The following is a 43,178-nucleotide window of genomic DNA, read 5'->3' on the forward strand; positions in this document are numbered from 1 at the left end:
GCTCGTAGTCCGGCCTTGTGGGCCGTTGTCCGAGGCGGTGTCCTCACTGTACACCCGCTCCGCAGCAGTCGGGCCTCGAGGGCCCATCCGGCGGTTGACCAGGCTGGCGGCCCGGTCCGTTCTCGCGTGGTGCGGAGAGAACGATACACGCCCTCGGAGGGGTCCTGCAGGAGGTGCCCTCGACCCCGTCCTGCGCACCGCCCTGAGCCTGCGAGGGGTCGGGAGGGCGGGGTCCTTCCTCAGGCCACTCCGGCCGGACGGAACTGCACGCTCACGCGTGGCCCCACCGGCTTCGTCGTCTTCGGGACGCAGTGCTCCCAGGTGCGCTGGCAGGAGCCGCCCATGACGACGAGGTCGCCGTGCCCCACGGGGAAGCGGCGCGTCTCGCCACCGCCGACCGGACGCAGCAGCAGCGGCCGGGGGGAACCGAACGACACGATGGCGACGATCGTGTCCTGCGTCCGACTGCGTCCCAGCCGGTCCCCGTGCCAGGCGACGCTGTCCCGGCCGTCCCGGTACAGGCACATGCCGGCCGTGACGAAGGGCTCGCCCAGCTCCGGTGCGTAGTGCGCGTCGAGCGTCTCGCGGGCCTCGGCCAGCAGCGGGTGCGGGAGCGCCTCGTCCCGGCCGTACCACCGGAGCAGCCGAGGCACGGCCACCTCGCGGTCGTACATCTGCCGCCGGTCGGCCCGCCAGCCGATGTCCCCGAGCAGTACCTCGAGGACGGCGTCGGAACCCCGCACCCACCCGGGCAGGTGGTCGACCCACGCCCCGCGGCCGAGCCGGTGCCGGGTGGGCGCGAGCGGGGCCAGGGAGGGTTCCTCGGCGACGTCCCACATCGACGGCTGGTGTGCGAGCGACATGGCGGCAGGCTACGCGGGATCGAACGTGTGTACGAGCCCTCAGGCAGTGAGGGCCAGGGCGAAGGGCAGGACGCGCGAGGCGCCGGCCAGCCGCAGCTCCCGTCCGGCCACCGTCATCGTCCAGCGGGAGTCGGCGAGGTCGTCGACCAGCAGCACCGGCACCGGGCCGAGCTCGTCGAGCCGTGCCCGCAGCTCCGGGCCGACGACGATCCGCTGCCACACCCCTGCCAGCCGGAAGGCGCTGTTGCCCCCGGGCCCGCCGGTCGGCCCCCCGTGCGCCAGGGAGAGCTCACCGAGGTAGGGCAGCCGGCCCATCCGCGCCAGCCCATGCGCGACCCCGGTCACCAGCCGCGGCCGGCGGCGCGAGGGAACCGCCACCACCGCAGCGGGTCGCTCGGCCCAGTCCCAGGCACCGAGCACCCGCCCGCACGCCCGCAGCAGGTCCTCGTCGGGCGGGACGTCGTGGCCCCGCTGCAGGGGCCCGCGCCGAGCCTGCGAGGCGTGGGGGGCAGCGGGGTCCTTCCTGTCGAAGGCGGCGTCCGGGTCCTCCTCCAGGCCGGGGGCCTCGAGATCGAGGGTCACCGTGCCGCCCACGCCGTCGTCACCGAGCAGGGTGCGCAGCCGCTGACCCCAGCCGAGGTCGGTGAGGCGGGCGACGGCCCGGCCCGGGTCGAGCTGCTCGCCCGGCGCGATCTTGCCCCTGACCGTGACACCGAGCCGGTCGGCACCGGTGGGCCACTGCGCGCGGAGCGCCAGCTCGACGCCGGGGCGGTCGAGCGCGGCGGAGGCGGCCTGCGCGGCACCCTCGGGGACCTCGGTCGGGTACCAGGGGCCGGCGCAGACGTCGCAGCGGCCGCAGGGCGCGGCGGTCGGGTCGTCGAGCGCCTCCTGGAGGAAGGCCATGCGGCACCGCGCCTCGTCCACCGGCTTCGCGTAGGTGATCATCGCCCGCTGCTCGGCCTCCCGGGTGCGGGCCACCCGGGCATAGCGGTCGGCGTCGTAGACCCACGGCCGCCCGGTGGACCGCCACCCGCCCTGCACCCGCTCCACCGCGCCGTCGACGGCGAGCACCTTGAGCAGCAGCTCCAGCCGGGAGCGGCGGACGTCGGCGACGGTCTCCAGCCGCGCCACCGACCACGCCTTCCCGTCGGCCATCGCGGTGAGGACGGCGGCGGCGTGGTCCTCCCGCGGCATGGAGGAGGTGGCGAACCACTGCCAGATCGCGAGGTCCTCCGGCCCGGGCAGGAGGAGCACGTCGGCGTGCTCGACGGCGCGGCCGGCGCGGCCCACCTGCTGGTAGTAGCTGACCGGCGACGACGGCGCCCCGAGGTGGACGACGAAGCCGAGGTCGGGCTTGTCGAAGCCCATGCCCAGCGCCGAGGTGGCGACCAGCGCCTTCACCCGGTTCTCCCGCAGCGCCTCCTCGGCGTCCTTGCGGTCGGCGTCGTCGAGGCGGCCGGTGTAGGCGCGCACGTCGTGCCCGGCGTCGCGCAGCAGGGACGCCGTCTCCTCGGCCGCGGAGACGGTGAGGGTGTAGACGATGCCGCTGCCCGGCAGGTCGCCGAGGTGGGCGGCCAGCCAGGCCAGCCGGGCCCGGTCGGTGGGCAGGCGGAGGACGCCGAGACGCAGCGAGTCGCGAGCCAGCGGGCCGCGGACCGTGGTCACGCCGACGCCGCCGGCGCCGAGCTGCTCGGCGACGTCGGCCACCACGCGCTCGTTGGCCGTGGCCGTCGTGGCCAGGACCGGCGTGCCGGCCGGCAGCGTGCCGAGCAGGTCGCGGATGCGGCGGTAGTCGGGGCGGAAGTCGTGGCCCCAGTCGGAGACGCAGTGCGCCTCGTCGACGACGAGCAGACCGCAGCGGGCGACCAGCCCGGGCAGCTGCTCCTCGCGGAAGCGCGGGTTGGTCAGCCGCTCGGGCGAGACGAGCAGGACGTCGACGTCGTCGGCGGCCAGGCGCGCGGCGACGTCGTCCCACTCCGTGGCGTTGGCGCTGGAGATCTCGACGGCCCGGATGCCGGCGCGGGCCGCGGCGGCCACCTGGTCGCGCATCAGTGCCAGCAGCGGGCTGACCAGCAGCGTCGGGCCGGCGCCGCGCCGGCGCAGCAGCGCGGTGGAGACGAAGTAGACCGCCGACTTGCCCCACCCGGTGCGCTGCACGACCAGCGCGCGCTCGGAGCGCTCGACGAGCGCGGCCACGGCGGCGTCCTGGCCTTCGCGGAACCCCGCGTCGGGCCGGCCGGTCAGCTCCCGGAGGACGGCGAGCGCCTCGACGGCGAGGTCGGACGTCGGCGCGGCAGTGGTCATGGGTCCCGACAGTAGGTGCGGCCGCCGACACCCCGGCCCTCGCGCGCGGGACCTGGGGACGGCGGGCAGGATGGGGACGATGCGGCCGCCGGACAACCACGTGCACACCGGGTGGTCGTGGGACACGCCCAGCTCGGTGACGATGGCCCGCGCCTGCGAGAAGGCGGTGGCGCTGGGGCTGCCGGCGATCGCCTTCACCGAGCACCTCGACTTCACCGTCTGGGGACCCGACGACCGCGCCACCACGCTCGGGCTGGTCGACCGGCACGCCTCCCGCCACCAGCCGATCGACACCGAGGGCTACTGGGCCGAGCTGGCCGAGGTCCGCGAGCGGTTCCCCGAGCTGCGCATCTGGTCGGGCATCGAGGCCGGCGAGCCGCACCTGTTCTCCGCCAGCGTCGCCGCCCACCTGCACGACGCCCCGGTGGACCGCGTCCTCGGCTCGCTGCACTCGCTGAGCTCCGGCGGGCGGCTCTACGGCGTCGGGCAACTGCTCTACCAGGACGCCGACGGCACGATGCGCCGCTACCTCGCCGAGGTCGTGGACATGGTGGAGAGCAGCGACGTCTTCCAGGTGCTCGCGCACGTTGACTTCCCGCGGCGGTACTGGCCCGGCGGCTCGCACCGCTACGTCGAGAAGGACTACGAGGAGGAGTACCGGGCGGTGTTCCGCGCCCTCGCCCGCACCGGGAGGGCGCTCGAGGTGAACACCAGCAGCCCGCTGGCCTCGGCCGACCAGGTGCGCTGGTTCCGCGAGGAGGGCGGCGAGGCGGTGAGCTTCGGCAGCGACGCCCACCAGTCGGCCGCGGTGGGCCAGCGGTTCGACCTCGCGGTCGACGTCGTCGAGGCGGCCGGCTTCCGCCCGGGCCGGGACCGCTTCGACCTCTGGCACCGCTGAGGACGGCACCGCGGACGGTCAGCCCGGCCGCGTCGCGGTGATCGCCGTCGACGTACAGCGTCGTCCCGTGCACCATCGCCGCGTCGCCGGAGGCCAGGTGGACCACCCCCCGGGCGCCGTCCTCGGGGCGCACGACGACGCCGGCCGGCGTCGCGGCGGTCATGGCGTCGAGCACCGGCCGCGCCGACGCGTTGCCCGGGGTCAGGGTGACGCCGGGGGCGACGGTGTCGACCCGGACGCCGCGCGGTCCCAACTCGGCGGCCCAACTGCGGGTCAGCTGCGCGTCGGCGGCCTTGGTGGCGGTGTACATCGCGGTCATCGGGCTGCCGACCACGGCCATCCAGGAGCCCACGGTGACCACCACGCCCGAGCCGCGCTCGGCCATCGCCGGCACCAGCTCGCCGACCAGGACGTGCGGGGCGCGGACGTTCACCGCGAGCATCGCGTCGAGGTCGGCGTCGGCCAGGTCGGCGGTGGGACCGACCGGGTGGATGCCGGCATTGCTGACCAGGACGTCGACCCGACCGCCGAACGCGGCCGTCGCGGCGGCGGCGGAGGCGCGCAGGTCGGCGTAGGACCCGCCCAGGTCCGCGGGGACGAGGACCGCCCGCCCGCCGGCCGCGGTGATCCCACCGACGACGGCCCCGCCGCGGGCGGCGTCCCGGCCGCTGACGACGACGGAGGCGCCCTCGGCGGCCGGCGCGTGCGCGACGGCGGCGCCGATGCCGCCAGCTGGGCACCGGCCGACGACGGGATGCTTCACCACTAAGGCATCCGGCAGTAGGGTCGCCGGATGACCTCCCGCCGCGTCGTCGTCGCCCTCGGGGGCAACGCCATGACCGGCCCGGACGGCTCGGCGACGCCGGTCGCCCAGCGGGAGGCCATCGCCGTCGCGGCACGGCACGTGGCCGAGGTGGTGGCGACCGGCGCGCACGTCGTCCTCACCCACGGCAACGGGCCGCAGGTCGGCAACCTGCTGGTCAAGAACGAGCTGGCCGCGCACGAGGTCCCGCCCGTGCCGCTGGACTGGAACGTCGCCCAGACCCAGGCGACGATCGGCTTCACGCTGGCCGACGAGCTCGACGCGGCGCTGGCCGCCCGCGGCCTGCCGCAGCGCACGGCGGCACTGGTCACCCGCACGCTGGTCGACCCCGCCGACCCCGGCTTCGCGTCCCCGGCCAAGCCGGTCGGCCGCTACCTGCCCGCCGAGCAGGCCGCCCGCTTCGTCGCGCTCGGCCAGACCTGGGAGGACCGCGGCCCGCGCGGCTGGCGTCGGGTGGTCGCCTCCCCCGAGCCGCGGTCGGTGGTCGACACCCCGGCGATCGCCGCCCTGGCCGGCGCCGGGTTCGTCGTCGTCTGCGCCGGCGGCGGGGGCGTGCCGGTGGTCGACGACGGCGCCGACGGCGCGGCCCTGCGCGGGGTCGAGGCCGTGGTCGACAAGGACCTGACCGCCGCGCTGCTGGCCCGCGAGCTGGTCGCCGACACCCTGGTCATCGCCACCGACGTCGCGAGCGTGATGGTCGGCTTCGGGACGCCGTCGGCCCGGCCGCTGCGCCGGGTCACCGCCGACGAGCTGCGGGGGCACGCCGCTGCCGGCCAGTTCGCGCGCGGCAGCATGGGCCCCAAGGTCGAGGCCGCGCTGCGCTTCGTCGACGGGCACCCGGGTGGCCGCGCCGTCATCACCTGCCTCGAGTCCATCTCCGACGCCGTCCGCGGTGACGACGTCGGCACCGTCATCACCGCCAGCTAGAGGAGCACCCGTGCCCGCACCGATCGAGGTCCGCAAGGTCCCGCTGCACAACGTCAGCGACGCCTCCGAGCTGGCGAAGCTCGTCGACGAGGGCGTCATGGAGGCCGACCGGGTCGTCGCCGTCATCGGCAAGACGGAGGGCAACGGCGGGGTCAACGACTACACCCGGATCATCGCCGACCGCGCCTTCCGCGAGGTGCTGCTGGAGAAGGGCAGCCGGTCGAAGGAGGAGGTCGGGGAGATCCCGATCGTGTGGTCGGGCGGCACGGACGGCGTCATCAGCCCGCACGCGACGGTCTTCGCCACGCTGCCGGAGGACGCCGTCGAGAAGACCGACGAGCCGCGGCTGACCGTCGGCTTCGCGATGAGCGACGCGCTGCTGCCCGAGGACATCGGCCGGATCACGATGGTGGAGAAGGTCGCCGAGGGCGTGCGGCGGGCGATGGCCGAGGCCGGCATCACCGACCCGGCCGACGTCCACTACGTGCAGACGAAGACGCCGCTGCTGACCATCGAGACCATCCGCGACGCCAAGGCCCGCGGCCAGGAGACGTACTACGACGAGCCGCACGGCTCGATGGACCTGTCCAACGGCACGACGGCGCTGGGCATCGCGGTGGCGCTCGGCGAGATCGAGATGCCGGAGCAGAAGCAGGTCATGCGCGACCTGTCCCTGTTCAGCGCCGTCGCCTCCTGCTCGTCGGGCGTCGAGCTGGACCGGGCGCAGATCGTCGTGGTCGGCAACGCCCGCGGGCACGGCGGCGCCTACCGGATCGGGCACTCCGTCATGACGGACGCGCTGGACCAGGACGGCATCTGGAACGCGATCCGCGACGCCGGCCTGGAGCTGCCCGAGCGCCCGCACCCCAGCGACCTCGGCGACCGGCTGGTCAACGTCTTCCTCAAGTGCGAGGCCGACCCGACCGGCTACGTCCGCGGCCGGCGCAACGCGATGCTCGACGACTCCGACGTCTTCTGGCACCGGCAGATCAAGGCCACCGTCGGCGGGGTGGCGGCCTCGGTCACCGGTGACCCGGCGGTGTTCGTCTCGGTGGCCGCGGTGCACCAGGGCCCGTCGGGCGGCGGCCCGGTGGCCGCGATCGTCCGGGCCTGAGCGAGGCCGCCGGTCCGGGCCCCGGACCGGCGCCCTCGGGCCGCCCGGCTCAGTAGCGGAAGCGGCCGACCAGGGCGGTGAACTCCCCCGCCATCCGGGAGAGCTCCTCGGCGGCCTGCGCGGTCTGCCCCGCCCCCGACGTGGCCTCCTCGGCCGCCAGCGCCACGGTGCCGATGTTGCGGGCGATCTCCCCGGCGCCGGTGGCGACCTCGGAGACGTTGCGGGACATCTCGTTGGTGGTCGCGGTCTGCTCCTCGACGGCCGCGGCGATGGTCGTCTGCGCGTCGTTGATCCGGCCGACGATCTCGGAGATCCCCTCGATGGCCGTGATCACCGCCCCGGTGCCGGCCTGGATGGCCTCCACCCGGCGGGCGATCCTCCCGGTGGCCCGGGCGGTCTCCTGGGCCAGCTCCTTGACCTCCGTGGCGACGACCGAGAAGCCCTTGCCGGCCTCGCCCGCGCGGGCCGCCTCGATCGTCGCGTTGAGGGCCAGCAGGTCGGTCTGCTCGGCGATCGCGGCGATCTCGCGCACCACGTCCTTGATCTCGGCCGAGGACCGACCGAGCTCGGCCACCGCGTCCGTCGTCGTCCGGGCCGTGGCGACCGCCTCGGCCGCCACGGCGGAGGCGCCGCTGGCGTTCTGGGCGATCTCGCGGATGGAGGCGTCCATCTCCTCGGTGCCCGCGGCCACCGTCTGCACGCCGCCGGACACCTGGTCGGCGGCCGCGGAGACCACCCCGGCCTGGGACGCGGCCCCCTGCGCCGTCTCGCTCATCCGGCCGGAGGTGGCCGACAGCTCCTCGGCCGCCGAGGCGAGGGTGGTCGCGTTGGCGTCCATGCGGCCCAGGGCCGCCGCGAACGCGTCGAGGGCGGTGTTGCACCGGCCGGCCATGTCGCCGATCTCGTCCCGGCGGCCGTCGTCGGCGCGCACCCGCAGGTCGCCGTCGGCCATGGCGGCGAGGACGTCGCCCATCGCCCGCACCGGGCGGGTCACCGAGCGGGTGATGAGCCAGGCCAGCACGGCGGCGAGGACGGCGGCGAGCGCGGCCACGAGGAGGAGGGTGCGCTGCACGGTCCGCGCGGTGACGGTGGCCTCGGCGGCCGCGTCCTCGCTGCGCTCCTGGACGGAGGTGACCAGCGCCGTCACGTTGTCGGCCATGACGGCGAAGTGCTCGAGCGCCTCGCCGGAGGCGAGGTCACCGGCGGCGACCGTCGCCTGCGGGGTGCCGCTGCGGTAGCCGGCGATGACCTGGTCGTCGACCTCGAGATAGGCCTCGAACGCCGTCCGGGTCGCGGCGAGGTGCTCGCGCTCGGCGCCGGTCAGGGGCAGCGCGTCGAGCCGGTCGAGGTCCTCGGTGAAGGCCTCGGTGGAGGCGAGGAACTCCGCGCGCTGGCCCACGTCGTCGGCCGTGGCCCCGGGGACCCCGCGCAGCGTGTCGAAGGCGTAGCCGGTCTGCCAGCCGGCGAAGTCCGCCGTCCGGAACTTCGCCTGGCCGGCCGCCTCGGTCATCGACCGGGCGGTGGCCAGCTGGCCCGTGGCGTCCTGCAGCCGGCTCACGCCCTGCAGCCCGACGAACGCGGTCGCGACGGCGAGGAGGGTCACCAGCCCGAAGCCGATGCCGAGGCGGAGCCCCAGGCGTAGGTCGCTCCACCGCATGGTGTGTCCCTCCGACGTGCCGACCGGTCCTCCGCCCTCATCGGCAGTCCGGCCCGGTGGTCGCCCCGTGACACACGACCGTTACACCGGCCGGGACACGAGGGACGGCACGATGCCGGTGAGGTCGGCGCAGCGGCGCGGGAGCGCGCCTCCGGCCGGCGCCTGGTGACGGCGGACGCCAGGACGAGGCCCCACGGCGTGCTGTCCGCGCGGGCCTGCGACCCGTTCCAGCGGCGCCGGGCCCACTGCGGTCGGCTCCGGTCCCCGGGGACCGGCCGGGTCAGGCGAAGCCGCCGACGTACACGCCGCGGGCCTGCAGCGCGGCCACCCCGGGCGTGCTCGACGGCACCCCCTCGAGGTCCACACCGGTGAGCGCGAGGAGGGCCAGCAGCGGGGTCACGTCGGTCAGCGGGTTGCGGCCCAGCCACAGCTCGCCGAGCTCCCGGCGGCTGCGGTTGTGCTCCTCGCCGAGGTCGTGGACCCGGTGGGGCCTCGGCGTCGACCCGGTCGCTGGTGATGGAGAAGTCCCACCCGCCGGCGCGCAGGCCGGCGTCCTAGCCGACGCGCTCGTCGGCACACCCGGTCACGGGCAGGGCGGCGATCGCGTCCAGCCCGGGGCGGACGGCGGAGGGCTCGACGCCCGGGCCCAGCTCGCCGACGACGACGACGCGGTGCTCGCCGTCCGTGCTGATCAGTCGTCGAGGACGGTCAGGAAGGGCGGGGGGACCGCGTCGACCAGCCACACCCCGTTGGCCGAGCGGGTGAACACCGCCCCGGTGGCCGCCAGCCCGGCAGCGTCGACCCGCAGGACGACGGCCCGCCCACGGCGGCGGGCGCCCACCCGGCGGGCCGTCCCGACGTCCGGGCTCAGGTGGACCGCGTGCCGGCGCCCCGGCTGCAGCCCCTCGGCCTCGATCGCCGGCAGGACGCGCTCGACCGTGCCGTGGAAGAGCACCGCCGGCGGCGGCTCGGCCGCGTACCCGAGCGCCACCGGCACGCTGTGGCCCTGGCTGGCCCGGATGCGGCGGCCGGTCCCGTCGTAGGCGAAGCGCCCCTTGTCGTCGCCGGCGACGACACGGTCGAGCCCTGCCCGGGTCAGGAGCAGCCCGTACGCGGCCAGCGCGGCGAGCAGCGCGTCGACGTCCACCCAGCCGGCCTCGTCGAGGGTCAGCCCGACGCTGTCGGGACGGTGGCGCAACACGTAGGAGAGCCGCTTGCCGACCCGGACGACGTCGCTGCTCACGTGCCGCGGAACCTCGACCCCGGCGGGAGGTCCGGCGGCGGGGGTCCCGGCCGGCTCGGTGGCCGCCTCCTCGATGCCGAGCTCGGGGCAGCGGACGTCGTCGTCGTGTCCGTCGTGGTCGCCCGGGGAGCCGGTGTGCCACACGGCGCGCAGCCTGGCGGGTCGGGCCGACCGGGCGCCAGCCCGTTAGCGTCAGGCGACCGATCGGAGGGACACGTGATCGACAAGCGGGTCGGGTCGCTGGCCGACGCCGTCGCGGGGATCGAGGACGGCGCCACCGTCCTGGTCGGCGGGTTCGGCGCCTCCGGCGTCCCGGTGGAGCTGGTGCACGCGCTGCTCGACCAGGGCACCACCGACCTCACCGTCGTCACCAACAACGCCGGGTCCGGCGAGACCGACGTCGCCGCGCTGCTGCGCGAGCGGCGGGTGCGCAAGATCGTCTGCTCGTACCCCCGGTCGGCCGGGTCGGTGTGGTTCGAGGAGCGCTGGCGGGCCGGCGAGGTGGAGCTGGAGCTGGTGCCACAGGGGACGCTCAGCGAGCGGATGCGGGCCGCGGCGGCCGGCCTCGGCGGGTTCTTCACCCCCACCGGCGCCGACACCCGGCTGGCCGAGGGCAAGGAGGTGCGGGTCATCGACGGACGGCGGCACGTGTTCGAGGAGCCCCTGCCGGGCGACGTCGCCCTGGTCAGGGCCGCGCGCGCCGACCGCTGGGGCAACCTCGTCTACCGCACGGCGGCGCGGAACTTCGGCCCGACGATGGCCGCGGCCGCCGCGCTCACCGTCGTCCAGGTCGACGAGTTCGTGGAGCTCGGCGAGCTGGACCCGGAGGCGATCGTGACGCCGGGGATCTTCGTCGACCGCGTCGTGCGGGTAGGTACGGCGTGAGCGGGCCGCTCGCCGTCCGCGACGTCGCCGGCCGGATCGCCCGCGACATCCCCGACGGCGCCTACGTCAACCTCGGCATCGGCCTGCCCACGCTGGTCGCCGACTGCGTCGGGGAGGACAAGGAGGTCGTCTACCACTCCGAGAACGGCATCCTCGGGATGGGCCCGGCCCCGGCGCCGGGCGAGGAGGACCCCGAGCTGATCAACGCGGGCAAGCAGCCGGTGACGCTGCTGCCCGGTGGGGCGTTCTTCCACCACACCGACGCCTTCCTGATGATGCGCGGCGGGCACGTCGACGTCACCGTGCTCGGCGCCTTCCAGGTGTCGGAGACCGGCGACCTGGCCAACTGGGCCACCGACGACGCCACGCACCCGCCGGCGGTCGGCGGCGCGATGGACCTCGCCGTCGGTGCGAAGCGGGTGCTCGTGCTGACGACGCACACCACGCGGTCCGGCGAGCCGAAGCTGCTGCCGCGCTGCACCTACCCGCTGACGGCGGCCGGCGTGGTCGACCGCGTCTACACCGACCTCGCCGTCCTCGACGTCACGGACAGCGGGTTCCTGGTGCGGGAGATGGTCGCCGGGCTGACCCGCGAGGACCTGCAGGGCCGGACGGCCGCGCAGCTGGCCTTCGCCGACGACGTGGCCGTGCTGGAACCGGGTCAGCGGGAGTAGTACTCCACGACCAGCTGCTCCTCGCAGACCACCGGGACCTCCTCGCGGGAGGGCACGCGGTCGACGCGGCAGGTGAGGTCGGCCAGGCGGACCTCGAGGTAGCCCGGGGCCGTGGCGTGCGCGCCGGCGGCGGCGACCTGGAACGGCTCCTTCGTGCGGGACCCCTCGGCGACCTGCACGACGTCGCCGGGGCGCAGCCGGTAGGAGGGGCGGTCGACCCGCTTGCCGTTGACCAGCACGTGCCGGTGGGTGACGAACTGGCGCGCCTGGTAGATCGTGCGGGCGAAGCCGGCGCGGAGCACCGTGGCGTCCAGCCGCGACTCGAGGTCCTGCACGAGCGCCTCGCCGGTCTTGCCGCCGGTGCGCCGGGCCCGGTCGAAGGCGGCGCGCAGCTGGGTCTCGCTGACGTCGTACTGCGCGCGCAGCCGCTGCTTCTCCAGCAGCCGGGTCGAGTAGTCGCTCTGCTGCCTGCGCTTGCGGCCGTGCTCGCCCGGCGGGTAGGGACGCCGCTCGAAGTAGCCGACCGCCTTGGGGGTGAGCGCCAGGCCGAGCCGGCGGCTGAGCCGGACCTTCGGGCGCGGGGTGTTCACACGGACCTCCGTTGTTTGGTTAGGCTCACCTTACAACTTTCCCGCCCACCGTCTCCCGAGGTGATCCGATGAGCACCGGCCGCCCCTCCCGTGCCGAGTCCGGTGCCGACCCCGGTGCCGAGGCCCGCCGCACCGCCATCCCGCAGCCCCCGCCGGCCGAGCGGGCCCGCACGGTCGCCGCCCGCGCCTCCGCGACGCTGCACGCGGTCGGCGTGGGCGCGGTCGCGCTGTCCGTCGCCGGCACGACGGCTGCCGGGCAGGTGCTGGTCGTCGTCCCGGCGGACGGACGGCTGGCGGCGGCGCTGCGGACCTCCCCGCTCGGCGACCTGCCGGCCCGCCTCACCGTCATCGACCGCTCGCCGTTCGCCGTGCGGCACCCGGTGCGCGGGCAGGTGGAGCTCTCGGGCTGGCTCACGCCGGTGCACCCGGCCGACGTGCAGCGCTGCCTGCTCGACCTCGCCGACGTCCGCCCCTCCGACGTCCTGCTCGACGTGGGACTGGGCGCGGTGCTGCTCCGGCTCGACCTGGCCGAGGTGCTGCTCACCGACGCCGGCACCACGTCCGAGATCGACCCCGACGACTTCGCCGCCGCCCGGCCGGACCCGCTGGGCCCGGACGACGTGGACCTGGCGGCCGGCCACGGGGAGCCGCTGGACCGCCTGCTCGAGCGGGTGCAGGCCTGGGCCGGCCGCCGCGACGCCGTCCGCCTGCTCGGCCTGGACCGCTTCGGCGTGCGGTTCCGCGTCGAGGGGCACGGCAGCTGCCACGACCTGCGCGTGCCCTTCGCCGAGCCGCTGACCGCGGGCACCGGCCTCGGCGCCGCGCTCGACACCCTGCTCACCTGCGGCCCCGCCTAGCGGTCAGCGACGGGCGAACCAGCTGTCCTCCGGGATCTCCGGCGGGGACGGCGGCTGGTCGGGGCCGCGCCGTCGGGGCGGCTCCCAGGGCCACAGTGCGACCACCCGGTCGGCGGCTACGCGGATCGCCGTCCCGTCGAGCACCGTGCTGGTCTCCGGCAGGCCGAGCTCCGGGCACCACACGACGACCGTCAGCGGCCCGGCCGGCGGCACCGGGGACAGCCACCACGAGTGGTCGACGGAGTACTCGCTGCCCGAGCCACTTGTCTGGGTGAAGACGACGTCGCCGCCCCACTCGGGCTCGCCGACGTCGTCCACCCGGGTGCCGTCGGCCAGCTCGAGCCCGAGCAGCAGCGGCGGCGCGCCGGGGCCGTGCCGCCAGAGCACGTCGTGGAGCTCGGTCCCGGACGGACTCCCCGGCCGGACGCGGACGCTGAGGTCGAACGCCAGGCCCGTCGAGCAGACGTGCATCCCCAGCAGGGCCACCACGGCGTCGTCCGTGCGGGCCACCAGCACGTTCTGCGGCAGGGCCACCGGCAGCTCGTTCTCCGGTGCGCGCATGCGCCGGAGGGCGTCGTCGTCCGGCTCGCCGTTCGGCCAGGTGCTGCTCCACGTGCGGCCGAGCCTGGCGGGGCGGCCCGGGCCGCGGCAAGGGCGATCGAGATCGGCGGTCTCGTGGCGATCAGCGGCTGATGGCCACGAGACCGCCGATCTCGCGGGAAGGCCGTCAGGCGGCGCTGCGGGCCTCCTGCGCCAGTGCGGACAGCGCGCCCTCGAAGCACTCCCGCGGCGGCTGCACCAGTCCGGCGCCGACCTGACCGGTGCCGGCCACCCGCCCGGCCATGCCGGTGTTGATCTGCGGCAGCCAGCCGGTGCGCGCGACCGACAGCACGTCGATGCCGGTCGGGGCGCCGCGGAAGCCGAGGACCGGGATGGCCATCGCCGGGTTCTCGGCCAGGGTCAGCTGGTACATGCGCTCGGTGGTGGCCAGCGCGTCGGGCACCGTGCCGCCGACGAACCGCACGATCGCCGGGGCCGCGGCCATCGAGAACCCGCCGACGCCGTAGGTCTCCATGATCGCCGAGTCGCCGATGTCGGGGTTGGCGTCGTCGGGGCCGTAGTCGCCGAGGAACAGGCCCACCGGCGTCTGCGCGGGGCCGGTGAACCAGCGGTCGCCGGTGCCGGCGGTCTGCACGCCGAACTCCGTGCCGTTGCGGCTCATCACCGTGACCATCGTCGAGCCGGGGACGTCGCGGGCGGCGTCCATCGCGAGCTTCGCCGTCGGCATGCCGAGGTTGAGGGAGAAGTGCTCGTTGCCGCCGATGAACCGCAGCGCGGCGGCGACGTCGCCCCTCGGCGCGTCCAGCGCCACCAGCGGCGGGGACAGCTCGCGCAGCGCCATGAGGGAGCCGGCGCGGTTGCGGTTGTGCCCCTCGTCGCCCATCTGGAGCATCTGCGCGAGCACGGCCTTGACGTCGAGCGGCTCGGCCATCGACCGCACCGCCCGCGCCAGCAGCGGGCCGAGGACGTCGCGCATCCAGGCCAGCCGGGTGAGCACCCCCTCGTCGAAGGCGCCCATCCGCAGCACCTTGCCCAGGCCCTCGTTGAGGTTGCAGTACGCGCGGCCGCCGCCGACCGGGTCCTCGAGGCACCACGTCCACATCGACGGGCTGGTGACGCCGGCCATCGGGCCCACGGCCGAGTGGTGGTGGCAGGGCTCGAGCGTGACCCCGCCGGCGGCGAGCAGCCGCTCGGCGCCCTCGACGTCGGACGCCCACCCCTCGAACAGGCAGGCGCCGACCAGCGCGCCGCGCATCGGGCCGGAGGCGGCCTCCCAGGTCAGCGGCGGTCCGGAGTGCAGCAGGGTGCGGTCGTCGAGGCCGAGCACCTCGCGGGCCGGCCGGACGTCGACCAGGTGGGACCCCGCGGCCAGCACCCGCTCGACCGCCGTCCGGTTGGCCGCCGCGCGCCGCGGGTCGAGCGCCAGCGCGGTCAGGTCGGCGGGGTCGCCGAAGGACGGCGGCCGCCAGTCGACGTCGGCCACCGGCGTGCCCTGCTCGCGGAGCGCGGCGGAGAAGACGTCGACCCCCGCGGCGACGACGGCCGGCGGGCCCCCGAGCAGTCCTCCGAGCGTCATCACGCGGCTCCCAGCAGGTCGAGGGCGTGCCGCGTGGCCGCGGCGTTGGAGGCGAAGACGGCGGCACCGGCCGCGGCGAGGGCGTCGGCCTGCCGGCTCCAGCCCTGCGGGTCGGCGTCGGTGCCCACCAGCGCGACGACCACCGGCAGGCCCGCTGCCGCGAGCGCCGGCGCCAGCGAGGCGGCCGGGTCGGGGTCGGCGCCGTACCCGAGGACGACGTCGAGCAGCAGCACCGCCGGCTCCCCCGACGCGGCCAGCCGGGCGATCGCCTCCAGCCGCAGCGTCGGGTCGATCATCGGGTGCGCGCGGCCCACGGTGAGCGCGTCGTCGCCGAAGTCGACCACCACGTGACCGGTGGCGGACAGGTCTGGGGCGGATGGGTCGACGAGGAAGCCGAGCTCGGGTCGCAGCGGGGTGTTGGACCGGACGTCGCCGAGCACCGGCGCGGCGACGAGCATCGCCTCGTCGGCCAGCGTGCCGCCGGAGTAGCAGCCCTTGAGGACGGCGCCGGGCGCGGCGGTCGCCCCGCTGCCGGACCGCGCGGGCCACTCGGGCACCGCGACGCCGAGGTCGGCCAGCAGCGCCTCGACGGCGGCGGTGAGGTCGGGCGTCTCGGGCGAGAGCACCGCCGAGCGGACCGGGGTGGTCAGGCGGGACGCCGCGTCCGCCACCGCCTCCGCCACCGCCGGCGCGGGCGGTTTGGACACCACGAGCACCCGCTCGGTGGCCGGGTCGGCGTCCAGCGCCGCCAGTGCGTCGAGCGTGGCCAGCCCGCCGACGGCCGCGGACAGGTCGCGACCGCCCACGCCGAGCACGTGCGAGACGCCGACGCCGGCCATGTCGAGCAGGCAGGACACCTGCTGTGCGCCGGTGCCGGACGCCGCGACGACACCCACCGGCCCCGGGCGGACGACGTTGGCGAAGCCGAGCGCGACGCCGGAGACGATCGCCGTCCCGCAGTCGGGGCCCATGACCAGCAGGCCGGCCTCGTGCGCGGCCCGCTTGAGCGCGACCTCCTGCTCGACCGGGACGCCGTCGGAGAAGACCAGGACGCTGCGGCCGGCGGCGATCGCGTCGGCGGCCTCGAGCGCGGCGTACTGCCCGGGGACGCTGACGACGGCCAGCGTCGGGACGTCGGGGGCCTCGTCCAGCGCGGCACCGGTCGTGCGGGCGGGCTGCGCGTCCGCGGTGGTGCGGGAGCGCTCGCGCTCGGCCAGGGCGGCGTCGACGGCGGCCACCGCCGCGGTCAGCGCGTCGTCGTCGACGGCGCGGATCCCGACGAGCAGCTGGTCCGGCGAGGCGTCGTCGTCGGGCGCCAGACCCATGCCCGCCGCGAGCTCCGCGTTGAGCGGCGTGGCCATGGCGACGAGGACGGCGGTGACGCCGTCACGCGCGCCGACGTCGCGGCTGACCTGCATCAACCGCACCGAGTCGGCGTAGACGCCGCTGCGCAGGGAGACGTGCCGGACGCCCGGTCCGGCGGCGGGTGCGCTCACCCGGCCGACCGTACCGGGATGCCTCAGTGCTGAGGTATCGAATCGGGACGTCACGACGATTTAGCGCTGAGGCACTTCCGCGTGTCGGGGCCCCGTGACACATTGACGGCCTCCCGGGGGTGGGCGCGCACCTCCCGGACCGCATCGGCAAGCCCCGTCGAGGAGGTCCCATGGCGTTCGGTTGGAAGCTCTACGGGGACGGCAGGACCCCACCACTGGGTGAGGCGGTCGCCCCCGACGAGCGGCTGTCCTGGCCACGGACCGTCGGCATCGGTGCGCAGCACGTCGTCGCCATGTTCGGCGCGACGTTCGTCTTCCCGCTGATCATGGGGCTCGACGCCAACCTCGCGATCATGATGAGCGGCATCGCGACGATCGTCTTCCTGCTCATCGTGAAGGGCCGGGTGCCCAGCTACCTGGGCACCAGCGCCGCCTTCGTCGGTGGGGTCGCGGCGATCCGGGCCAACGGTGGCGAGTCCAGCGACGTCGTCGGCGCGATCCTCGTCGCGGGCGTCGCCCTGGCCCTCGTCGGTGTGCTCATCCACGTCGCCGGGCTCGGCGTCATCAACAAGGTGCTGCCCCCGGCCGTCACCGGCGCGGTGGTCATGCTGATCGGGTTCAACCTGGCCCCGGTCGCGGCCGGCATCTACTGGCCGCAGGACCAGTGGGTGGCCCTGGCCACCATGGCGTTCGTCATCGTCGCGTCGCTGGCGCTGCGGGGCTTCATCGCCCGCATCTCGATCCTGCTCGGGCTGGTCTTCGGCTACCTGCTCTCGGTGCTGCTGGACGTCACGGCCGGGGACATCACCTCGCCCGACGGCACCGGCCAGGTCAGCACCCGTGAGCGGATCAACTTCGACTCCGTGGGCGAGGCCGACTGGTTCGGTCTGCCCCAGTTCACCTTCCCCACGTTCTCGCTGAACTTCAGCCTGCTGGTGCTGCCGGCCGTCATCGCCCTGGTCGCGGAGAACGTCGGGCACGTGAAGGCGGTCGCGGAGATGACCAAGCGCGACCTCGACCCGGTGATGGGCCGGGCGGTGTTCGCCGACGGTGTGGGCACGGTCCTCGCGACGTCGGTGGGTGGCTCCCCCACCACGACCTACGCCGAGAACATCGGCGTCATGGCCGCCACCCGGGTCTACTCGACCGCGGCCTACTACGTGGCCGCCGTCGTGGCGATCCTGCTGGGCCTGATCCCCAAGTTCGGTGCGCTGATCAGCATCGTCCCGGGCGGGGTGCTGGGCGGGATCACCGTCGTCCTCTACGGGATGATCGGCCTGCTGGGCGCCAAGATCTGGAAGGAGAACCGGGTCGACTTCGCCAATCCGATCAACCTGGTGCCGCTCGCCGCGGGCATCATCATCGGCATCGGCAACGTCACGCTCACCATCACCGACGACTTCTCCCTGCAGGGCATCGCGCTCGGGTCGATCGTCGCGGTGGTCGCCTGGCACGTGGCCCGCGCGCTCGCGCCGGCGGACATGAAGGCCGCGCTGCTCCGCGAGGGGAGCGTTCCCGAGAGCGGCTCCTCGCTGGGTTCCCACGGCGGCCCCGGGGGCGGCTACGCCGACGCCCGGGGCGGTTCCGACCCGTCGTCGGTCGACGAGGTCGGTCGCCCCGGCATCGACACCCGGGCCGGCGTCGACACTCCCAAGGGGACGCGCGACCGGTGAAACCGGCGCCCTTCCGCTACGCGGACCCCGGCTCGCTCGCCGAGGCGCTCGACGTCCTCGCCGCGGAGGGGGCGGGCGCCAAGGTGCTCGCCGGCGGCCAGTCGCTGCTGCCGCTGCTGTCCATGCGGCTCGCGGCGCCGACCACGCTGGTCGACGTCAACCGGGTGCCCGGCCTCGAGGGGGTCGAGGCGAGCGCGGACGGCGTCCGGGTGGGCGCGCTGGTGCGGCACGCCGCGCTGCTGCGCGACGGGCCCGCCGCCCGGGTGCAGCCGCTGCTGGCGCGGGCGACGGCGAACGTGGCGCACCCGGCGATCCGCAACCGCGGGACGACGGTCGGCTCGATCGCGCACGCCGACCCCTCCGGCGAGATGACCGCGGTGCTCGCGCTGACCGGAGGCTCGGTGACCGTGGCGACGCCGTCCGGCCGGTCGGAGGTCGGCTGGCGGGACTTGTTCGTCGGGCCGCTGGAGACCTCGCTGAGCGGCCCGGCGGTCGTCGTCGACGCCTTCTTCCCCGCCCTGCCGGCGCGGTCGGGGACGGCGTTCGCGGAGATCGCGCGGCGCAGGGGCGACTACGCCGTCTGCGGGGCGGGCGTCGTCGTCACGCTCGACGAGGACCACCGGGTGAGCGCCGTGCACGCCGCCTACCTGTCGGTGGGGCCGGTGCCCGAGGTGCACGACCTCACCGAGGCCGTGGCCGGCAAGCCGGTCGACAGCGCCGACTGGTCCGCCGCGGGTGCGCTGGCCCGCTCGCTCGTCGACCCCGACACCGACCTGCACGCCACCGCCGACTACCGACGGCTGCTGGTCGGTGTGCTGACCGAACGCACACTGACCGAGGCGGCCGCGGAAGCTGCCGCGAAGGTGACGGGCGAGTGAGCATCGCAGGGAGCGCCAGCGACCGAGGAGCGGAGCGAGCCCGGAACCGAGCCGTGGGCACAGAGAGGACCACCGCATGAGCACCTCCGTCGACACGGAGCGGACCGTGTCGCTCACCGTCAACGGTGTTCCACGTGAAGCGCGGGTGCCGGTGCGCCGGGTGCTGTCGGACCTGCTGCGCGACGACCTGGGGCTGACCGGCACGCACGTCGGCTGCGCGCACGGCGTCTGCGGCTCGTGCACGGTGCTGGTCGACGGCGACCCGGTGCGCTCGTGTCTCGTGCTGGCCGTACAGGTCGACGGCGGCGCGGTGACCACGGTCGAGGGGCTGGCCCGCGACGACCACCAGGGCGGGCAGGTGCTGCACCCGGTGCAGGAGGCCTTCCGCGAGTGCCACGCGCTGCAGTGCGGCTACTGCACGCCGGGCTTCCTGGTGACGATCGCCGCCGGCCTGGAGGCCCGGGACCGCTCCGCGGAGATCACCGAGGAGGAGGTCGACGACCTGGTCGGCGGCAACCTCTGCCGCTGCACCGGCTACGCCAACATCAAGAAGGCCGTCCGCCATGCCGCCGCCGCGATGCGGGACGCCTGATGGGTGCCTTTGTAGCGCTATTGGCACCCGGGGGGGCCACCGCGTGACCACCAAGCTGTTCGGGGAGCCGGTCCGCCGCCGCGAGGACGCCCGGCTGATCACCGGCCGGGGGCGCTACCTCGACGACATCGGCGCCGGCGCGCTGGCCGCCGCCTTCGTCCGCAGCCCGCACGCGCACGCCCGCATCCTCGACGTCGACGTCGAGGGTGCCCTGGACGTCGAGGGCCTGGTCGCCATCTACACCTACGAGGACCTCACCGGCCCGATGGCCGAGCCGCTGCCGGTGCTCATCCCGCACCCGCAGCTGCACGCGCCGCGCACCGGCTACCCGCTGGCGAACGGCGTGGTCAACCACGTCGGCGAGCCGGTCGTCATGGTCGTCGCCACCGACCGGTACGTGGCCGAGGACGCCGCCGAGCGCATCGTCGTCGGCTACGAGGAACTGCCCGTCGTCGTCGGCCTCGACGTCGCCCGGGAGGCACGGGCCGCCGTGCACGAGGACGTCCCGGACAACGTCGCCGCGCGGCACCACCAGGAGACCGGCGACGTCGAGCCGGCGCTGGCCGCCTCGCCGCACACGCTGACGTTCACCCAGACGATCGAGCGCAGCGCGTGCACGCCGCTGGAGGGCAAGGGCGTGCACGCCCGCTGGGACGCCGACGACGCCAGCCTGCGCGTGTACTCGAGCACCCAGGCCTCGACGTCGGTGCGCGCGGCGATCGCGGCGAAGCTCGAGCTGTCGCTGGACCGGGTCGAGGTGATCGCGCCGGACGTCGGCGGCGGCTTCGGCGTCAAGATCGTGCACCCGTGGCCCGAGGAGCTGCTCGTGCCCATGGCGGCCATCAGGCTCGGCCGCGAGGTGAAGTGGGCCGAGGACCGCCGCGAGCACTTCATCTCCAGTGCGCACGAGCGCGGGCAGCGGCAGGAGATCACCGTCGGGTACGACGACGACGGCCGGATCACCGCGCTCGACGTGCACGTCTGGCACGACAACGGCGCCTACACGCCCTACGGGATCATCGTGCCCATCGTGACGGCGACCCAGCTGGTCGGGCCGTACGTGATCCCCGTGTACCGGGTGGTCGTGGAGAGCCTGTACACGAACACCGTCATCGTCACGCCCTACCGCGGCGCCGGGCGGCCGCAGGGCTGCTTCGCCATGGAGCGGACGATGGACCGCATCGCCGACGCGCTCGGGCTCGACCGGGCCGAGGTCCGCCGGCGCAACCTCATCCAGGCCGACCAGTTCCCCTACGACCAGCACCTGACGTTCCAGGACGGCCGGCCGGTCGTCTACGACTCCGGCGACTACCCGGGGCTGCTCGACAAGCTGACCGCGCTGGTCGGCTGGGAGCAGGCGGAGTCCATGCGGGCCGAGGCCGCCGGTCGCGGGAAGCTGCTCGGCGTCGGGATGGCGCTGTACGTGGAGGGCACCGGGCCGGGGCCCTACGAGGGCGGGCACGTGCAGGTGCTCGGCAGCGGCAAGGTGCTGGTGTCCACCGGGCTGACCTCGCAGGGGCAGGGCCACGAGACGGTGTTCGCGCAGATCGTCGCCTCCGAGCTCGGGGTGCCGATGGAGGACGTCGAGGTGCACACCGGTGACACCCGGCGCTTCGGCTACGCGGTCGGCACCTTCGCCTCGCGGGCGGCGGTGATGAGCGGCAACGCGGTGGCACTGGCGGCCCGGGGCGTGAAGGAGAAGGCGCTGCGGATCGCCGCCGACGTCCTGGAGGCCGACCCGGGCGACCTGGAGATCGACGAGGGCCTGGTGCAGGTCAAGGGGACGCCGGGGACGTCGATCCCGCTGCGCACGGTCGCCGTGCTGTCCAACCCGCTGCGGTACGCGTTCGACGAGGCGGCCAAGCAGGCGACGCAGTTCGCCGGGCCCGGGGACGACTCGAAGCCGCCGGTGGCCGCCGGGGACGCGCCGGGGCTCGAGTACCGCGACTACTACTCGCCGATCCGGTCGACGTTCGCCTCGGGCGCGCACGCGGCGGTGGTGGAGGTCGACCCGCAGACGTGGGAGATCGACGTCGTCACGTACGCCGTGGTGCACGACTGCGGCAACGTGGTGAACCCGATGATCGTCGAGGGCCAGGTGCACGGCGGGGTGGCGCAGGGCGTGGGCGGAGCGCTGTACGAGCGGATGGCCTACGACGCCGACGGGCAGCTGCAGAACGCGTCGTTCATGGACTTCCTCATGCCCTACGCCTCCGAGGTACCCGACGTGGTGATCGACCACCAGCAGACGCCGTCGCCGCTGAACCCGCTGGGGATCAAGGGCGCCGGGGAGGCGGGGGTGATCCCGGGGTCGGCGGCGCTGGCGTCGGCGATCGAGGACGCGGTGGGACGGCGGGTGGCGGCGATGCCGATCTCGCCGTCGGAGCTGTACGACCTGGTGCGGGACGAGACGGCGGAGCGGACGGCGGCGTCCGCCCGCAGGACGGGAGTGCGTGCGTGAACCTCGACGGCTCGGCGGTGCTGCACGGGTCCCCGGACCGGGTGTGGGCGGCGCTCACCGACCCGGAGGTGCTGGCGCGGACCATCCCCGGGTGCGGGTCGCTGCAGCGGGTGGGCGACGACGAGTACCGGATGGACGTGACGGTCGGCGTCGGCGCGATCCGCGGGACCTACGCCGGTGAGGTGCGGTTGACCGACCAGCAGCCGCCGTCGTCCTACGTCATGCACGCCTCGGGGGCCGGGGCGCCGGGCAACCTGCGGGCCAAGGTGGCCATCGAGCTGGTGCCGTCGGACGCCGGCACGACGACGCTGACCTACTCGGCCGACGCGGTCGTGGGCGGGCCGGTGGCCGGGGTGGGTCAGCGCATGATCACCGGTGTCGCCAAGCGGATGGCCGGCCAGTTCTTCACCGCGATCGACGCCGAGCTGACCGGTGCGGCTGCTGCTCCGGCCGCGCCACGTCCGACGTCCGCCGCGGTGAGCTCGACGACGGCGCCGTCGGCCGCGCCGACCCGGGCCGCACCCGTCCCCGCGGGAACGCCCGCGCTCCAAGCGCCCGGCGCTCCCGCCGCCGTGGCCGCTGACCTGCGGACGCTCGCCGTCGGCGCGATCGGCGGTGCCGGCCTGACCCTCCTCGGCGTCGTCGTCGGCTGGCTCCTCGGCCGCCGCAGGGACTGACGAGGACGCGCTGAGGACCCTCTCGACCTGATCGAGGGGGCGCTCAGCGTGTGGTGATCTCGGCGGGAGCACGCTGCTCACCCCCCTCGACCGGCGCCGACGTCCAGTGGGATGCCGGTCTCGCGCTCGGAGACCTGCCACAGGACGTCGATCTGCTCCTGCAGGTGGAGCCGGCGCAGGACCGGCCGCCGCACGGGCGGGCCGTGCGAGCCGTACCGCGGTGCGTACAGCTCCCCGCCACGGGCCCGCGGGTCGGTCGCGGCCCGGAGCTGCGGCCGGGCGCCCTCGAACGGCGACATCCCCGACCGCGCGGTCACCAGCTCGAAGACCGGACCCAGCCGGCCGGCGCCGCCCTCGCGCACCGCACGCGCCTGCAGGTCGGTGTTCGTCAGCCCCGGGTGCGCCAGCAGGCTCCTCGCCGCGACACCGGCTGCCGAGAACCGCTGCTGCAGCCCCAGGCCGAAGTGCAGGTTGGCCGTCTTCGACCGCGCGTACGACGCCCACGCCCCGTAGCCCCGCTCGAGGTGGACGTCGGCCGGGTCCAGCCGCCGGGCCCGGTGCCGCGCCGTGCTCGTCACCGTCACCACCCGCGCCGCCGGCGCCCGCAGCAGCGCCGGCACCAGGTGCGCGGTCAGCGCCCAGTGCCCCAGGTGGTTCACGCCGAGCTGCACCTCGAACCCGTCGGCCGTCGTCCGCTGTGGCACCGCCATCACCCCGGCGTTGTTCACCAGCAGGTCCACGCGCACGTACCGGTCCAGCACCTCCCGCGCGGCCGCGGCCACCGACGACAGGTCGCCCAGGTCCAGCGGCACCACCTGCAGGGACGCCGACGGGTGGGTCAACCGGATCCGCGCCTCGGCAGCCGCCGTCTTCTCCGCATCCCGCGCAGCGAGGACCACGTGCGCGCCCGCACCTACCAGCGCCAGCGCCGTCTGCAGGCCCAGCCCACCGTTCGCCCCGGTCACCACCGCCGTCCGCCCGCCCAGGTCGGGGATGTCGCGCTGGGTCCAGGCCATGCGCCGTCCCCCTACGCGATCACGACGTCGACCATCGGCAGAGGTCTCAGCCGACGATCGGTCGTCACGAGGACAGCTCTGCGCACGGCCGCCAGCTCGACGTAGAGGGCATCTGCCAGACGCAACTGGTGGCGCCGAGCCCAGGCTCCCGCGATCAGGTCCTGAACCGGATGGCGCTCGATCGGGGCGTCGACCACGCGTCCGAGGAGTCGCGTCACCGTGTCGTCGTCCAGGTCGCCAGCACGGCTGAGCCGCCCGAGCGCGGGCAGCACCTCGGCGTCGATGTGACCGGGGGCCTGGAGGGACTCGCCGGCGAGCCGCGTGCGGACGGCACGGCCGAGGGGGTTGCCCAGGAGCAGGTCCACGAACGCCGAGGCGTCCAGCACGACCTCAGCCATGCCGCGTCGCGGATTCCTCCCGCGCCGCGTCCAGCGCAGCGAGTGCGTCGTCGTGGGACACCTCGAGCGATGGAGGGTCGAGTGTGGCCAACCAGGCATCCGTCGTCCGACCGGCGAGCTGCTGCCTGATCGCGTCCTGCGTCAGGGAGGACAGATTGAGCCCCGCCGCCCGCACCGCGGCCGCGAGGTCGTCCGGCAGGTAGATGTTCACCCGAGGCATACACACAAGGTACACACTCTCTCGATCCACCGGTGACCTCAGCTGCCGGCGCGTGCCTCCGCCCGCATGGCGACGGCGGTGAGCAGCTCCCAGCGGATGGCCGAGCTGCCCGGCCGGACGGCGAGCCAGTAGAGGCCGAAGCGCCGCCGCGTCGGCGCATCGGTCGCGACGATCCGCGTCTCGCAGCTCAGCCGCGTGCCACCGAGGGCCGGCGCCAGGCGGAACTCCATGCCGACCTTCACCCAGCCCGGTTCCGACCACTCCCGGACGCCCGCGGCGTCCAGCACCGGCGGTCGCTTCCCACCGGCCAGCCGCCAGGGCTGCAGCACGCCGCCGAACACCACGTGCGAGGGCGGGTCGGAAGCCAGCTCCGGGATCGGCACGACGTCGAGGAAGGTCCGATCGAGCCCGCCATGGCGGCGCCCCCTGCCCGTCAGCAGCACCGGGAGGGCCCGCACCGCGCTGAGCAGGAGGGACACCGGCATCGACGAGAGCCTCAGCCGGTGCAGCTCCTCCCACACCACGGACGGCCGCGCGTCGATCACCCGCGACTGACGGGTCACGTGGTCGGCCACCGGCACCACGTCGTCGAGGTCCATGCCGCGCCTCCCCCAGGCCTCAGCCGAGCGCGGCGTACACCGCCCGGATGTATGCCTCGCTGCGGTCCGATCCCAGGATGCCCGGCGCCATCCGGTTCATCACGTAGCTGATCGTCAGCCGGCGGTCGAGGTCCATGACGATCATGGACCCTCCCCAGCCGCCCCAGAAGAAGGTCCGCCCCTCGGGCACGTACGGGACGATCGGCGACCCGAGGCAGTAGCCGATGCCGAAGCGGAACGGCTCCCCGAGCACCAGGTCCACGCCGTCGGACTGCTGGTCGAAGACCAGGTCGATCGTCTCCGGCGACAGCAGCCGCACGCCGCCGACCTCACCGCCGAGCGACATCGTCCGCATCACCCGCAGCAGTCCCCGGGCGTTCGTGTGCCCGTTGAGCGCGCCCAGGTCGGCCCGGCGCCACTCCGGCGAGTTCGCGGCCTTCGCCGAGGAGACCGGCCCGGTGAAGGTCTTGACCATCACCGACTCCGGGTCCGGCGTCTGCGGGTCGTCGTCCGTACGCGGCGGCGGGACGACGGGCGCGATCCGGTCCCAGTCCGCCTCGCGGGCCCCGATCTGGTAGTCCGCGCCCAGCGGCCTGGCGATCCGGTCGGCCACGAACTGCCTGAACGTCGTGTTGGAGATCCGCCGGATGACCTCGCCGACCAGGTGTCCCTGGTTGTTCGCGTGGTAGCCCGACGCCGTCCCCGGCTCCCACCAGGGCGCCTGCGCGGCCAGCCGTTCGGTCGAGGTCTGCCAGTCGTACATGTCCCTGATCGAGAACGGCGGGTCCCAGCCGGAGACGCCCGACGTGTGCGACAGGAGGTGCCGCACCTCGACGTCCTTCTTGCCCTTGGCCGCGAACTCCGGCCAGTAGTCGGCGACCGGCGCGTAGACGTCGAGCTCGCCGCGCTCCACCAGCACCAGCGCGGCGAGCGCGAGCACGGTCTTCGTCGTCGACCAGCCGTTGACGATCGTGTCCTCGGTCCACGGCGTCGTCCGCTCCTCGTCGCGGTACCCGCCCCACAGGTCGACGACGGTCTCCCCGTCGAGGTCGACGGCGATCGACGCGCCCAGCTCGTCGCCGTCCAGCTGCCGCGCCAGCGCCTCCCGCACCCCTGAGAACCGGTCGTCGCAGCTGCCGTGCACCTCGGCCATGGAACCTCCTCGTCCTGGCACGACCGCGGTGTCGCGCCCCAGGGATCAGACCACGCCACGGATCCCGCACACCCGCGGAACAGATCCCCGGGCGTCGTCCTTCGTCCCGTCAGTGGCCGGCGCCGTCGCCCGACGGCCGGCCGCCCAGCGCAGTCGAGCGCCTCCGGACGACGACGTCCGCGAGCGTCCGCCGTTCCCGTGCGAGGAGAGCACCCGTGCCCAAGACCTGGCTCATCACCGGCGCGTCCCGCGGCTTCGGCCGCGAGTGGACGATCGCCGCCCTGGAGCGCGGCGACACCGTCGCCGCCACCGCCCGCGACACGACGACCCTCGACGACCTGGTCGCGCAGTTCGGCGACGCGGTCCTGCCGATCGCGCTCGACGTGGACGACCGGGACGCCGTGTTCGCCGCCGTCGCCCGGGCGCACGACCACTTCGGCCGGCTCGACGTCGTCGTCAACAACGCCGGCTACGGCCAGTTCGGGATGGTCGAGGAGGTCTCCGAGGCCGAGGCCCGCGCCCAGTTCGACACCAACGTTCTCGGCGCGCTCTTCGTCACCCAGGCCGCGCTGCCGTACCTGCGCGCGCAGGGATCCGGCCACGTCCTGCAGGTGAGCAGCATCGGCGGGATCAGCGCGTTCCCGAACATCGGCATCTACAACGCCTCGAAGTGGGCGCTGGAGGCCCTCAGCCAGTCCCTCGCCGCCGAGGTCGCCGACTTCGGGATCAAGGTGACGATCATCGAGCCCGGCGCGTACTCCACCGACTGGGGCGGCGCCTCGGCCAGGCACGCCACCCCCGACCCGGCCTACGACACCTTCCGCGAGAAGGCCGCCGAGCAGCGCAGGGCCCGGGCGGGCGACCCGGGCGACCCGGTGGCGACCCGCGCGGCGGTCCTCCGGGTCGTCGACGCCGAGGACCCGCCGCTGCGGGTCTTCTTCGGTGACGGCCCGCTCGCCATCGCCACCCGCGACTACGAGTCCCGCCTGGCCACCTGGCGGGAGTGGGAGCCGGTCTCCGTCGCCGCCCACGGCAGCACGGCCTGACGCGCTCGCGGGCCCGACGGACCCGGACACACGCGGAGGGCCCTGTCGACGGGATCGAGGGGGCCCTCGGCGTGTGGTGATCCCGCGGGTCACGCCACCGCGCGGCGGCGGGTGACGAGCACCCCGGCGACGGTCGACACGACCACCCAGCCGGCGATCACCGCGATCGGCGTCGTCGCCGCACCGTGCTGGGCCAGCGTGACGATCGCGCTCGCCGGGTCCAGCTTGGCCGCGACCTCCGGCTCGACCGAGTTCAGCACCGGCAGGATGCCGAGCAGCGTCAGGTAGGTCCCGGTCAGCGCGGCCGCCGAGTTGCCCACCGCCGCGCCGATCCCGGCCCCGATGACGGCGAACGCCGCCCCGGAGGCGATGACCGCGACCACGGCCTGGCCGGCCGCGAACCACGAGACCCCGGACGTGAACAGCGCCAGCGCCCCGACCGCTGCACCGACGCCGAGCGCGGCGAGCACCAGCCCGAGCAGCGCCATGGCCACGGCCTTCGCGGCCAGGACCCGCCCCCGCTGCGGGACCAGCAGGTACGTCGTCTGCACGCTCCTGTGCGTCCACTCCCCCGCGGTGGAGAGCACCCCGAGGGCGAGCAGGACCAGCGCGATCAGCATCCCCATGATGCCGAGGGCCATCGCGGCGACGACCCCGCCACCGCTGGTCATGGTGGCCAGCAGGACGCCGAGCGGGCCGACCAGCACGGCCAGCGCCGCCACCGACCTGCCGGAGCGGGTGGACAGGGACTTGCGGATCTCCAGGCCGATCAGCCCGGGCAGGGACGGACCGGTCCGTCGTGCCGTCGATCCGGCCGCCGGGACGACGGCGGGGGCGAGGGTGGTGCTCATGGCTGGTGCCTCTCTCTGGGACGTGGAGGTGGTGGGGGGAGTGCGGGTCATCGCGCGTCGGTGAGCTGGAAGAACAGCTCCTCCAGGCCCTGCTCGGAGGGCCGCAGGTCGATCAGGGCGTGTCCGCCGGCCGCCGCCAGCGCGCCGATCCGCTCCGGGCCGGCACCGGGCACGACGAGGACGTCGCCGTCCCGGTGGTGGACCTCGAGCCCGGCCTGCGACAGCGCCGTCTCGAAGGACGCCGGGTCGGCCGCCCGCACCGCCGTCCCGTCGCCGGCCAGGAGCTCGCCGATCGGGCCGTCGGCGACGATCCGGCCGGAGCCGATGACCAGCAGGCGGTCGACGGTGTGCTCGACCTCGCCGAGCAGGTGGCTGGACAGCAGCACCGTCCCGCCGCGGGCCGCGTGGCCGCGCAGGAGGTCACGCATCCAGCGGATGCCCTCCGGGTCCAGGCCGTTGGCCGGCTCGTCGAACATCAGCACCGGCGGGTCGGCCAGCAGCGCCGCCGCGATCCCGAGCCGCTGCCGCATGCCGAGCGAGTAGCCGCCGATCCGGCGACCCCCCGCGGCGGTGAGGTCGACCAGCTCGAGGACCTCGTCGACCCGTGTCGCCGGGACGCCGATCGTCGCGGCCAGCAGCCGCAGGTGGGTCCGCCCGGTACGGCCGGGGTGCACCGCCGCGGCGTCGAGCAGGGTGCCCATGACCGCCCCCGGGTTGGGGAGCGAGGTGTAGGGCCGGCCGGCGACCGTCGCCGTGCCGGACGACGCGGGCACCAGCCCGGTGATCATCCGCATCGTGGTGCTCTTGCCGGCGCCGTTGGGGCCGAGGAAGCCGGTTACCGTGCCGGGCTCCAGCTCGAACGACACCCGGTCGACGACCGTCCGGCCGCCGTACTCCTTGGTCAGTCCGCTGACCGTGATCATCAGGGGTTCCTTCCCTCGTCCGCTGTGGTGGTGCTGCACAGAGAACGCCGGCGCACGCCTCCTCCGCGTCGGTCGAGAGCAGCGAGTGCGCTGGTCGGACGTCGCTCCCGTGTCATCCGGAAGTCGACCCGGGCGGTCATCCCGCGGCCGACCCGCACGACACGATCACCGCCCTACGCTGCTGCCCATGGGGCTCCGCGCGCGTCTGTGGCCGGGGCTCCCGGCACGCGGCGTCTGGTTCGAGGTGCTCCTCGCCGTCCTCGGCGCCCTCAGCGTCAGCGCGGTCTCGTGGACCCCCGGCCCCGACCAGGTCCCGGTGTCCACGGCGGCCACCGCATCGGTCGTCCTCGGCGTCGTCCTCCTGTTCCTGCGTCGGAGGGCGCCACTCGTCCCGTTCCTGCTGGCCGCCGCGCTGGGCGCCGTGTCACCGCCGATCGGCGGAGCCCTCCCGATCGGCGCCTACGCCGTGGGGCGCTACACGGGCCGGTGGCCCGCCCGGGTCGTCGCCGGGGTCGCCGGGTCGATCGCCGTCGGCCAGTTCTGGACCGCCCCCTCCGTGGGCGAGGTGGTCGGCGGGCTGGCGGCCGTCGCGTTCATCGTGCTGCTGCCCGGCGCGATCGGTGCCTGGGTGCGCGCCCGGGCGGACCTGATGGTGGCGCTCACCGAGCGGGCCGAACGGGCCGAGGCCGAGCGGGAGCTGCTGGCGCGCGAGGCCATCGCCGCCGAGCGCGCCCGCATCGCCCGGGAGATGCACGACGCCGTCGGCCACCGGGTGAGCCTCATGGTGCTGCAGGCCGGCGCGATCGAGATGGCGGCGGCCGACCGGGAGCGGGTCGAGCAGCTCGCCTGCCACGTGCAGTCCGCCGGGCGCCAGGCGCTCGACGAGCTGCGGCAGGCGGTCGGGGTCCTGCGCGCCGGCGAGGACGACGCTGCCCCGCTGACCCCGCAGCCCGGCCTCGACGACCTCGAGCGGCTGGTGGAGGAGTGCCGGGCCGCCGGGATGACCGTCGAGCTGACCCGTCGGCCGGCCGACGCCCTCCCCGTGGAGCCCGCGGTGTCCCGGGCGGCCTACCGCATCGTGCAGGAGGCCCTCACGAACGCCGGCAAGCACGCCCCGGGTGCAGCGGTGACCGTGCACGTCTGCCGGGAACCGGACCAGGTGGTCGTCCGGGTGGTGAACGGCGCCCCCCGCGCGCCGGCTCCCCCGGGCAGCGGCGGCGGGTTCGGCCTGGTGGGCCTGGGCGAGCGGGTGCGCACGCTCGGCGGCCGGCTGCGCACCGAGCCGCGCCTGGACGGCGGCTTCCTCGTCGAGGCGGTGCTCCCGGCATGACGGGGACGCCGACGGGGACGCCGATCCGCGTGCTGCTGGTCGACGACGAGGAGCTCGTGCGCTTCGGGCTCCGCACGGTGCTGGAGTCGACGGGTGGCTTCGAGGTGGTCGCCGAGGCCGGCAACGGTGCCGAGGGGGTGCGGGCGGCCCGGGAGCTGCGGCCCGACGTCGTGCTCCTCGACATCCGCATGCCGGTGATGGACGGGCTGACGGCGACGCGGCAGATCCTCGCGCTGCCCGACCCGCCGCAGGTCGCCGTCCTCACGACCTTCCACGTGGACGAGTACGTGTACGCGGCGCTCGCTGCCGGGGCCGCCGGCTTCCTGCTCAAGGACACCCCGCCCCGGGAGATCGCGGCCGCGGTGCGGGCGGTCGCCGACGGCACCGCCACCCTGTCGCCGAAGGTCACCGCCGCGCTCATCGAGTCCTACGTGGACAGGCGGGCCGCCCCGCGCAGGGCCCAGGCGCTGCGCCGCATCCGCGAGCTCTCCGACCGTGAGCGGGAGGTGCTGCGACTGCTCGGCAGCGGGGAGTCCAACGCCGAGCTGGCCAGGCGGCTGTACGTCAGCGAGGCGACCGTGAAGACCTACGTCTCCCGGCTGCTCGCCAAGCTCGACCTGGCCAACCGCACGCAGGCGGCCATCCTCGCCCACGAGGCCGGCCTGCTCGAGGGCTGAGGGACCTCCCGCCGGGACGTCCGCGAGATCCGTGCACCCCGCTCCGGAGCCCGGGCCGGGCGGCTGGGGTCGCCGCCGTGCCGGACGCCACGGGTACCAGACCGCGCAGCTCGACATCGCCCTGCCGGCCGAGCCGCTGACCTCCGCCCGGCTCGCCGGGTTCGTCGAGCTGCTCGAGCCGGTCAACGCCCTGGCCGACGCCTCACCCGGCTTCGTCTGGCGGCTGCAGACCGAGGACGGCGACGCCACCGCTGTCCGCGGGTTCGGCGACGACCGGCTGATCGTCAACATGAGCGTCTGGGAGTCACTGGAGGCGCTGGCCGCCTACGTCTACGGCGGCTTCCACGCCGAGGTCGTGCGGCGCCGGCGCGAGTGGTTCACGCACGTGCGCGAGGCCCACACCGTCCTGTGGTGGGTGCCCGCCGGCGTTCCCCCCACCCGGGCAGGACGTCGAGCAGCGCACCGACGACGACTGGGTCTGCCCGGCCTGAGCACGCGCCGAGGGCGGCACCGACGGCTGCCGGGACCGCCCTCAGGTGGTCGGGGACGCTCAGGCGTCGAGACCCCAGGACACGATCGTGCGCGGGTGGATGCGGATGACCGCCTCGCCGTCCGGCGGCTCGACGACCTCCACGTCCCCCTGCACGGTCACGCACCGGGGGCGCCACGGCGGCAGGACGTCGTCCACCACGAACGCCGCCTTGGGGTTGGCCCGCGCGTTGCGGTACTTGCGCGTCGAGGAGAAGGACCGCCCGCTGACCTCGATGGTCCCCAGCTCCGCGTCGTAGCTCCACCCGACCGGCACCACGTGCGGCTGCCCCGACGCGTCCGCCGTCGCCAGCCGGCCGAGCCGCCGCTCACCCAGCAGGTACGCCAGCTCGGCCTCGCTGAAGCGGACCCGGGCCCCGGCCGGCGTCGTCATCACCGCACCGCCCGCGGCAGCAGCGGGACGAGCACGGCGGCGACGGCGGCGTGCAGGGCGAGGAGGACGACGACCGACGCCGTCCCGACGCCCATGGCGACCGGGCCACCGAACGAGAGCAGCAGCACGACCAGCGCGACGGCCCGCCACACCGTCGTGGCACGTGGCGACACCCGCACCAGGACCGCGAGCAGCGCCCAGCCGAGGAGGCCGGCCACCGCGGCCGCCACGACGACCGACCCGGCACCCACCGGCTGCTCGCCACCGGGGACGCCGACCCGGGGGTCCACGCCGAGCAGCGGGACGGCGACGGTCCAGGCGAGCGTCGCCGCGGCCACCCCGCCGACGACCGCGAGGGCTGCGGGACGGACGGCGACGCGACCTCGCCGGTCGCTCGGGACGACGGTCGGTGCAGGTGCAGGTGCAGGTGCGGACGTGGTCACGGGACACCTCTCTCGGTAGAATTCGTTAGCTACCTAACGGAATACTTGAACGTTAGGCGCATAACCATCGATGCCGCAAGAGGGGTGAGCCGTGGACTCCACCGCCGCCAAGCAGGTCAACGACGCCGTCCGCGCCCTGGCGATGCGCCACCGTGCCGCCGCGGCCGGGCTGCTGGCCCCGCTGGGACTGCACCCCGGCCAGGAGGTCCTGCTGCTCGAGCTGCACGCGCACGGTGAGCGGACGCAGGCTCAGCTGGCGGCGGCCAGCGGCTGCGAGCCGCCCACCATCACCGGCAGCGTGCGCAAGCTGGAGAGCGCCGGCCTGCTCGTCCGCCGCCCGTCGCCGACCGACGGGCGGGCGACCATCGTGGAGCTCTCCGACCGCGGCCGGTCGCTGATGCCGGCGCTCCAGGCGGCGTGGTGCGAGCTCGCCGAGCGGACCCTGTCCGGGCTGTCCGGCGACCGCGACCGGGCCACCGCCCTCCTCGGCGAGATGGCGACCGGCCTCGACCCGCGCGCGTGAGCGACCCACTGGACCAAGGGGCGGAGGTTGCGTGATGATGGCGTTCCGTGAGCGTGCCGCCACCTCGTGTGAGTGATGAGCGGAACGAGTCCGTCTGCGGTGGCGAGTCGGGCGTCCTACGGTGCCGATCACACGGACAGGGACGTCGCATGGAGGTGGCGTGCAGCACGAACGCTCGGAGGCGGAGCGGCAGATCGTCCAGCTGCTGCGCACCGCCCGCTGCAAGCTCGACCTCGGCGTCGCGTTCCTGAGCCGCATCGACGAGACCACCCGCACCACGGAGGTCGTCGACTCGGTGGTCGCCGGGATCCGGGCCGGCTACTCCGGTCCGCGGGACAGCGGCTTCTGCCTGGCCGTCGTCGAGGGCCGCCTGCCGAAGGTCATGCCCGACGCCCGGGACGTCCCCGAGGCCGTGCGCCTGCACCCGGTCGACCTGCCGCAGATCCGCGGGCACGCCAGCGTCCCCGTGGTGCTCAGCGACGGCGCCGTGTACGGCACCTTCTGCGCCTTCGGCCTGGTCACCGACCCCGAGCCCTCCCCGCGCGACCTGGCCCTGGTCGAGGTGCTCGCCGACGCCGCCGCCATGGTGGTCGAGCCCCTGGTCCGGCTCGAGCAGCGGCAGGCCCGGGTCAGCGACCGCCTCGCGCCGGTCATGGCCGCCGGCGGTCCGGACGTCGTCCTGCAGCCCATCGTCGGCCTCGGCACCGGCGCCCGCGACGGTGCCGAGGCCCTCAGCCGCTTCCCCGCCGAGTGGGGCCGCACGCCCGACGTCGTCTTCGCCGAGGCGCACGGCATCGGGCAGGGCACCGCCTCGAGCTGCTGGCCCTCCGCCGCGCCGCGGCGCTGCTCGACGAGGTGTCCGGCTACGTGTCCATGAACGTCTCACCGCAGACCGTGGTGACGCCGATGTGCGTCGAGCTGCTGGCGGGCCTGCCGCTGGACCGCGTGGTGCTCGAGCTCTCCGAGCACGACCCGGTCCACGACTACGCCGCGCTGGAGGCCGCGCTGGCCCCGCTGCGCGCACGCGGCATGCGGCTGGCCATCGACGACGTCGGCGCCGGCTTCGCGAGCCTGCGGCACATCGTCATGGCCGACCCGGACGTGATCGAGATGGACCGCAGCATCGTCAGCGGCGTCGACTCCGACCCGGTCCTCGCCAGGCTGGCCCGGTCGCTGGTCGACGTCGCCCACGGCTGCGACGTCTCCGTCGTCGCCGAGGGCGTGGAGACGGCGGCCGAGCACGCCGTCCTGCAGACCCTCGGCGTGGACGGCGGCCAGGGCTGGTTCTTCGGCCGGCCGGCGCCCGCCCACACCCTCGTGGACGAGGGCACGGTCCGCACCGCGCCGGCCGCGGCATCCCTGGCGGGGTGAGGGGCGCTGCACGGTCCCTCCTCCCCGCCCCGCGCGGGCGAGGGGCGGGGAGGAGGGGGGTCCTTCAGCTGGCGCGCAGCGTCGGGTAGTCGGTGTAGCCCTCGGCGCCGGGCGCGTAGAACAGGTGCGGCCTGGGCTCGTTCTCCGGGTGCGCGCCGGCCCAGCGCTCGACCAGGTCGGGGTTGGCGATGACCGCCCGGCCCACGGCGACGACGTCGGCGTGCGCGGCCTCGATCAGGGCGATCGCCTCGTCCCGGGTCGTCACCGAGCGGAAGCCGCTGTTGACCATGAGGGGCCCGCCGGAGCGCATCCGCAGCTCCTGCACCAGGTCACCGGCCGGCTCGCCGTGCAGCACCGAGAGGTAGGCCAGCCCGAGCGGCCGCAGCTGGTCGACCAGCGTGCCGTAGGTGGCGCGGACGTCGTCGCGGTCGGTCTCGTAGGCGTCCTGGATGTCGTGCTCCGGCGAGATCCGCAGGCCGACGCGGCCGGCACCGATGGCCTCGGCGACCGCCGTGACGACCTCGACGACGAACCGGGCACGGTTCTCCGGCGTGCCGCCGTACTCGTCGTCGCGCACGTTGGACGCCGGCGACAGGAACTCGTGCAGCAGGTAGCCGTTGGCGCCGTGGATCTCCACGCCGTCCAGGCTGGCCTCGATCGCGCGCTCGGAGGCGCGGACGAAGTCCTGCACGGTGGCGCGGACCTCGTCGGTGGTCAGCGCGTGCGGCACCGGGTAGGGCTGCTTGCCCTTCTCGGTGTGGCCCGCGCCGTCGATGGCGATCGCGCTCGGGGCGACGACGCGGTGGCCGCCGTTGACGTCGGGGTGGGTCACCCGGCCGCCGTGCATGACCTGCACGACGACCGTGCCGCCGCGGGCGTGGACGGCGTCGGCGACGCGGCGCCAGCCCTCGACCTGCTCGTCGGTGACGATGCCGGGCTGGCCGACGAAGGCCTTGCCCTCGATGGTCGGGTAGGTGCCCTCGGTGATGATCAGGCCGATGCCGGCCCGCTGCGCGTAGTAGTCGACGACGAGGTCACCGGGGACGCCGGACGCACCGGACCGCATGCGGGTCAGCGGCGCCATGGCGACCCGGTTGGCCAGCTCGAGGTCGCCCAGGGTCACGGGGGAGAAGATGTCCACGGGGGTTCCGACACCCCACCGCGCCGCACCATTCCGGGGTGCGACCGGCCTCACGCCGCCGCCGCTCGTTGCCCCGGCGGCCCCGGTGGACGACGGTCGTCGTGTCCACCGCCGTCCGAGAGGGGCACCGTGACGCTGCTGTCCGCCGTCGAGGGCTGGGCCCCCGGCCCGGTGACCGACTCCGCCCGCATCGACCCCGGCCCCGCGGCCGCCTTCGCCGCCGTCCTCGACATGCCCTCCCCCGTCCGCGACGACGGCGACCCCCTGCCGCCGGGCTGGCACTGGTTCACCTTCCTCGACCGCCCGGCCACCGCCGAGCTCGGCGAGGACGGCCACCCGCGCGACGGGCACTTCCTCCCGCCGGTCCCCCACCGCCGCCGCATGATCGCCGGGGGACGGATGGAGGTCACCGCGCCGCTGCGGGTCGGCGCCACCGTCGTCCGCACCTCGTCGCTGGTCCGCCGCGAGGCGAAGGAGGGGCGCAGCGGCGAGATGCTGCTGGTCACCGTGCGCAGCGAGTACCGCGAGGACGGCCGGCTGCTGCTCGCCGAGGAGCAGGACGTCGTCTACCGCTCCCAGCGGGCGGGCTCGTCGCCGGCGCCGGCCGGCGCGGGGACACCGGTCGCCGAGGACGGCACCGGCCCCGCCGTCGAGCTGGTCCCGGACGCGCCGCTGCTGTTCCGCTTCAGCGCGCTGACCTACAACGCGCACCGCATCCACTACGACCACCCCTACGTCACCGGCGTCGAGGGCCACCCCGGCCTCGTCGTGCACGGCCCGCTGCTCGCCCTGCTGCTGCTCGAGGTCCCGCGCCGGCACTCCCCGGACCGGGCCGTGACCTCCTTCGCCCACCGGCTGACCCGCCCGGCCTACGCGGGCACGCCGGTGCGCGCGACCGGCCGGACCGACGGCGACCGCCTGGAGCTGACCGCGGCCGCGCGCGGCTCGGCCGCGTCGATCACCGGCTCGGTGCACCTGTCTCCCGGAGGGACCTCCCGATGACCGAGCTGAGCACCGAGGAGCGCGACGTCGTCGCCGCCGTCCGGGAGTTCGTCGACCGCGAGGTGCGGCCGGTCGCCCGGGAGCTCGAGCACGCGGACGAGTACCCCGAGGCGCTGATCGAGCAGATGAAGCAGCTGGGTGTCTTCGGGCTGGCGGTGCCCGAGCCGTGGGGTGGGGCGCCGGTGTCGATGCCCTGCTACGCGCTGGTCACCGCCGAGCTGGCCCGCGGCTGGATGTCGCTGGCCGGGGCGATGGGCGGGCACACCGTCGTCGCCAAGCTGCTGGTCGCGTTCGGCACCCGCGAGCAGCAGGACCGCTGGCTGCCGCGGATGGCCACCGGTGAGGTGCGCGCGACGATGGCGCTCACCGAGCCCGGCGGGGGCTCGGACCTGCAGGCCATGACCACCGTCGCCCGGCGGGACGGCGGGGGCTACGTCGTCGACGGCGCCAAGACCTGGATCACCAACTCCCGCCGCTCGCAGCTCATCGCCCTGCTGTGCAAGACCGACCCGGACGCGCAGCCGCGGCACGCGGGGGTGTCGATCCTGCTGGTCGGGCACGGGCCGGGGCTGACCGTGTCGAAGGACCTGCCCAAGCTCGGCTACAAGGGCGTCGAGAGCTGCGAGCTCACCTTCGACGGGTACCGGGCACCGGCCGACGCCGTCCTCGGGGGGGTGGAGGGGCACGGCTTCGCGCAGATGATGAAGGGCCTGGAGACCGGCCGGATCCAGGTGGCCGCCCGCGCGGTCGGCGTCGGCCAGGCGGCACTGGACGACGCGCTGCGCTACGCCCAGGAGCGGGAGAGCTTCGGCAGGCCGATCTGGCGGCACCAGTCGGTGGGCAACCTGCTGGCCGGCATGGCCACCGACCTGACTGCCGCCCGCCAGCTGGTCCTCTACGCCGCGGAGCGGTACGAGACCGGCCGGCGCTGCGACATGGAGGCCGGCATGGCCAAGCTGTTCGCCTCCGAGGCCGCGATGCGCATCGCGCTGGACGCCATCCGCGTGCACGGCGGGCACGGCTACTCGACCGAGTTCGACGTCGAGCGCTACTTCCGCGACGCCCCGCTCATGATCGTCGGCGAGGGCACCAACGAGATCCAGCGCGACGTCATCGCCCGCCAGCTGGTCGCCCGCGGCGGGCTCGACTGAGGGATCGGCACCCGGGAGGCGTTCCCGCGGGAACGCCGCGGGTGCCTGGGCGCCCACAGCGGTCGAGGGACCGGCGCGCGAGGGGCGACGGTCAGCCCTGGTCCTCCAGGGCGTACGAGCCGGTGGTCACCTCACCCGTGCGCCGGTGGGCGCACATGAGGGCACCGGTCGAGGTCGTCGCCGAGGAGACCAGCTGCCAGGTCCGCGGCGCCGTCCCGTCCGCGAACAGCCGCCTGCCCTCCCCGAGCGTGACCGGGAAGACGATGGTGCGGATCTCGTCGACCAGGTCCTCGGCCAGCAGGGTCTGCACCAGGCCGATCGAGCCGTGCACCTGCAGCTCGCCGCCGTCGGCGGCCTTCAGCGCGCGGACGGCGGCCGGCACGTCGTCGCCGAGCAGCCGGGCGGTCGACCAGTCCAGCGAGGACAAGGTGCGCGAGGCGACGTGCTTGGGCTTCGTCTGCAGCGCCTGGGCGACCGGGTCCCCGGTGGCGTCCACGTGCGGCCAGTGCGCCGCGAAGATCTCGTAGGTCCGGCGGCCGAGCAGGAAGTCCTCCGCGCCGGCGAACCAGGCGTCCATCTGCTGCCCGAACGCCTCGTCGGCGTGCGGGACGAGCCATCCGCCCCAGCGGAAGCCCCCGGAGGGGTCCTCCTGCGGCCCGCCCGGGGCCTGCGCGACCCCGTCGAGCGTGGTGAACGTGGTGACGACGAGCGGGCGCATCGGGCTCTCCTCCGGCAGGTGGGCGCTGTCGAGGTGCAGACGGCGCCCGGCGGCGTTCCTCATCGGTCCGGGACCCGCACGGGCCGAGGGCCCCTCCCGGTGTCGGGAGGGGCCCTCGGGGAGAGGAGGGTCAGCCACCGCAGGTGCCCGGCGGGAGGCTGGTGCCGCAGGTGTCGCCGCGGAACACGATGCCTCGCCCACCGCCAGGAGCGGGCCGGAGCCCGGCCGGCCGAGGAACACGTCGAACAGCACGTTCCCCGTGGAGGTGCGGTGATCCGGTTGCCCCGGACCACGGGGTCGTCGGCGTCGGTGACCTGCACACCGGTGCCCGAGACGCGCAGGGGCGGGACCGGGACGTCGACCGCCCCGGGTGTGGAGGTGCACGCTCCCCAGGGGGCGACTCCCGACCCGGGGAGGAGGCGTGACACGACCTGCGGATGAGGTCGGCACCCTCCTCCCGGCGGAGGCGGCGTCCCCGGTCACGAGGGGCGCCGCCTCGCGGTGGACGACGCCACCGGCCGCCACCGGGCGCCACCGGCCGGCAGGCGAGCCGGCGGCTCAGGCGGCCGGCGAGTGGTCCCGGTTGACGAGGATGGCCAGCTGCGTGCGGGTGCGGACGTCGAGCCGGCGCATCGACGCGGTGAGGTGGCTCTTGACCGTCGCCAGGCTGAGGAACAGCCGGCGGGCGATCTCCTCGTTGCTCATCCCCTGCGCCACCAGCTCGGCGACCTCGCGCTGGCGGTCGGTGAGCCGGTCCAGGGCGCGCGACGCGGGTGCCGGCCGCTCGTGGGGCGCGGTCAGGTACTGCACGAGCCGGCTCGTCGCCGTGGGGTCGAGCGCGGCCTCGTGCCGCGCCAGCGCCCGCACGCCGTCGACCAGCCGCTGGGCGTCGGAGCGACGGGGCAGGTAGCCGCGCACGCCGGCCTGCAGGATCTGGACGAGCTCCGGCTCGGGCACCGTCCCCGGCTCCGCGAGCACGAGGACCGCCGCGTTCCGCTGGCACAGGGTCCGCAGCAGCGGCAGGGCGGTACCGGCGACCAGCCCCTGCCGGACGACGACGACCACCTGGCCCCGCATGCCGCCGACGACCTCGAGCGCGTCGTTGAGGTGGCTGGTCTCCGCGACGACCGCGATGTCCGGCTCGGCCTCGAGCACCTCCCGCATGCCGATCCGGAAGACCTCCTGGTCCTCGCAGAGCAGGACGCACACCAGCGTGGTCGGCGGCCGGGTGGTGTGCGGCCCGATCGGGGCCGGACGGACCGATCCTCGTGGTGCCGGCGGCCGCGCCGCTCCGGTCGGGTGGGAACGGCCTCCCGTCTCCCCCGGGCCGCGCTGGTGCAGCGCTCTCAGCCCGGCCCCCGTGGCGAAGACCTCGTTCCCCATGTCGTCCCCCTGAGTCCGGCTCCACCACGCACGCGCGGCGACCCGGCCGTTCCGACACTCGCCCGTCTACTCCGGACTCGACCGACTGTAGTGGTGCACGAGCTGGTTGCGCCCAGTCATCTTGGGACGCTCCCCCCGGCTCCCCCCGCCAGACCCCTCCAGCGTTCTCCCAGCTGGCCCGGAGCGGAAGCACTTTTCGCGCGCGACGAGGGGCACGACCAGCTCAGCCCTCGACCGGCAGGCCCCCCGGCCCCTCCCCTGGCCGGGCGGCGCGGTGCACGTGGATGGCGAGCTGGGTCCGGTCCCGGAGGTTCAGCCGGCGCAGCGCGACCGTGATGTGTCCCTTGACCGTGGCCCGGCTCACCTGCAGGCGGGCGGCGATCTCGGCGTTGGAGAGACCCTCCGCCACGAGCCCGGCCACGGTCTGCTGCCGGGCGGTCAGCGCGTTGTGCACGGGACCGTCGCCGTCCCCCGACCGGTCGCCGTCCAGCTGGCTCAGGAGCTCGCCGGTGACGCTGGGGTCGAGGACGGTCTCCCCGCGGGCCACCGCGCGGACGTACTCGATGAGCAGCTGCGGGCTGATGGCCACGTGCACGTAGCCCCGCGCCCCGGCCTTGAGCGCCTCGACGGCGTCGCTGCCGACACAGGCCTCGCCCAGCAGGACGACCCGGATCCCCTTCGCGCTCATCGTCCGCACGAGGTCCTGGACCCCGGGGCCGCGCGTCTCGAGGCCCAGCAGGGCGACGTCGGGGCGGACGGTGGCGGCCAGCGACAGTGCCTCGTCCACGTCGGCGGCCTCGGCGACGACGGTCAGGTCGGGAGCCCGGCGCAGGACCGTGCGCAGCCCGTGCCGCAGGACCTCGTGGTCGTCGCAGACGAGCACCCGGACCGACGAGCCGGATCCGGCCACGGCCGAACCGACGACGTCCTGATCCGGTCCGCCCATGTGCATCCGCTCCGCTCCCACACCCGAGGCGCGAGTCGCCAGGTCAGAGGGGCGAAGTTAGGCGGTCAGACCCTCTGCTGGCCACCACTTGCGGCGGGGCGCCGGCGATCCCACCGGCGAGTTCATACCCGGGTAGGGCCCCGGGGCCACTCCCTGAGTCGGGGGGTCGGCATCCCTGGGGACGGGGACCCGCTCCCCGCGGAGGTGCGGGACGGTCCCCGCGGAGGGCGTCGCGGTCCCCGCGACGGGGCGGTCGCACGCCACCGTCCCCCTCCGGACCCGCCCGTGAAGGCGACGGATGGCCGGTGTCCGGGGCCGGTTTCGCGACCTAGCGTCGTCGACACCCCCTCCGCCCCTCACGGGGCCGTGACGACGCTGGAGACCCCGTGCACCAGACGATGATCATCGCGAAGATGGCGCCGGCCGACGCCGACACGGTGGCCGACATCTTCGGCCGCTCCGACGCCACGTCGATGCCGCACGAGATCGGGGTGCGAGCCCGCTCGCTCTACCGCTTCCACGAGCTCTACGTGCACCTCATCGACTTCGACCGGCCCGCGCCGGAGGCGATGCGGATCGCCCAGTCGCTGCCGTCCTTCCGCTCCGTGAGCGAGGAACTGCGGCCCTACATCGAGGCCTACGACCCGAACTGGCGCTCACCGCAGGACGCGATGGCACAGCGCTTCTACCACTGGACGGCGTCCCCCGAGTGATCACGCACGGGTGGACAGGAGGCACGCCATGACACGTTCGTCAGCGACCCCGGCTCCGGCCGTTCCCGGTCCGACCGGACAGGCGGGCTGGATCTCCTGCCCCGCCTGCGGGTGGCTGCTCTACCGGCGGCGGCTCGACCGGGACCTGAACGTCTGTCCCGAGTGCGACCACCACCTGCGGCTGAGCGCGCGGGCCCGCATCGCCCTGCTCGTGGACGCGGGCAGCTTCGACGAGGCCGCGTTCCCGCCCGGCGCGTCCGACCCGCTGTCCTTCAGCGACCTGCGCGACTACCCCGAGCGGCTGGAGGAGGCCGCGCGCCGCTCCGGCGAGTCGGAGGCCGTGGTCGTCGGCACCGCCCGCATCGGGGGCGCCGAGGCGGTCGTCGCCGTCATGGACTTCGCCTTCCTCGGCGGCAGCATGGGCGTCGAGGTCGGCCGCCGGGTCAGCGGCGCGGCCGAGCTCGCCCTCGAGCGGGGCCTGCCCCTGGTGTGCGTCTGCGCCAGCGGCGGCGCCCGCATGCAGGAGGGCGTGTTCTCCCTCTTCCAGATGGCCCGCGTCAGCCAGGCGTTCGGCCGGCTGCGCGAGGCGGGGCTGCTCTCGGTGTGCGTGCTCACCGACCCCACCTACGGCGGCGTGTCGGCCTCCTTCGCCACCCTGGCGTCGGTCCTGGTCGGCGAGCGGGGCGCGCACGTCGGCTTCGCCGGCCCGCGCGTGGTGCAGGAGACGATCCGCGCCGAGCTGCCCCCCGACTTCCAGACCGCCGAGTTCCTCCTGGCCCACGGCCTGGTCGACCGCGTGGAGAGCCGCGCGGAGATCCGGCCGCTGCTGATCCGCCTGCTCACCCTGCACGCGGCCGGTGCCGGGGAGCCGTCGGACGACGACCTGGCCGACGCCGCGGCACCCGGTGTGGACGGCGGGACCGACGACGACCGGACCGCCGACGGCGCGGGCGAGGGGGCCGACCCCTGGGACGTCGTGCAGCGGGCGCGGGTCACCGAGCGGCCCACGACGCTGGACTACCTGCACACGGCGTTCGACGACTTCGTCGAGCTGCACGGCGACCGCGCCTTCGCCGACGACCGCGCGGTCGTGGGCGGGGTGGCCTCGATCGGCGGCCGCACGGTCGTCGTCATCGGCCACGAGAAGGGGCACACCGTCCGCGAGCGGGTGGCCCGCGACTTCGGGATGCCGCACCCCGAGGGCTACCGCAAGGCCATGCGGCTGTTCGACCACGCCGAGTCCTTCGGCCTGCCGGTCGTGACCCTCGTCGACACACCCGGCGCCCACCCGGGGCCGGAGGCCGAGGAGCGCGGTCAGTCGCACGCCATCGCCGAGACGATCATGCGCAGCAGCCGGCTGCGGGTCCCGGTCGTGGCCGCGGTCACCGGTGAGGGCGGCAGCGGCGGTGCGCTCGCGCTGTGCACCTCGGACCGGCTGCTCGTGCTGGAGAACGCCTACCTGTCGGTCATCAGCCCCGAGGGGTGCGCCGCCATCCTGTGGCGGACGGCGGTGGCCGCACCGACCGCCGCCCGCGCGATGCGGCTCGGCGCGGCCCACCTGCACGCCTCGGGGATCGCCACCTCCGTGGTGCCCGAGCCCCCGGGCGGCGCGCACACCGACCCCGCCGCCGCGGCGCGCCTGCTGCGGAGAGCCCTGGTCCGCGAGCTCGAGGACGTCTGCCGTCTGGACGTGGCCACGCTGCTCGACACCCGCTTCCGGCGGCTGTCGCGCATCGGCGGGGACGACGGCCGGGCCCTGCAGCCGGTGGGGAGCTGATGGTGTCCGCCAGCGAGCTCACCCCCCGCACCGGCGCCTCGGCCCCGGCGCCGGAGACCGACCTGCGCGACGAGGTCGTGGCCCTGGCCCGCGCCCTGCCCGGCGAGCTGCGCCGGCTCACCGTGC

The 43,178-nt window shown here is 75.1% G+C and carries 42 protein-coding genes and 2 pseudogenes; 22 read left to right on the forward strand and 22 right to left on the reverse strand.

Annotation, left to right across the window (positions count from 1 at the left end; translation table 11 throughout):
• Positions 1-239 precede the first annotated feature (239 nt).
• Both ABQ292_RS13435 and ABQ292_RS13440 read right to left on the reverse strand, forming a co-directional pair.
• Positions 240-863, reverse strand: a complete 624-nt coding sequence (locus ABQ292_RS13435) for an alpha-ketoglutarate-dependent dioxygenase AlkB (RefSeq protein WP_369207123.1) — start codon at positions 861-863, stop codon at positions 240-242.
• A 39-nt stretch (positions 864-902) separates the two neighbouring features.
• A complete protein-coding gene (locus ABQ292_RS13440; protein ID WP_369207125.1) occupies positions 903-3,167 on the reverse strand; it encodes a RecQ family ATP-dependent DNA helicase in 2,265 nt (754 codons plus the stop codon).
• Between the two features lie 79 nt (positions 3,168-3,246).
• Between ABQ292_RS13440 and ABQ292_RS13445 the strand changes: the two genes are divergently transcribed.
• Positions 3,247-4,065 (forward strand): PHP domain-containing protein, encoded by an 819-nt coding sequence (locus ABQ292_RS13445; RefSeq protein WP_369207127.1) that lies wholly within the window; start codon positions 3,247-3,249, stop codon positions 4,063-4,065.
• Between the two features lie 103 nt (positions 4,066-4,168).
• On the opposite strand, the pseudogene ABQ292_RS13450 reads toward ABQ292_RS13445, so the two are convergent.
• A pseudogene (locus ABQ292_RS13450) lies at positions 4,169-4,969 on the reverse strand (SDR family NAD(P)-dependent oxidoreductase); the annotation flags it as partial.
• Here ABQ292_RS13450 and ABQ292_RS13455 point away from each other — a divergent pair.
• Positions 4,859-5,815 carry a carbamate kinase gene (locus ABQ292_RS13455; protein WP_369207129.1) on the forward strand — a complete coding sequence of 319 codons (957 nt, stop codon included), beginning with the start codon at positions 4,859-4,861 and terminating at the stop codon, positions 5,813-5,815. The pseudogene ABQ292_RS13450 and the gene ABQ292_RS13455 sit on opposite strands and share 111 nt — an antisense overlap.
• 10 nt (positions 5,816-5,825) lie before the next feature.
• Complete coding sequence (gene bar / locus ABQ292_RS13460; protein ID WP_369207131.1) at positions 5,826-6,929, forward strand: barbiturase; 1,104 nt, start codon at positions 5,826-5,828, stop codon at positions 6,927-6,929.
• A gap of 49 nt (positions 6,930-6,978) precedes the next feature.
• On the opposite strand, the gene ABQ292_RS13465 is transcribed toward bar, so the two are convergent.
• Entirely contained in the window at positions 6,979-8,586 is a 1,608-nt protein-coding gene (locus tag ABQ292_RS13465; RefSeq protein WP_369207133.1) for a methyl-accepting chemotaxis protein, read from the reverse strand.
• A 691-nt stretch (positions 8,587-9,277) separates the two neighbouring features.
• Positions 9,278-9,973, reverse strand: coding sequence for an RNA 2'-phosphotransferase (locus ABQ292_RS13470; protein ID WP_369207135.1), 696 nt, complete (start codon positions 9,971-9,973; stop codon positions 9,278-9,280).
• A gap of 72 nt (positions 9,974-10,045) precedes the next feature.
• Here ABQ292_RS13470 and ABQ292_RS13475 point away from each other — a divergent pair, with 72 nt between their 5' ends.
• Positions 10,046-10,714 (forward strand): 3-oxoacid CoA-transferase subunit A, encoded by a 669-nt coding sequence (locus ABQ292_RS13475; RefSeq protein ID WP_369207137.1) that lies wholly within the window; start codon positions 10,046-10,048, stop codon positions 10,712-10,714.
• Positions 10,711-11,388 carry a 3-oxoacid CoA-transferase subunit B gene (locus ABQ292_RS13480; RefSeq protein WP_369207139.1) on the forward strand — a complete coding sequence of 226 codons (678 nt, stop codon included), beginning with the start codon at positions 10,711-10,713 and terminating at the stop codon, positions 11,386-11,388. The genes ABQ292_RS13475 and ABQ292_RS13480 overlap by 4 nt, the downstream gene beginning before the upstream one ends.
• On the opposite strand, the gene rpsD is transcribed toward ABQ292_RS13480, so the two are convergent.
• Positions 11,376-11,978 carry a 30S ribosomal protein S4 gene (rpsD, locus tag ABQ292_RS13485; RefSeq protein WP_369207141.1) on the reverse strand — a complete coding sequence of 201 codons (603 nt, stop codon included), beginning with the start codon at positions 11,976-11,978 and terminating at the stop codon, positions 11,376-11,378. The genes ABQ292_RS13480 and rpsD overlap by 13 nt on opposite strands.
• A gap of 68 nt (positions 11,979-12,046) precedes the next feature.
• Between rpsD and ABQ292_RS13490 the strand changes: the two genes are divergently transcribed.
• Positions 12,047-12,835, forward strand: coding sequence for a DUF2470 domain-containing protein (locus tag ABQ292_RS13490; protein WP_369207143.1), 789 nt, complete (start codon positions 12,047-12,049; stop codon positions 12,833-12,835).
• A gap of 3 nt (positions 12,836-12,838) precedes the next feature.
• Here ABQ292_RS13490 and ABQ292_RS13495 read toward each other — a convergent pair whose 3' ends face one another.
• The 3 genes from ABQ292_RS13495 to ABQ292_RS13505 all read right to left on the reverse strand — a co-directional run bounded on the left by ABQ292_RS13495 (position 12,839) and on the right by ABQ292_RS13505 (position 16,468).
• Positions 12,839-13,396: a hypothetical protein gene (locus ABQ292_RS13495; protein ID WP_369207145.1), complete on the reverse strand. Its 558-nt coding sequence runs from the start codon at positions 13,394-13,396 to the stop codon at positions 12,839-12,841.
• Between the two features lie 166 nt (positions 13,397-13,562).
• Positions 13,563-14,972, reverse strand: a complete 1,410-nt coding sequence (locus tag ABQ292_RS13500; protein ID WP_369207147.1) for a YlbE family protein — start codon at positions 14,970-14,972, stop codon at positions 13,563-13,565.
• Complete coding sequence (locus tag ABQ292_RS13505) at positions 14,972-16,468, reverse strand: AllF/FdrA family protein (protein WP_369207149.1); 1,497 nt, start codon at positions 16,466-16,468, stop codon at positions 14,972-14,974. The genes ABQ292_RS13500 and ABQ292_RS13505 overlap by 1 nt, the downstream gene beginning before the upstream one ends.
• Positions 16,469-16,638: 170 nt before the next feature.
• Here ABQ292_RS13505 and ABQ292_RS13510 point away from each other — a divergent pair, with 170 nt between their 5' ends.
• From ABQ292_RS13510 to ABQ292_RS13530, 5 genes are all read left to right on the forward strand, one after another.
• Positions 16,639-18,141 carry a uracil-xanthine permease family protein gene (locus ABQ292_RS13510; RefSeq protein WP_369207151.1) on the forward strand — a complete coding sequence of 501 codons (1,503 nt, stop codon included), beginning with the start codon at positions 16,639-16,641 and terminating at the stop codon, positions 18,139-18,141.
• A complete protein-coding gene (locus tag ABQ292_RS13515; protein ID WP_369207153.1) occupies positions 18,138-19,019 on the forward strand; it encodes an FAD binding domain-containing protein in 882 nt (293 codons plus the stop codon). The genes ABQ292_RS13510 and ABQ292_RS13515 overlap by 4 nt, the downstream gene beginning before the upstream one ends.
• A gap of 76 nt (positions 19,020-19,095) precedes the next feature.
• Positions 19,096-19,611, forward strand: a complete 516-nt coding sequence (locus ABQ292_RS13520) for a (2Fe-2S)-binding protein (protein ID WP_369207155.1) — start codon at positions 19,096-19,098, stop codon at positions 19,609-19,611.
• A gap of 43 nt (positions 19,612-19,654) precedes the next feature.
• On the forward strand, positions 19,655-22,072 hold the full coding sequence (gene cutA / locus ABQ292_RS13525) for an aerobic carbon-monoxide dehydrogenase large subunit (RefSeq protein WP_369207157.1): 2,418 nt from the start codon (positions 19,655-19,657) through the stop codon (positions 22,070-22,072).
• Complete coding sequence (locus ABQ292_RS13530; protein ID WP_369207159.1) at positions 22,069-22,749, forward strand: SRPBCC family protein; 681 nt, start codon at positions 22,069-22,071, stop codon at positions 22,747-22,749. Before cutA ends, ABQ292_RS13530 begins: the two co-directional genes overlap by 4 nt.
• A 77-nt stretch (positions 22,750-22,826) precedes the next feature.
• Here ABQ292_RS13530 and ABQ292_RS13535 read toward each other — a convergent pair whose 3' ends face one another.
• From ABQ292_RS13535 to ABQ292_RS13555, 5 genes are read right to left on the reverse strand one after another with little or no spacing between them, the layout of a single operon-like run.
• A complete protein-coding gene (locus ABQ292_RS13535; protein ID WP_369207161.1) occupies positions 22,827-23,765 on the reverse strand; it encodes an oxidoreductase in 939 nt (312 codons plus the stop codon).
• 11 nt (positions 23,766-23,776) lie between these two features.
• Positions 23,777-24,151, reverse strand: coding sequence for a type II toxin-antitoxin system VapC family toxin (locus ABQ292_RS13540; RefSeq protein ID WP_369207163.1), 375 nt, complete (start codon positions 24,149-24,151; stop codon positions 23,777-23,779).
• Between the two features lie 4 nt (positions 24,152-24,155).
• Entirely contained in the window at positions 24,156-24,374 is a 219-nt protein-coding gene (locus ABQ292_RS13545) for a type II toxin-antitoxin system CcdA family antitoxin (protein ID WP_369207165.1), read from the reverse strand.
• A gap of 47 nt (positions 24,375-24,421) precedes the next feature.
• Positions 24,422-24,982, reverse strand: a complete 561-nt coding sequence (locus tag ABQ292_RS13550; protein WP_369207167.1) for a hypothetical protein — start codon at positions 24,980-24,982, stop codon at positions 24,422-24,424.
• 19 nt (positions 24,983-25,001) lie between these two features.
• Positions 25,002-26,135 (reverse strand): serine hydrolase domain-containing protein, encoded by a 1,134-nt coding sequence (locus tag ABQ292_RS13555; RefSeq protein WP_369207169.1) that lies wholly within the window; start codon positions 26,133-26,135, stop codon positions 25,002-25,004.
• Positions 26,136-26,350: 215 nt separating this feature from the next.
• Between ABQ292_RS13555 and ABQ292_RS13560 the strand changes: the two genes are divergently transcribed.
• On the forward strand, positions 26,351-27,181 hold the full coding sequence (locus ABQ292_RS13560) for an SDR family oxidoreductase (RefSeq protein WP_369207171.1): 831 nt from the start codon (positions 26,351-26,353) through the stop codon (positions 27,179-27,181).
• 89 nt (positions 27,182-27,270) lie between these two features.
• Here the strand turns inward: ABQ292_RS13560 and ABQ292_RS13565 are convergent, their stop codons facing one another.
• Positions 27,271-28,032, reverse strand: coding sequence for a hypothetical protein (locus tag ABQ292_RS13565; protein ID WP_369207173.1), 762 nt, complete (start codon positions 28,030-28,032; stop codon positions 27,271-27,273).
• 47 nt (positions 28,033-28,079) lie between these two features.
• The gene (locus ABQ292_RS13570) at positions 28,080-28,955 is read right to left on the reverse strand and encodes an ATP-binding cassette domain-containing protein (RefSeq protein ID WP_369207175.1); all 876 of its coding nucleotides are present in this window, start codon (positions 28,953-28,955) and stop codon (positions 28,080-28,082) included.
• Positions 28,956-29,142: 187 nt separating this feature from the next.
• Here ABQ292_RS13570 and ABQ292_RS13575 point away from each other — a divergent pair, with 187 nt between their 5' ends.
• The 3 genes and pseudogenes from ABQ292_RS13575 to ABQ292_RS13585 all read left to right on the forward strand — a co-directional run.
• The gene (locus tag ABQ292_RS13575) at positions 29,143-30,285 is read left to right on the forward strand and encodes a sensor histidine kinase (protein WP_369207177.1); all 1,143 of its coding nucleotides are present in this window, start codon (positions 29,143-29,145) and stop codon (positions 30,283-30,285) included.
• A complete protein-coding gene (locus ABQ292_RS13580; protein ID WP_369207179.1) occupies positions 30,282-30,962 on the forward strand; it encodes a response regulator transcription factor in 681 nt (226 codons plus the stop codon). Before ABQ292_RS13575 ends, ABQ292_RS13580 begins: the two co-directional genes overlap by 4 nt.
• A gap of 31 nt (positions 30,963-30,993) precedes the next feature.
• Positions 30,994-31,395, forward strand: a pseudogene (locus ABQ292_RS13585) (DUF3291 domain-containing protein); the annotation flags it as partial.
• 117 nt (positions 31,396-31,512) lie between these two features.
• Here the strand turns inward: ABQ292_RS13585 and ABQ292_RS13590 are convergent.
• Together ABQ292_RS13590 and ABQ292_RS13595 are read right to left on the reverse strand one after the other, a co-directional pair.
• Entirely contained in the window at positions 31,513-31,884 is a 372-nt protein-coding gene (locus ABQ292_RS13590) for a PPOX class F420-dependent oxidoreductase (protein WP_369207181.1), read from the reverse strand.
• Complete coding sequence (locus ABQ292_RS13595; protein WP_369207183.1) at positions 31,884-32,327, reverse strand: DUF6069 family protein; 444 nt, start codon at positions 32,325-32,327, stop codon at positions 31,884-31,886. The genes ABQ292_RS13590 and ABQ292_RS13595 overlap by 1 nt, the downstream gene beginning before the upstream one ends.
• Positions 32,328-32,418: 91 nt before the next feature.
• On the opposite strand from ABQ292_RS13595, the gene ABQ292_RS13600 reads away from it, so the two are divergent.
• From ABQ292_RS13600 to ABQ292_RS13610, 3 genes are all read left to right on the forward strand, one after another.
• Positions 32,419-32,850 (forward strand): MarR family winged helix-turn-helix transcriptional regulator, encoded by a 432-nt coding sequence (locus ABQ292_RS13600; protein WP_369207185.1) that lies wholly within the window; start codon positions 32,419-32,421, stop codon positions 32,848-32,850.
• Positions 32,851-33,010: 160 nt separating this feature from the next.
• Entirely contained in the window at positions 33,011-33,727 is a 717-nt protein-coding gene (locus tag ABQ292_RS13605) for a GAF domain-containing protein (protein ID WP_369207187.1), read from the forward strand.
• Positions 33,694-34,221, forward strand: a complete 528-nt coding sequence (locus tag ABQ292_RS13610) for an EAL domain-containing protein (protein WP_369207204.1) — start codon at positions 33,694-33,696, stop codon at positions 34,219-34,221. Before ABQ292_RS13605 ends, ABQ292_RS13610 begins: the two co-directional genes overlap by 34 nt.
• Positions 34,222-34,285: 64 nt before the next feature.
• On the opposite strand, the gene ABQ292_RS13615 is transcribed toward ABQ292_RS13610, so the two are convergent.
• Entirely contained in the window at positions 34,286-35,362 is a 1,077-nt protein-coding gene (locus ABQ292_RS13615) for an alkene reductase (RefSeq protein WP_369207189.1), read from the reverse strand.
• Positions 35,363-35,491: 129 nt separating this feature from the next.
• Between ABQ292_RS13615 and ABQ292_RS13620 the strand changes: the two genes are divergently transcribed.
• Both ABQ292_RS13620 and ABQ292_RS13625 read left to right on the forward strand, forming a co-directional pair.
• Entirely contained in the window at positions 35,492-36,364 is an 873-nt protein-coding gene (locus ABQ292_RS13620) for an HTD2 family dehydratase (protein WP_369207191.1), read from the forward strand.
• On the forward strand, positions 36,361-37,515 hold the full coding sequence (locus tag ABQ292_RS13625) for an acyl-CoA dehydrogenase family protein (RefSeq protein WP_369207193.1): 1,155 nt from the start codon (positions 36,361-36,363) through the stop codon (positions 37,513-37,515). The genes ABQ292_RS13620 and ABQ292_RS13625 overlap by 4 nt, the downstream gene beginning before the upstream one ends.
• Positions 37,516-37,606: 91 nt before the next feature.
• Here ABQ292_RS13625 and ABQ292_RS13630 read toward each other — a convergent pair whose 3' ends face one another.
• The 3 genes from ABQ292_RS13630 to ABQ292_RS13640 all read right to left on the reverse strand — a co-directional run bounded on the left by ABQ292_RS13630 (position 37,607) and on the right by ABQ292_RS13640 (position 40,562).
• Positions 37,607-38,233 carry a dihydrofolate reductase family protein gene (locus ABQ292_RS13630; protein ID WP_369207195.1) on the reverse strand — a complete coding sequence of 209 codons (627 nt, stop codon included), beginning with the start codon at positions 38,231-38,233 and terminating at the stop codon, positions 37,607-37,609.
• A 558-nt stretch (positions 38,234-38,791) separates the two neighbouring features.
• Positions 38,792-39,442 (reverse strand): response regulator transcription factor, encoded by a 651-nt coding sequence (locus tag ABQ292_RS13635; protein ID WP_369207197.1) that lies wholly within the window; start codon positions 39,440-39,442, stop codon positions 38,792-38,794.
• A 397-nt stretch (positions 39,443-39,839) separates the two neighbouring features.
• Positions 39,840-40,562 carry a LuxR C-terminal-related transcriptional regulator gene (locus ABQ292_RS13640; protein ID WP_369207199.1) on the reverse strand — a complete coding sequence of 241 codons (723 nt, stop codon included), beginning with the start codon at positions 40,560-40,562 and terminating at the stop codon, positions 39,840-39,842.
• A gap of 386 nt (positions 40,563-40,948) precedes the next feature.
• Here ABQ292_RS13640 and ABQ292_RS13645 point away from each other — a divergent pair, with 386 nt between their 5' ends.
• Together ABQ292_RS13645 and ABQ292_RS13650 are read left to right on the forward strand one after the other, a co-directional pair.
• A complete protein-coding gene (locus tag ABQ292_RS13645) occupies positions 40,949-41,275 on the forward strand; it encodes a TcmI family type II polyketide cyclase (protein WP_204692405.1) in 327 nt (108 codons plus the stop codon).
• Positions 41,276-41,303: 28 nt separating this feature from the next.
• Positions 41,304-43,052: an acetyl-CoA carboxylase carboxyltransferase subunit alpha gene (locus tag ABQ292_RS13650; protein WP_369207202.1), complete on the forward strand. Its 1,749-nt coding sequence runs from the start codon at positions 41,304-41,306 to the stop codon at positions 43,050-43,052.
• The last annotated feature ends 126 nt before the right edge of the window (positions 43,053-43,178 follow it).

The organism is Geodermatophilus maliterrae (assembly GCF_041018925.1).
In the GTDB taxonomy this organism is placed as follows: Bacteria; Actinomycetota; Actinomycetes; order Mycobacteriales; family Geodermatophilaceae; genus Geodermatophilus; species Geodermatophilus maliterrae.

Excerpts from the sequence above, each read along its gene's own strand:
- ABQ292_RS13550 (WP_369207167.1), bottom strand. The coding sequence starts at position 24,982 with ATGGACCTCGACGACGTGGTGCCGGTGGCCGACCACGTGACCCGTCAG.
- ABQ292_RS13565 (WP_369207173.1), bottom strand. The coding sequence starts at position 28,032 with ATGAGCACCACCCTCGCCCCCGCCGTCGTCCCGGCGGCCGGATCGACG.
- ABQ292_RS13465 (WP_369207133.1), bottom strand. The coding sequence starts at position 8,586 with ATGCGGTGGAGCGACCTACGCCTGGGGCTCCGCCTCGGCATCGGCTTC.
- ABQ292_RS13575 (WP_369207177.1), top strand. The coding sequence starts at position 29,143 with ATGGGGCTCCGCGCGCGTCTGTGGCCGGGGCTCCCGGCACGCGGCGTC.
- ABQ292_RS13445 (WP_369207127.1), top strand. The coding sequence starts at position 3,247 with ATGCGGCCGCCGGACAACCACGTGCACACCGGGTGGTCGTGGGACACG.
- ABQ292_RS13490 (WP_369207143.1), top strand. The coding sequence starts at position 12,047 with ATGAGCACCGGCCGCCCCTCCCGTGCCGAGTCCGGTGCCGACCCCGGT.
- ABQ292_RS13555 (WP_369207169.1), bottom strand. The coding sequence starts at position 26,135 with ATGGCCGAGGTGCACGGCAGCTGCGACGACCGGTTCTCAGGGGTGCGG.
- ABQ292_RS13500 (WP_369207147.1), bottom strand. The coding sequence starts at position 14,972 with ATGACGCTCGGAGGACTGCTCGGGGGCCCGCCGGCCGTCGTCGCCGCG.
- ABQ292_RS13570 (WP_369207175.1), bottom strand. The coding sequence starts at position 28,955 with ATGATCACGGTCAGCGGACTGACCAAGGAGTACGGCGGCCGGACGGTC.
- ABQ292_RS13520 (WP_369207155.1), top strand. The coding sequence starts at position 19,096 with ATGAGCACCTCCGTCGACACGGAGCGGACCGTGTCGCTCACCGTCAAC.
- ABQ292_RS13535 (WP_369207161.1), bottom strand. The coding sequence starts at position 23,765 with ATGGCCTGGACCCAGCGCGACATCCCCGACCTGGGCGGGCGGACGGCG.
- ABQ292_RS13625 (WP_369207193.1), top strand. The coding sequence starts at position 36,361 with ATGACCGAGCTGAGCACCGAGGAGCGCGACGTCGTCGCCGCCGTCCGG.
- ABQ292_RS13455 (WP_369207129.1), top strand. The coding sequence starts at position 4,859 with ATGACCTCCCGCCGCGTCGTCGTCGCCCTCGGGGGCAACGCCATGACC.
- ABQ292_RS13510 (WP_369207151.1), top strand. The coding sequence starts at position 16,639 with ATGGCGTTCGGTTGGAAGCTCTACGGGGACGGCAGGACCCCACCACTG.
- ABQ292_RS13590 (WP_369207181.1), bottom strand. The coding sequence starts at position 31,884 with ATGACGACGCCGGCCGGGGCCCGGGTCCGCTTCAGCGAGGCCGAGCTG.
- ABQ292_RS13630 (WP_369207195.1), bottom strand. The coding sequence starts at position 38,233 with ATGCGCCCGCTCGTCGTCACCACGTTCACCACGCTCGACGGGGTCGCG.
- ABQ292_RS13640 (WP_369207199.1), bottom strand. The coding sequence starts at position 40,562 with ATGGGCGGACCGGATCAGGACGTCGTCGGTTCGGCCGTGGCCGGATCC.
- ABQ292_RS13440 (WP_369207125.1), bottom strand. The coding sequence starts at position 3,167 with ATGACCACTGCCGCGCCGACGTCCGACCTCGCCGTCGAGGCGCTCGCC.
- ABQ292_RS13650 (WP_369207202.1), top strand. The coding sequence starts at position 41,304 with ATGACACGTTCGTCAGCGACCCCGGCTCCGGCCGTTCCCGGTCCGACC.
- ABQ292_RS13435 (WP_369207123.1), bottom strand. The coding sequence starts at position 863 with ATGTCGCTCGCACACCAGCCGTCGATGTGGGACGTCGCCGAGGAACCC.
- ABQ292_RS13580 (WP_369207179.1), top strand. The coding sequence starts at position 30,282 with ATGACGGGGACGCCGACGGGGACGCCGATCCGCGTGCTGCTGGTCGAC.
- ABQ292_RS13495 (WP_369207145.1), bottom strand. The coding sequence starts at position 13,396 with ATGCGCGCACCGGAGAACGAGCTGCCGGTGGCCCTGCCGCAGAACGTG.